The 56,798-nt window shown below is 70.8% G+C and carries 53 protein-coding genes and 4 pseudogenes (2 of these 57 cut by a window edge); 25 read left to right on the forward strand and 32 right to left on the reverse strand.

Features of this window, described 5'->3' with window-relative positions:
* Positions 1-817: the 3' portion of an AMP-binding protein gene (locus VXC91_RS01885; protein WP_329504577.1), read on the forward strand. It extends 794 nt beyond the left edge of the window; only the last 817 of its 1,611 coding nucleotides appear in the window; its start codon lies beyond the left edge, outside the window; it ends in the stop codon at positions 815-817.
* A gap of 9 nt (positions 818-826) precedes the next feature.
* Here VXC91_RS01885 and VXC91_RS01890 read toward each other — a convergent pair whose 3' ends face one another.
* Positions 827-1,591 (reverse strand): hypothetical protein, encoded by a 765-nt coding sequence (locus VXC91_RS01890; RefSeq protein WP_329504579.1) that lies wholly within the window; start codon positions 1,589-1,591, stop codon positions 827-829.
* A 228-nt stretch (positions 1,592-1,819) separates the two neighbouring features.
* Here VXC91_RS01890 and gcl point away from each other — a divergent pair, with 228 nt between their 5' ends.
* Positions 1,820-3,604 carry a glyoxylate carboligase gene (gcl, locus tag VXC91_RS01895; protein WP_329504580.1) on the forward strand — a complete coding sequence of 595 codons (1,785 nt, stop codon included), beginning with the start codon at positions 1,820-1,822 and terminating at the stop codon, positions 3,602-3,604.
* 57 nt (positions 3,605-3,661) lie between these two features.
* Here gcl and VXC91_RS01900 read toward each other — a convergent pair whose 3' ends face one another.
* The 4 genes from VXC91_RS01900 to VXC91_RS01915 all read right to left on the reverse strand — a co-directional run bounded on the left by VXC91_RS01900 (position 3,662) and on the right by VXC91_RS01915 (position 6,815).
* On the reverse strand, positions 3,662-4,498 hold the full coding sequence (locus VXC91_RS01900; protein ID WP_329504669.1) for a TIGR04222 domain-containing membrane protein: 837 nt from the start codon (positions 4,496-4,498) through the stop codon (positions 3,662-3,664).
* The gene (locus tag VXC91_RS01905) at positions 4,401-4,637 is read right to left on the reverse strand and encodes a hypothetical protein (RefSeq protein WP_329504581.1); all 237 of its coding nucleotides are present in this window, start codon (positions 4,635-4,637) and stop codon (positions 4,401-4,403) included. Before VXC91_RS01905 ends, VXC91_RS01900 begins: the two co-directional genes overlap by 98 nt.
* Positions 4,638-5,038: 401 nt before the next feature.
* A complete protein-coding gene (locus tag VXC91_RS01910) occupies positions 5,039-5,932 on the reverse strand; it encodes a 2-hydroxy-3-oxopropionate reductase (protein ID WP_329504582.1) in 894 nt (297 codons plus the stop codon).
* A gap of 43 nt (positions 5,933-5,975) precedes the next feature.
* Complete coding sequence (locus VXC91_RS01915) at positions 5,976-6,815, reverse strand: TIM barrel protein (protein WP_329504583.1); 840 nt, start codon at positions 6,813-6,815, stop codon at positions 5,976-5,978.
* 275 nt (positions 6,816-7,090) lie between these two features.
* Here VXC91_RS01915 and VXC91_RS01920 point away from each other — a divergent pair, with 275 nt between their 5' ends.
* From VXC91_RS01920 to VXC91_RS01945, 6 genes are all read left to right on the forward strand, one after another.
* Positions 7,091-7,339 (forward strand): hypothetical protein, encoded by a 249-nt coding sequence (locus tag VXC91_RS01920; protein WP_329504670.1) that lies wholly within the window; start codon positions 7,091-7,093, stop codon positions 7,337-7,339.
* Positions 7,336-7,704, forward strand: a complete 369-nt coding sequence (locus VXC91_RS01925; protein ID WP_329504584.1) for a helix-turn-helix domain-containing protein — start codon at positions 7,336-7,338, stop codon at positions 7,702-7,704. The genes VXC91_RS01920 and VXC91_RS01925 overlap by 4 nt, the downstream gene beginning before the upstream one ends.
* A gap of 176 nt (positions 7,705-7,880) precedes the next feature.
* Positions 7,881-8,390: a 2-oxo-4-hydroxy-4-carboxy-5-ureidoimidazoline decarboxylase gene (uraD, locus tag VXC91_RS01930; protein WP_329504585.1), complete on the forward strand. Its 510-nt coding sequence runs from the start codon at positions 7,881-7,883 to the stop codon at positions 8,388-8,390.
* Between the two features lie 12 nt (positions 8,391-8,402).
* Entirely contained in the window at positions 8,403-8,801 is a 399-nt protein-coding gene (uraH, locus tag VXC91_RS01935) for a hydroxyisourate hydrolase (RefSeq protein ID WP_329504586.1), read from the forward strand.
* An 8-nt stretch (positions 8,802-8,809) separates the two neighbouring features.
* Positions 8,810-9,730 (forward strand): factor-independent urate hydroxylase, encoded by a 921-nt coding sequence (pucL, locus tag VXC91_RS01940; RefSeq protein WP_329504587.1) that lies wholly within the window; start codon positions 8,810-8,812, stop codon positions 9,728-9,730.
* 123 nt (positions 9,731-9,853) lie between these two features.
* Positions 9,854-11,233 (forward strand): 8-oxoguanine deaminase, encoded by a 1,380-nt coding sequence (locus tag VXC91_RS01945; RefSeq protein ID WP_329504588.1) that lies wholly within the window; start codon positions 9,854-9,856, stop codon positions 11,231-11,233.
* 105 nt (positions 11,234-11,338) lie between these two features.
* Here VXC91_RS01945 and VXC91_RS01950 read toward each other — a convergent pair whose 3' ends face one another.
* The 4 genes from VXC91_RS01950 to VXC91_RS01965 form a co-directional block, all read right to left on the reverse strand.
* The gene (locus VXC91_RS01950; RefSeq protein ID WP_329504589.1) at positions 11,339-11,773 is read right to left on the reverse strand and encodes an acyl-CoA thioesterase; all 435 of its coding nucleotides are present in this window, start codon (positions 11,771-11,773) and stop codon (positions 11,339-11,341) included.
* 126 nt (positions 11,774-11,899) lie between these two features.
* Positions 11,900-12,526 (reverse strand): hypothetical protein, encoded by a 627-nt coding sequence (locus tag VXC91_RS01955; RefSeq protein WP_329504591.1) that lies wholly within the window; start codon positions 12,524-12,526, stop codon positions 11,900-11,902.
* A 62-nt stretch (positions 12,527-12,588) separates the two neighbouring features.
* Entirely contained in the window at positions 12,589-13,239 is a 651-nt protein-coding gene (locus VXC91_RS01960; protein WP_329504593.1) for a histidine phosphatase family protein, read from the reverse strand.
* An 84-nt stretch (positions 13,240-13,323) separates the two neighbouring features.
* Positions 13,324-14,532, reverse strand: a complete 1,209-nt coding sequence (locus VXC91_RS01965; RefSeq protein ID WP_329504672.1) for a pyridoxal phosphate-dependent aminotransferase — start codon at positions 14,530-14,532, stop codon at positions 13,324-13,326.
* A 69-nt stretch (positions 14,533-14,601) separates the two neighbouring features.
* Between VXC91_RS01965 and VXC91_RS01970 the strand changes: the two genes are divergently transcribed.
* Positions 14,602-15,246 carry a winged helix-turn-helix transcriptional regulator gene (locus VXC91_RS01970; RefSeq protein WP_329504594.1) on the forward strand — a complete coding sequence of 215 codons (645 nt, stop codon included), beginning with the start codon at positions 14,602-14,604 and terminating at the stop codon, positions 15,244-15,246.
* 105 nt (positions 15,247-15,351) lie between these two features.
* On the opposite strand, the gene VXC91_RS01975 is transcribed toward VXC91_RS01970, so the two are convergent.
* The 5 genes from VXC91_RS01975 to VXC91_RS01995 all read right to left on the reverse strand — a co-directional run bounded on the left by VXC91_RS01975 (position 15,352) and on the right by VXC91_RS01995 (position 21,470).
* Positions 15,352-16,158 carry a hypothetical protein gene (locus VXC91_RS01975; protein ID WP_329504595.1) on the reverse strand — a complete coding sequence of 269 codons (807 nt, stop codon included), beginning with the start codon at positions 16,156-16,158 and terminating at the stop codon, positions 15,352-15,354.
* Positions 16,158-17,423: a VWA domain-containing protein gene (locus VXC91_RS01980; RefSeq protein ID WP_329504597.1), complete on the reverse strand. Its 1,266-nt coding sequence runs from the start codon at positions 17,421-17,423 to the stop codon at positions 16,158-16,160. The genes VXC91_RS01975 and VXC91_RS01980 overlap by 1 nt, the downstream gene beginning before the upstream one ends.
* A 60-nt stretch (positions 17,424-17,483) precedes the next feature.
* Entirely contained in the window at positions 17,484-18,230 is a 747-nt protein-coding gene (locus VXC91_RS01985; protein ID WP_329504598.1) for an NUDIX hydrolase, read from the reverse strand.
* Between the two features lie 19 nt (positions 18,231-18,249).
* Positions 18,250-19,776: a hypothetical protein gene (locus VXC91_RS01990; protein WP_329504600.1), complete on the reverse strand. Its 1,527-nt coding sequence runs from the start codon at positions 19,774-19,776 to the stop codon at positions 18,250-18,252.
* Positions 19,777-19,904: 128 nt separating this feature from the next.
* Positions 19,905-21,470 (reverse strand): IucA/IucC family protein, encoded by a 1,566-nt coding sequence (locus tag VXC91_RS01995; RefSeq protein WP_329504602.1) that lies wholly within the window; start codon positions 21,468-21,470, stop codon positions 19,905-19,907.
* A 29-nt stretch (positions 21,471-21,499) separates the two neighbouring features.
* On the opposite strand from VXC91_RS01995, the gene VXC91_RS02000 reads away from it, so the two are divergent.
* From VXC91_RS02000 to VXC91_RS02010, 3 genes are all read left to right on the forward strand, one after another.
* Positions 21,500-22,999, forward strand: coding sequence for an IucA/IucC family protein (locus tag VXC91_RS02000; protein WP_329504604.1), 1,500 nt, complete (start codon positions 21,500-21,502; stop codon positions 22,997-22,999).
* 539 nt (positions 23,000-23,538) lie between these two features.
* Positions 23,539-24,453, forward strand: coding sequence for a HipA family kinase (locus VXC91_RS02005; RefSeq protein WP_329504606.1), 915 nt, complete (start codon positions 23,539-23,541; stop codon positions 24,451-24,453).
* Complete coding sequence (locus tag VXC91_RS02010) at positions 24,450-24,767, forward strand: SelT/SelW/SelH family protein (RefSeq protein ID WP_329504608.1); 318 nt, start codon at positions 24,450-24,452, stop codon at positions 24,765-24,767. Before VXC91_RS02005 ends, VXC91_RS02010 begins: the two co-directional genes overlap by 4 nt.
* 1 nt (position 24,768) lies before the next feature.
* Here the strand turns inward: VXC91_RS02010 and aceB are convergent, their stop codons facing one another.
* Positions 24,769-26,388: a malate synthase A gene (aceB, locus tag VXC91_RS02015; RefSeq protein ID WP_329504609.1), complete on the reverse strand. Its 1,620-nt coding sequence runs from the start codon at positions 26,386-26,388 to the stop codon at positions 24,769-24,771.
* A 202-nt stretch (positions 26,389-26,590) separates the two neighbouring features.
* The gene (locus tag VXC91_RS02020; protein ID WP_329504610.1) at positions 26,591-27,190 is read right to left on the reverse strand and encodes a nucleotidyltransferase family protein; all 600 of its coding nucleotides are present in this window, start codon (positions 27,188-27,190) and stop codon (positions 26,591-26,593) included.
* A gap of 181 nt (positions 27,191-27,371) precedes the next feature.
* Between VXC91_RS02020 and VXC91_RS02025 the strand changes: the two genes are divergently transcribed.
* A complete protein-coding gene (locus VXC91_RS02025; protein WP_329504611.1) occupies positions 27,372-27,686 on the forward strand; it encodes a DUF5955 family protein in 315 nt (104 codons plus the stop codon).
* 75 nt (positions 27,687-27,761) lie between these two features.
* On the opposite strand, the gene VXC91_RS02030 is transcribed toward VXC91_RS02025, so the two are convergent.
* Complete coding sequence (locus tag VXC91_RS02030) at positions 27,762-28,568, reverse strand: IclR family transcriptional regulator (RefSeq protein WP_329504612.1); 807 nt, start codon at positions 28,566-28,568, stop codon at positions 27,762-27,764.
* Between the two features lie 270 nt (positions 28,569-28,838).
* On the opposite strand from VXC91_RS02030, the gene allB reads away from it, so the two are divergent.
* The 5 genes and pseudogenes from allB (at position 28,839) to VXC91_RS02055 (ending at position 34,260) form a co-directional block, all read left to right on the forward strand.
* Positions 28,839-30,179: an allantoinase AllB gene (gene allB / locus VXC91_RS02035; RefSeq protein WP_329504613.1), complete on the forward strand. Its 1,341-nt coding sequence runs from the start codon at positions 28,839-28,841 to the stop codon at positions 30,177-30,179.
* A gap of 43 nt (positions 30,180-30,222) precedes the next feature.
* Positions 30,223-31,362: an allantoicase gene (alc, locus tag VXC91_RS02040; RefSeq protein WP_408057317.1), complete on the forward strand. Its 1,140-nt coding sequence runs from the start codon at positions 30,223-30,225 to the stop codon at positions 31,360-31,362.
* Between the two features lie 284 nt (positions 31,363-31,646).
* Positions 31,647-32,329, forward strand: a pseudogene (locus VXC91_RS02045) (AIM24 family protein).
* Positions 32,330-32,636: 307 nt separating this feature from the next.
* Positions 32,637-32,765 (forward strand): annotated as a pseudogene (locus VXC91_RS02050) (ribonuclease domain-containing protein); the annotation flags it as partial.
* 316 nt (positions 32,766-33,081) lie between these two features.
* Positions 33,082-34,260 carry a cytochrome P450 family protein gene (locus tag VXC91_RS02055; RefSeq protein WP_329504616.1) on the forward strand — a complete coding sequence of 393 codons (1,179 nt, stop codon included), beginning with the start codon at positions 33,082-33,084 and terminating at the stop codon, positions 34,258-34,260.
* Between the two features lie 87 nt (positions 34,261-34,347).
* On the opposite strand, the gene VXC91_RS02060 is transcribed toward VXC91_RS02055, so the two are convergent.
* Positions 34,348-35,358, reverse strand: coding sequence for a Gfo/Idh/MocA family protein (locus VXC91_RS02060; RefSeq protein WP_329504617.1), 1,011 nt, complete (start codon positions 35,356-35,358; stop codon positions 34,348-34,350).
* Positions 35,359-35,474: 116 nt separating this feature from the next.
* Between VXC91_RS02060 and VXC91_RS02065 the strand changes: the two genes are divergently transcribed.
* The 7 genes and pseudogenes from VXC91_RS02065 to VXC91_RS46895 form a co-directional block, all read left to right on the forward strand.
* Positions 35,475-36,224, forward strand: a complete 750-nt coding sequence (locus VXC91_RS02065) for a GntR family transcriptional regulator (RefSeq protein ID WP_329504673.1) — start codon at positions 35,475-35,477, stop codon at positions 36,222-36,224.
* Between the two features lie 25 nt (positions 36,225-36,249).
* A pseudogene (locus VXC91_RS02070) lies at positions 36,250-36,333 on the forward strand (ATP-binding cassette domain-containing protein); the annotation flags it as partial.
* Between the two features lie 231 nt (positions 36,334-36,564).
* Entirely contained in the window at positions 36,565-37,710 is a 1,146-nt protein-coding gene (locus VXC91_RS02075; protein ID WP_329504618.1) for an ROK family glucokinase, read from the forward strand.
* Positions 37,707-38,282 carry a sugar kinase gene (locus tag VXC91_RS02080; RefSeq protein WP_329504619.1) on the forward strand — a complete coding sequence of 192 codons (576 nt, stop codon included), beginning with the start codon at positions 37,707-37,709 and terminating at the stop codon, positions 38,280-38,282. The genes VXC91_RS02075 and VXC91_RS02080 overlap by 4 nt, the downstream gene beginning before the upstream one ends.
* 103 nt (positions 38,283-38,385) lie before the next feature.
* Complete coding sequence (locus VXC91_RS02085) at positions 38,386-41,190, forward strand: DEAD/DEAH box helicase (RefSeq protein WP_329504620.1); 2,805 nt, start codon at positions 38,386-38,388, stop codon at positions 41,188-41,190.
* On the forward strand, positions 41,187-43,190 hold the full coding sequence (locus tag VXC91_RS02090) for an SWIM zinc finger family protein (RefSeq protein ID WP_408057314.1): 2,004 nt from the start codon (positions 41,187-41,189) through the stop codon (positions 43,188-43,190). The genes VXC91_RS02085 and VXC91_RS02090 overlap by 4 nt, the downstream gene beginning before the upstream one ends.
* A gap of 3 nt (positions 43,191-43,193) precedes the next feature.
* Positions 43,194-43,451 (forward strand): annotated as a pseudogene (locus VXC91_RS46895) (hypothetical protein); the annotation flags it as partial.
* Between the two features lie 961 nt (positions 43,452-44,412).
* Here the strand turns inward: VXC91_RS46895 and VXC91_RS02100 are convergent.
* The 14 genes from VXC91_RS02100 to VXC91_RS02155 form a co-directional block, all read right to left on the reverse strand.
* Entirely contained in the window at positions 44,413-45,339 is a 927-nt protein-coding gene (locus VXC91_RS02100; protein ID WP_329504621.1) for an ABC transporter permease, read from the reverse strand.
* Positions 45,326-46,123, reverse strand: coding sequence for an ABC transporter ATP-binding protein (locus VXC91_RS02105; RefSeq protein WP_329504622.1), 798 nt, complete (start codon positions 46,121-46,123; stop codon positions 45,326-45,328). Before VXC91_RS02105 ends, VXC91_RS02100 begins: the two co-directional genes overlap by 14 nt.
* 48 nt (positions 46,124-46,171) lie before the next feature.
* Positions 46,172-47,278 (reverse strand): ABC transporter substrate-binding protein, encoded by a 1,107-nt coding sequence (locus tag VXC91_RS02110; RefSeq protein ID WP_329504623.1) that lies wholly within the window; start codon positions 47,276-47,278, stop codon positions 46,172-46,174.
* Between the two features lie 230 nt (positions 47,279-47,508).
* Complete coding sequence (locus VXC91_RS46900; RefSeq protein WP_372337706.1) at positions 47,509-47,583, reverse strand: putative leader peptide; 75 nt, start codon at positions 47,581-47,583, stop codon at positions 47,509-47,511.
* A gap of 162 nt (positions 47,584-47,745) precedes the next feature.
* Positions 47,746-48,204, reverse strand: coding sequence for an RrF2 family transcriptional regulator (locus VXC91_RS02115; protein ID WP_329504624.1), 459 nt, complete (start codon positions 48,202-48,204; stop codon positions 47,746-47,748).
* 91 nt (positions 48,205-48,295) lie between these two features.
* On the reverse strand, positions 48,296-49,195 hold the full coding sequence (locus VXC91_RS02120) for a TauD/TfdA dioxygenase family protein (protein ID WP_329504625.1): 900 nt from the start codon (positions 49,193-49,195) through the stop codon (positions 48,296-48,298).
* A 56-nt stretch (positions 49,196-49,251) separates the two neighbouring features.
* Positions 49,252-49,620 carry a ferredoxin family protein gene (locus VXC91_RS02125; RefSeq protein WP_329504626.1) on the reverse strand — a complete coding sequence of 123 codons (369 nt, stop codon included), beginning with the start codon at positions 49,618-49,620 and terminating at the stop codon, positions 49,252-49,254.
* Positions 49,617-51,221 carry an FAD-binding protein gene (locus VXC91_RS02130; RefSeq protein WP_329504627.1) on the reverse strand — a complete coding sequence of 535 codons (1,605 nt, stop codon included), beginning with the start codon at positions 51,219-51,221 and terminating at the stop codon, positions 49,617-49,619. Before VXC91_RS02130 ends, VXC91_RS02125 begins: the two co-directional genes overlap by 4 nt.
* Positions 51,218-52,573: an LLM class flavin-dependent oxidoreductase gene (locus tag VXC91_RS02135; protein WP_329504628.1), complete on the reverse strand. Its 1,356-nt coding sequence runs from the start codon at positions 52,571-52,573 to the stop codon at positions 51,218-51,220. The genes VXC91_RS02130 and VXC91_RS02135 overlap by 4 nt, the downstream gene beginning before the upstream one ends.
* Positions 52,574-52,655: 82 nt before the next feature.
* On the reverse strand, positions 52,656-53,603 hold the full coding sequence (locus VXC91_RS02140) for an ABC transporter permease (RefSeq protein WP_329504629.1): 948 nt from the start codon (positions 53,601-53,603) through the stop codon (positions 52,656-52,658).
* Positions 53,600-54,448, reverse strand: a complete 849-nt coding sequence (locus VXC91_RS02145; protein ID WP_329504630.1) for an ABC transporter ATP-binding protein — start codon at positions 54,446-54,448, stop codon at positions 53,600-53,602. The genes VXC91_RS02140 and VXC91_RS02145 overlap by 4 nt, the downstream gene beginning before the upstream one ends.
* A 4-nt stretch (positions 54,449-54,452) precedes the next feature.
* A complete protein-coding gene (locus VXC91_RS02150) occupies positions 54,453-55,496 on the reverse strand; it encodes an ABC transporter substrate-binding protein (protein ID WP_329504631.1) in 1,044 nt (347 codons plus the stop codon).
* A gap of 226 nt (positions 55,497-55,722) precedes the next feature.
* Positions 55,723-55,806, reverse strand: a complete 84-nt coding sequence (locus tag VXC91_RS46905; protein ID WP_408057318.1) for a putative leader peptide — start codon at positions 55,804-55,806, stop codon at positions 55,723-55,725.
* A 179-nt stretch (positions 55,807-55,985) separates the two neighbouring features.
* A protein-coding gene (locus VXC91_RS02155; protein WP_329504632.1) for an acyl-CoA dehydrogenase family protein crosses the window boundary here: on the reverse strand, positions 55,986-56,798 show its 3' portion. 417 nt of this gene lie beyond the right edge of the window; the window shows 813 of its 1,230 coding nt (coding positions 418-1,230); the start codon falls outside the window, past its right edge — the gene reads right to left on this strand; it ends in the stop codon at positions 55,986-55,988.

Here is a 56,798-nt window from a genome sequence, read left to right on the forward strand (position 1 = left end):
GCAGGCCGTCCAGCAGGAGCGCTGCACCTCGCTCTACGGCGTGCCGACCATGTTCATCGCGGAGCTGAACCTCGCCGATTTCGCGACGTACGACCTCTCCTCCCTCCGCACCGGCATCATGGCGGGCTCGCCGTGCCCGGTCGAGGTGATGAAGCGGGTGGTCGCCGAGATGCACATGGAGGAGGTCTCCATCTGCTACGGCATGACGGAGACCTCACCGGTGTCGCTGCAGACCCGGATGGACGACGACCTGGAGCACCGCACCGGGACCGTCGGCAGGGTCCTGCCGCATATCGAGGTCAAGGTCGTCGACCCGGCCGGCGTCACCCTGCCGCGTGGCTCGGCCGGCGAACTGTGCACCCGTGGCTACAGCGTGATGCTCGGCTACTGGAACGAGCCCGAGAAGACCGCGGAAGCCGTCGACCCGGGCCGCTGGATGCACACGGGGGACCTGGCGATGATGCGCGAGGACGGCTACGTCGAGATCGTCGGCCGCATCAAGGACATGATCATCCGCGGCGGCGAGAACGTCTACCCGCGCGAGATCGAGGAGTTCCTGTACACACATCCGAAGATCGCCGACGTCCAGGTGGTCGGGGTTCCCCACGAGCGGTACGGCGAAGAGGTCCTCGCCTGTGTCATCCCGCGCGATCCTGCCGATCCGTTGACGCTGGAGGAGGTGCGGGTCTTCTGTGCGGGGCGGCTCGCCCACTACAAGATCCCGAGCAGGCTGCAGCTCCTCGACTCCTTCCCCATGACGGTCTCGGGCAAGGTGCGCAAGATCGAGCTTCGGGAGACCTACGCGGAAGGGGATTAGGGGCGGCCCTCAGGCCCGGCCGGCGGCCAGTTCGTCGGCTGGGTCGTTCACCGGCTGTGGTGTGCCGGTGAGGTCGAGGACGAAGAGCGGGACGGCGAGACGGTCGGCGACGTAACGGGCGTCGTCGTCGTAGCCCGCGAGCGAGAAGTAGGCGCAACGGACGGACGCGGACATGGCGGTCAGCCACAGGCACTCCACGTCCCGCAGCGTGGCCGGGTGCACCGTCGGGTCCACCTGCGCAAGGATCCCCCGTGCCGCGAGTCCGATCCCGTTCGGCTGCCGCTGGTCGGCGCGCCGGATGCGGCGGTAGCCGAGCCAGCGCAGATACAGCGCGGCGGCGGTGACGGCGTCCCGCGCGGTGCGGATGGCGACGGGCCGGAAGGCGCCGCGGGGCGACGCGCCGCTCCCGCCACGCACCGGGGGCGCCAGGCCCTCTCCCTCTCCCCGTGTCACCTCCGTGTCCGGGTCGGCGGCGCCCGCGTCCATCGGGGCGGACGGCGCCGGCGGTCGCGGTTCGCGGTGCACCGGCATCAGGAGGATCGTTCCGCACGGGCAGCCCAGCTCCGGACGAGGCCACTGGTCCGCGCGGCCGCAGGTCCCACAGCGGACGGTGACCCAGGCGTCGTCCCAGGTGTGACGGGTGACGACGCGAGGTGCCGAGAGGCGGTCCAGCGGCGGGGTGACGGGTGCGCCGCACGGGCACGGATAGGCCGGCGCGGTGTAGAGGTGCTCGCGCCGACAGGCCGGGCAGCACACCGGCACGCTCTCGGGCATGGCCCACTCCAAGGCGTCAGGTCGGACAGCGCTCCCATGGTGCTCCCGCGGCGCCCTGCTTGTCCTTCGCTTCGTCAACCGGGAATCCGAGGACCCTCCGCCCTTGACGCCTCCGGCCCGCCCACCTACATTGCTTCCAGATAGTAGAAACAAAATTCCACATTACGAAAGTGCTCACCGCGGGGCGCGACGGGAGCGCGAGTCCGACAGCCGAAGCAGGAGTACTCAATGGCTCGTATGACCGCTGCCCGCGCGGCAGTCGAGATCCTCAAGCGCGAGGGCGTCAGCAACGCGTTCGGGGTCCCGGGTGCGGCGATCAACCCTTTCTACGCGGCCCTGAAGGCGGCCGGCGGGATCCAGCACACGCTCGCCCGCCATGTCGAGGGCGCCTCCCACATGGCGGAGGGCTACACCCGTACGCACCCCGGCAACATCGGCGTCTGCATCGGCACCTCGGGCCCGGCCGGGACCGACATGATCACCGGGCTCTACTCCGCGACCGGCGACTCGATCCCGATCCTCTGCATCACCGGCCAGGCGCCGACCGCGGTCATCCACAAGGAGGACTTCCAGGCCGTCGACATCGCGTCGATCGCGCGGCCGGTCACGAAGATGGCCGTCACCGTGCTGGAGGCGGCACAGGTCCCCGGAGTCTTCCAGCAGGCCTTCCACCTGATGCGCTCCGGTCGCCCCGGTCCGGTCCTCGTCGACCTGCCGGTCGACGTCCAGCTCACCGAGATCGAGTTCGACCCGGAGACGTACGAGCCGCTGCCGGTCTACAAGCCCGCCGCGACCCGCGCCCAGATCGACAAGGCGATGGCGCTCCTCAATGCCTCCGAGCGCCCGCTCATCGTGGCCGGGGGCGGTGTCATCAACGCCGACGCCGCCGAACTCCTCGTGGAATTCGCAGAACTGACGGGCACTCCGGTCGTCCCGACGCTGATGGGCTGGGGCGTCCTCCCCGACGACCACGAGCTGAACGCCGGAATGGTCGGCCTGCAGACCTCGCACCGCTACGGCAACGCGACGTTCCTGGAATCCGACTTCGTGCTCGGCATCGGCAACCGCTGGGCCAACCGCCACACCGGCAGGCTCGACGTCTACACGGCGGGCCGCACGTTCGTCCACGTGGACATCGAGCCCACCCAGATCGGCAAGATCTTCGCCCCGGACTACGGCATCACCTCCGACGCCAAGGCGGCCCTCGAGCTGTTCGTCGAGGCGGCACGGGAGTCGAAGGCGGCGGGCGGGCTGCCCGACCGCTCCGACTGGGCCGCCGCCGCCCAGGAGAAGAGGGGCCGCCTCCAGCGCCGCACACACTTCGACGACATCCCCATCAAGCCGCAGCGCGTCTACGAGGAGATGAACAAGGCCTTCGGTCCCGAGACCCGGTACGTCTCCACCATCGGCCTCTCGCAGATCGCCGGCGCCCAGATGCTGCACGTCTTCAAGCCGCGCCACTGGATCAACTGCGGGCAGGCCGGACCGCTCGGCTGGACCGTCCCCGCCGCGCTCGGCGTCGCCAAGGCCGACCCGGAGGCGTCCGTGGTCGCCCTGTCCGGTGACTACGACTTCCAGTTCATGATCGAGGAGCTGGCCGTCGGGGCACAGCACCGGATCCCGTACATCCACGTCCTGGTGAACAACTCCTACCTGGGCCTGATCCGCCAGGCACAGCGGGCGTTCGACATCGACTTCCAGGTCAATCTGGAGTTCGAGAACATCAACTCGCCGGAGCTCGGCGTCTACGGCGTCGACCATGTGAAGGTCGCCGAGGGCCTGGGCTGCAAGGCGATCCGGGTGACCGACCCGAACGAGCTGGGCGCCGCCTTCGAGCAGGCCAAGAAACTCGCCGCCGAGCACCGGGTGCCGGTCGTCGTCGAGGCGATCCTGGAGCGCGTCACCAACATCTCGATGTCGACCACCAACGACATCTCCCATGTGGTCGAGTTCGAGGAGATCGCCACGGAACCGCGCCACGCGCCCACGTCCATCAGGACGCTGAAGGTCTGACCGGATCGTCACAGGGGGCGGCCGGTGCATGCGACCGGCCGCCCCGCACGGCTGTCCTCATGCCGTCCCGCAGCCGCTGTCCCCGCCGCCACCGCTTGCGCCCCAGCCCGGCCGGAGCTCCAGCTCCGTGGTCCCGGCACGCCCGACGAGCCCGGCCTCACGGGCGAAGCGCGGCACGAGCGAGGTCAGCGCCCGGTCTCCGTACAGCGCGACGGCGAGCAGCAGTTCGTCGTGCAACAGGCCCTTCCTGTACGCGGGAAGCGGCTCCCGGGTACGCAGCGACCGCAGAGTGCGCCGTGCCGTCCATGTAGGGCCGCGCAGGAAGCCGCGCAGCAGGCCGGCCGCCACGAGCTCCCCGCGCAGCTCGGTCAGCGCGCTCCGCACGCCCCGCCGCTCCGACAACTGCCCCATCCCCGCGGGCCGGTAGAGCGCGGAACGCACCGCCTTCGTGAGCCTGGGCACGGACTGCCCCGCGTCGCCGAGCGCCCGCGTGGACCGCATCGTGCCCGCCCGGCCCGCCTCGACGGCGCCTCGCAGATGCAGGTCGAGCACGGCGACCGTGAGGGCGGCGCGCGGACCGCCCCGCAGAAACGCGATCTCGTGCGGTTCCAGCCGGATCGTCGCAGCCTCGCCCATGGGATCCTCCGAACGAGGCGGGGCCCGCCGCCCCCGTGCCGGCGGGCCCCGCGTGCCGGTAATCTGCCCGGACTCATGGGGAGTTGAAGCATCCCGGGTGGTGTTCAGAGGTTGATTTGAGGGTTGCGTGGACGGTGTACGCCCGCGTACCTGGACGGACTCAGTCGACGTCGTGCTCCGACAGTCCCGGCCAGTCGTCGGGCCCGCCGCCCTGCCACTCGATGAGGTCGCTCTCCTCGACCTCGATCCGGTCCAGATCGGCCAGGCGCAGGATCTCGACGACATCGTCCAGGTGGCTGGCGATCCCGAGGGTCACATCGCCCTCGGTGACCCGTCGCGAGCCGTCCAGGGCCGGCGAATGCACCACGATGTGCGGATGCTCCGTTGAGTTCTCCATGTCTTCAGGCTCCTGCCGCCGGGCCGGGTCCGCACCCGGGTGCACCGAGAGCGCCGGATACGCCGCGTTCCGTATCCGGCGCTCTCATGCGTCCATGAGTGGGGACCGCGGCGGGTGCGACGGTCCGGGCGAGCCTCCCTCAGGTCGAGAGGCAGGTCCCGGTCCTTCACCACCGCACTGGCTCGCACGCCGCCGCGGCCCTCCCCCCACCCGCCGCCGGGTCGGGCGACCACCCCTCATCCGGGTCGCTCGGTGGTGACGGGCCATGCGTCCGCTTCCCGACCTTCCGTCAGGGTCCGGACGCGGCTTCGGGTTCGTCGAAGGTGGTTCCGGGCCGTGGCGGCGCCTGGGCGCGACAGGACAGTTGTCGGCGCCGCCGCGGCCCGGAGGTCTCGCAGGTGTCAGACCTGCTCGCCGGAAAGGCGTTCCACACCGCGCAGCAGGGCCGAGTGGTCCAGCCCGCCGTCGCCCTGCGCACGCAGACTGGCGACCAGCTGGGCGACCACGGCGCCCACCGGGATGGCCGCCCCGACGGCCCGGGCCGCGTCCGTGACGATGCCCATGTCCTTGTGGTGCAGGTCGATGCGGAAGCCCGGCTTGAAGTCGCGGGCCAGGAAGTTGTCCTTCTTGCGGGCCAGCACGGTGGAGCCGGCGAGACCGCCGCCCAGGACGTCGAGCGCCGCCTTCAGGTCCACGCCCGACCTCTCCAGGAAGACCACGGCCTCGGCACACGCCTCGATGTTCACGGCGACGATCAGCTGGTTGGCGGCCTTCACCGTCTGGCCCGAGCCGTGCGGACCGCACAGCACGATGGTCCTGCCCAGCGTCTCGAAGATCGGCCGAGCCGAGTCGAAGTCGGCCTGGTCACCGCCGACCATGATCGACAGTACGGCCTCGACGGCACCGGCCTCACCACCGGAGACCGGGGCGTCGAGCACCCGGATGCCCTTCTCCCCGGCGGCCGCCGCCAGATCGATGGAGGTCTGCGGCGTGATCGAGGACATGTCGATCAGGAGTGCGCCGGGCCGGGCGTTCTCCAGGATGCCGTCCGGGCCGTGTGCGATGGCCTCGACCTGCGGGGAGGCGGGCACCATGGTGATCACGACATCGGCGCCCCGGACGGCCTCGGCGACGGAACCGGCCGCGGTGCCGCCGGCGGCGGTCAGGCGGTCCAGCTTCTCCTGCTCCAGGGTGTAGCCGGTGACGTCGTATCCCGCCTTGATCAGGTTCTCGGACATCGGGGAGCCCATGATGCCGAGGCCGATCCAGGCGATCTTGGGGAGCGTGGTGGTCATGGGGTGCCTCTCTGACTACTGCGATACGTCGGTGGGTTGCCGCTCAGCGGGCGGCGCGTGCGTGGGCCGGCAGCCAGTCGAAGGCCGCGGCGCTCGGTGTGTCCCCCGGCTTGTACTCCAGCCCGACCCAGCCCTCGTAACCCGCCTTGGCCAACTGGTCGAGGAGGTCCTCGAGGGGGAGGGAACCCGTGCCAGGGGCGCCGCGGCCGGGGTTGTCGGCGATCTGGACGTGGCCGGTCCTCGACGCGTACCGCTCGATCACCGACGGCAGGTCCTCGCCGTTCATCGACAGGTGGTAGAGGTCCATCAGGAACTTCGTGTTGCCGAGCCCGGTCGTGGCGTTGACCTTGTCCACGATCCCCACCGCGGAGGGGGCGCTGACCAACGGGTACAGCGGTGACTCGGGCCTGTTCAGGGCCTCGATCAGCAACACGGCCCCGACACGCTCCGCGGCCCGTGCCGCGAGCGCCAGGTTCTGCAGGGCGAGCGCGTCCTGCGCGGCGGGGTCCACGCCGTCGACGCGGTTGCCGTACAGCGCGTTCAGCGCCTTGCAGCCGAGGGACTGGGCGAAGTCCGCCGCGACGTCGACGTTGGCGCGGAACTTCTTTGACTCCTCGCCCGGGACCGACAGGGCGCCGCGGTCCGGGCCCGGAAGCTGCCCGGCGTAGAAGTTCAGGCCCGCCAGCAGCACCCCCGCGTCCTCGATCGCCTTTCTCAGGGCGTCGAGCCGGGACTGCTCCGGGGTCGGGGAGTCGACCCAGGGCCACCACAGCTCGACCGCGGTGAAGCCCGCCGCGGCGGCGGCCGCCGGACGTTCCAGGAGGGGGAGCTCCGTGAAGAGGATCGACAGGTTGACGTTGAAGCGCTGGTCTGCGAATCCCATCGGGGCGCCGCTCCTTTTCCGTATTCCGGAAGTATGTTTCTGCTTAATGGAAGCCTGCCGCCGGAGTGTGAAGGTGTCAAGGGCACTCACGAAAAAGTGCGCCCATGTGAGCCGCGTGCGATCCGGGCCCCTATCCCCGGCCCCCGCCGCCAGATTTCGGGAGGTGAGGCCCCCGGAGGGGTCCGTTAAGGTCTCAGCAGGCGGCCGGGGCGGTCCGACCCCGACGGTGGACCTGGCGGCACGCGCGGGTGGGAGGAGATGCCATGGGGGCACAGGTGCGATTGAGAGTGGAGTTCACGACCGAGCCCTTCGACCTTGACGAGGCGCCCGCGCATGCGCTGGTCGCACGGGAGGTCATCGGTTCGGCCGGGCTGGACGCCGTGGACGTGGGCCCGTTCGGCAACACCGCGGAGGGTGGCGCCGACGCGGTGCTCGGTGCCGTCGACGCCGTGCTGCGCAAGACCCTGGCGGCCGGAGCCACCCGGATCTCGCTGCAGGTCAATGTGATCGAGGAGGGGGAGTGACCGGCATCGGTGACGAGCCGTTCATCGCGGCCGTGAAGCCTCTGGTCGACGCCATGGGCGGCGAGATGCTGCCCCCCGGCCAGGCAGACCCGGACGATGTCGTGCTCGCCTGGGAGGGCGCGGACGTCGTCGCCGTGCGTCTGCCCCAACTCGCCGACTCGCTGGATCACATCCTGGCCGCGATGGAGCGCAAGCGCGGCACGCCGCTGGCCGAGCTGGACCGCAAGGCCAAGCAGGAGGTCGTACGGATACTGGAGGCGCGCGGTGCCTTCTCCGTGCGCCATGGGGTGGAGACCGTCGCGAGCGCCCTCGGCGTGAGCCGCTTCACCGTCTACAACTACCTCAACCGCGAGAAGGGGTCCTGACCGGGCTCCGGCGTTCCTTCCCGGGGCCTGCCGCGAGCCGCCGCCCGGGCGCCCGGGCGGCGGCTCGCGCGCTCCGCCTCTCACCGCTCCGGATTTTCAACAAAGTGTTGACGGCGCTCGCGCGTGGGCGTTAGCTGTTCGCAAGCCGTTCAGCCCCCAAGTCACGGAGGCCCCCTGTGACGTCGACTTCCACGCCGCCGGGCCTCGCCCGGTTCAACGCCCTGGAGGAGCGTGCGGCTCTGGCCGTACTCCTCGAGGTGTGCGCCTCCACGGCGTGGGCCGGGCGGCTGCTCGCCGCACGCCCCTACGCCGCCGCCGAGGACCTCCACGCCGCGAGCGACGCCGCCATGGCCGAACTGACCGCGGCGGACCTGGACGAGGCGATGGCCGGGCACCCCCCGATCGGCCGCCCCACGGCCGGGGATCCCGTCTCGGCCCGGGAACAGCGCGGCATGGCCGGCGCCTCCGGGGAACTCAGGGCGGAGATGCTCGAACTCGACCTTGCGTACCAGGAGAAGTTCGGCCATGTCTTCCTCATCTGCGCGACCGGGAAGACCGGAGAGCAGATGCGGGACGCGGTCAAGGAGCGGATCGGCAACGCGCCGGAGCAGGAGCGGGAGATCGTCCGGACCGAACTGGGCATGATCAACCGTATTCGGCTCGCCCGACTGCTGGACACCGTCTGAAGAGGACAGCGTATGAGCACCGAGACCACCGCCTCCGTGTCCACGCACATCCTGGACACCAGCGTCGGCCGCCCCGCCGAGGGCGTCGCCGTCCGTCTCTTCGCCCGCTCGGGCCGGGACGCGGACTGGCGGATGCTCGGCGCCTCCGCGACGGACGCGGACGGCCGGTGCAAGGACCTCCCGGCCTCGCCGGAGGGCACGACCCATGTACGGCTCGACTTCGCCGTCGAGGCGTACTTCGACAAGAAGCAAGCCGATGCGCAGCAGGACGCCCCCGCGAATCGGGACAGTGGTGCGCCAGGAGCGTTCTTCCCGGAAGTGGCGATCACGTTCGCGGTCGTACCGGGCGAGCACTACCACGTACCGCTGCTGCTCAACCCGTTCGGCTACTGCGTATACCGAGGGAGCTAGCGGACACCATGGCAGTTCATTCCCACCCGGCCCGCCCTGCGGTGCTGGGACAGAACCAGTACGGCAAGGCGGAGAACCGCGTCGTCAAGATCACGAGAGACGGCGCCACCCATCACGTCAAGGACCTCAATGTGTCGGTGTCGCTCTCCGGCGCCATGGAGGAGGTCCACTACTCCGGCTCGAACGCCCACGTCCTGCCGACCGACACCACCAAGAACACGGTGTACGCGTTCGCCAAGGAGTACGGCATCGAGTCCGCCGAGCAGTTCGGCATCCACCTCGCCCGGCACTTCGTGACCTCGCAGGAGCCCATCCACCGGGCGCGCATCCGTATCGAGGAGTACGCCTGGGACCGGATCGAGACCTCCCGGGAAGGCGCCCACTCCTTCGTCCGCGAGGGCCGGGAGACACGGCTGGCCCAGATCACGTACGACGGTGAGAAGTGGGAGGTCGTCTCGGGTCTGAAGGACCTCGTCGTGATGAACTCGACCGACTCCGAGTTCTGGGGCTACGTCAAGGACAAGTACACGACGCTGCCCGAGGCATACGACCGCATCCTGGCCACCGAGGTCTCCGGACGCTGGCGGTTCAACTGGACCGACGACGCACGGGAGATGCCCGACTGGGAGAAGTCCTACGAGCAGACCAGGAAGCACCTGCTCCAGGCCTTCGCCGAGACCTACTCCCTGTCGCTGCAGCAGACGCTGTACCAGATGGGGGCACGCATCATCGACCACCGCGACGAGATCGACGAGGTCCGCTTCTCGCTGCCGAACAAACACCACTTCCCGGTGGACCTCGAGCCATTCGGGCTGAAGAACGACAACGAGGTGTACGTCGCCGCCGACCGCCCGTACGGCCTGATCGAGGCCACCGTCCTGCGGGACGGGTGCGAGGCGAGGATCCCGGTGGACCTCACCGATCTCTGACGAACCGGTGCCCCCGGTCGTCCGGGGGCACCCTCCTCCTTCGGCACCCGTGGCCCCCGGGCCGCGGCACTCAAACTCCCGGGGTCCTGCCGTGCCCTCTCCACAGAGCGAAAAGGACGAACCGTGGCAGCAGCCCAGCGCATCGTCATCGAGAACGGTGCGATCGCGACCGTGGACGCCGACGACACCGAGTACACCTCGGGCCATGTCGTCATCGCCGGGAACCGTATCGAGGCGGTCGGCGCGGGCAAGGCGCCCGAGGGCCTGGAGAACGTCGTGCGGCGCGTCGACGCGTCCGGTCACCTCGTCACCCCGGGCCTGGTCAACACCCACCACCACTTCTACCAGTGGATCACCCGGGGCCTGGCCACGGACCACAACCTGTTCGACTGGCTCGTGGCGCTCTATCCGATCTGGGCGCGCATCGACGAGCCCATGGTGAACGCGGCCGCACAGGGTTCACTGGCCATGATGGTCCGCGGCGGCGTGACCACCGCCATGGACCACCACTACGTCCACCCGAAGGGTACCGGCGACCTGTCGGGCGCCATCATCCGCGCCGCCCGCGCGACGGGCATCCGGTTCACCCTGGCCCGTGGCTCCATGGACCGCAGCGAGAAGGACGGCGGTCTGCCGCCGGACTTCGCGGTGGAGACCCTGGAGGGTGCGCTGGCCGCGACCGAGGCGACCGTCGACGAGCACCACGACGCCTCTTTCGACTCCATGGTCCAGGTGGCCGTGGCGCCCTGCTCCCCGTTCTCCGTCAGCACCGAACTCCTGTGCCAAGGAGCGGAGTTGGCGCGACGCAAGGGTGTGCGGCTGCACACCCACGGGTCGGAGACGGTGGAGGAGGAGAAGTTCTGCCACGAGCTGTTCGGCATGGACCCGACGGACTACTTCGAGTCCACCGGCTGGCTCGGCGAGGACGTGTGGATGGCGCACTGCGTCCATATGAACGACTCCGACATCGCCGCCTTCGCCCGCACACGCACGGGCGTCGCGCACTGCCCCTCGTCCAACGCCCGTCTGGCGGCCGGTATCGCCCGTGTCCCCGACATGCTCGCCGCCGGCGTCCCGGTCGGCCTCGGCGTGGACGGCGCGGCGTCCAACGAGTCCGGTGAACTCCACACCGAGCTGCGCAACGCGCTGCTGATCAACCGTCTGGGCGCCCACCGGGAAGCCGCTCTGAACGCGCGTCAGACACTGCGCCTGGGCACGTACGGTGGTGCCCAGGTCCTGGGCCGCTCCGCGGAGATCGGCTCCCTGGAGCGGGGCAAGCTCGCCGACCTCGTGCTCTGGAAGCTCGACACCCTGGCCCACGCCTCGATCGCCGACCCGGTGACCGCGCTGGTCTTCGGCGCGGCGGCCCCGGTCACGCTCTCGCTGGTGAACGGCGAGCCGGTTGTCGAGAACGGCCGTCTGCTGCACATCGACGAGGACGCCGTCGCCCGCTCCACGCGGGAGGAGGCCCGTCGCCTGGCGCGGATCGCCGGACAGGCCTGAGCAGATGGGACTCCGGCCGGGAGGGACGGCGTCACATCGCAGAGGCGCGCGCCGCCCATGACGCGGAGCACCGCCCGGAGCCGCTCGGCGCGTAGGCCGCGGACCTCACAGTCCGAACACCTTCGGCTCGCCCGCCAGTGCCCGGAAGTACCCCTGCGGGTCGGCCACCAGCCTGCGCTCCTCGAGGTCCATCAGCCCGCCGACCGATGCCACCTCCGCGGAGACCGTGCCGTCCGCCTTGCGTATCGTCTGTGCGACCCGGAACGTCTTGCCCTCGCCCCACTCGAAGGCGCACGTCACCTCGACCTCGTCGCCCGCGCGCAGCTCCCGCAGATAGCGGATCGTCGTTTCCAGGACGACCGGCCCGACCCCCTTGGCGAGCAGCTCGGACGGGTTCACTCCGGCGGCCTGGAGCACGCTCCAGCGTGCGTGCTCCGCGTACTGCAGATACACACTCTGATTGAGGTGCCCCAGCGCATCGGTCTCGTACCCGCGGACGGTGACCCCGATGGTGAAGGGCTCTGCGGCGTACTCGGCCATGATGTTCCTCCAAGGTGACGGCATCGGACGTAGGGACGTACGAATCTACGTCAGGGCTTCGCGTGCCGATCATCCGGCCGAGGCCGACTCATGCACGGTGAGCGAAAAGTTCGCGCCCCATGGGGCTCATGTGCGCCGCGGCGACGCCAGTAGGTAGCGCGCCCGGGTCCTCGGCTCGGTGTGCTCGCTCACCTGCCAGCCCGCCCGCTCCAGCGTGGTGGCGCAGGCGCGCAGTGCCGTGAGGTCCTCTTCGTACACGGCGACCGCCTCCGGCTGCGGCGTCGCCCGTACCCGGTAGCCCTCGCCGTCGCCCGGCGCGGGCCGGTGTCCCGCCGCCTCCAGCGCGAGTGCGGCGGCCCGCACCAGATGCGCACGCTCCCAGTCGCAGGGGCGGTCCGTGGCGCCGCCAGGATTCGTCATCCGGCGCAGCTCCAGCAGTCCTTGCCAGGCGCCGTGCACCTCCCGCTGCCGCGCGGAGGTGGTGTGCGCGGCCTCCTCGCCGCCGACGCGCGGGGCGAACACACCGGAGTCCTCCGGGGCCGAGGCCGGAGCCGCCGGCTCCTCGGCGGGCGTCTCCCGCAGGCGATGCCCCGCGGGGGTCAGGAAGTGGTCGTGCGGTGGACGCGGATGCTTGAAGGCGAGGCCCCGCTTCACCAGTGCGGACAGCTGGGCGTCCGTGCCCCTCAGGCGCCCGGTCACGGGATCGGCGGTGTCGATGACACGCCGCTGCGCGGCGGTCGGCGGCCGGGTCACGACGGTGCTCCTTCCCCCCCCGGGGCGGACCGGACCTGGGAACCGGGGCCCGGGCCCCGAGGTCAGCGCTCTGTGGGCCCCGCCTCCCCCGCCGAGAGGGACCCATGGGAACAGTACGCGTCGGGTCTGACATTCCAGCCGGCCACGACGTGGCGGCGGTGTTCCAGGCCCAGCCGGCTCATCGTCCCCGTGGAGAGCTGGAACAGCGCGCCCGCCGACGGGGACAGTCCGAGGCGCCGCGCGGTCAGCACCCGCAGGAAATGGCCGTGCGAGACGACGACTACGCTGCCCTCCGCGTCGCCCAGCGCCGCGTCTATCTTGGCGAGCATGCGGTCCGCACGCACCCCGATCTCGTCCGGGCTCTCCCCGGGGTGCTCGGGCGGCCCGGGTGTGACGCCGTCGGTGAACAGAAACCAGTCCGGCCGCGTCCGCTGGATCTCGACGGTGGTGACCCCCTCGTACCCGCCGTAGTCCCACTCGGACAGGTCCGCGTCGACACGCGCCCCGCCGATGCCGGCCAGCCGGGCGGTCTCAAGGGCCCGCTGCATCGGGCTGACGAACGTCGCCGCGATGTGATGCCGTGCGATCAGCGGAGCCAGCCGACGCGCCTGCTCCCGGCCGTTGTCGGTCAGCGGGACGTCGGTCCATCCGGTGTGCCGCCCCGACAGCGACCACTCGGTCTCCCCGTGCCGGACGAGAATGAGGTCGCCCACGCCGTGCCCTTCCTGTTCCGCCTATCGGCACCGTGCCACACGCATGCGGCGCCGGCAGGAGGGGTTGGGCCAGACGGTCGCTCCCTACTGGCGGTATCCGCTGAGGAACCGCCCGATCCGCCCGATCGCGGCCTCCAGGTCGTCCGCATGGGGAAGCGTGAGGATGCGGAAGTGGTCGGGAGCGGGCCAATTGAAGCCGGTGCCCTGGACCACCTGGATCTTCTCGCGCAGCAGCAGGTCCAGGACGAACTGCTCGTCGTCGTGGATCCGATGAACCTTCGGATCGAGGCGCGGGAACGCGTACAGCGCGCCCTTCGGCTTCACGCAGGTCACGCCGGGGATGTCGTTGAGCTTCTCCCAGGCGCGGTCGCGCTGCTCGTGGAGGCGGCCGCCCGGCGCGGTCAGCTCATGGATGGACTGGCGGCCGCCGAGCGCGGCCTGGATCGCGTACTGGGCAGGTGCGTTGGCACACAGCCGCATGGAGGCCAGCATCGACAGGCCCTCCAGGTAGTTGCGGGCGTGCTGCTTCGGACCGGTCACCACCAGCCATCCGGAGCGGAAGCCCGCCACCCGGTAGGTCTTCGACAGCCCGCAGAAGGTGAGCACCACCAGGTCGGGGGCGAGCGCTGCGGCCGAGTGGTGCACGGCGTCGTCGTACAGGATCTGGTCGTAGATCTCGTCCGCGAAGACCATCAGGCCGTTGCGGCGTGCGAGGTCGAGGATGCCTTCGATGATCTCCTTCGGGTAGACCGCGCCCGTCGGGTTGTTGGGGTTGATGATGACGACGGCCTTGGTGCGGTCGGTGATCTTCGAGGCCATGTCGTCCAGGTCGGGATACCAGTCGGCCTGTTCGTCGCACAGGTAGTGGACCGCCTTGCCGCCCGCCAGGGTCGTCACGGCCGTCCACAGGGGGAAGTCCGGTGCGGGGATGAGGATCTCGTCGCCGTCCTCCAGCAGCGCCTGTACGGCCATCGAGACCAGTTCCGAGACGCCGTTGCCGAGGAAGACGTCGTCGACGCCGACCTCCAGGCCCCGCTCCTGGTAGCGCTGGGCCACGGCACGACGGGCGGAGAGGATGCCGCGCGAGTCCGTGTAGCCGTGCGCCTGCGGCAGCATCCGGATCATGTCCTGGAGGATCTCCTCCGGCGCCTCGAAGCCGAAGAGCGCCGGATTGCCGGTGTTGAGGCGAAGGACGCTGTGGCCCGCCTCCTCCAGCGCGTCGGCGTGCTCGATCACCGGGCCGCGGATCTCGTAACAGACCTCGCTGAGCTTGCTCGACTGCCGGAACTCCATGAGCCGCTTCCCCTCCGCCATCTGGTGATGCTTGGTTTTACCAAGTGGCAGCTTGGAAAGTCCAACAACATGTCTAGACTGCGTCGCATGTCACCTCGCCGAAGCTACGACCAGTACTGCTCCACGGCCCGGGCCCTCGACGCCGTCGGCGACCGCTGGACCCTCCTGATCGTCCGTGAGCTGCTCGCGGGACCGCGCCGCTACACCGATCTGCACGCGGATCTGCCGGGCGTGAGCACGGACGTCCTGGCGTCCCGGCTGAAGGACATGGAGCGCGACGGGCTGATCACACGGCGGCGGCTGCCGCCGCCCGGGGCCGCGTTCGTGTACGAACTCACCGCTCTCGGAAGGGACCTGCTTCCGGTGCTTCTGGCGCTCGGGACCTGGGGCGCACCCGCGCTGGCGGAGCGCAGGCCGACGGACGCGGTGCGCGCGCACTGGTTCGCGCTGCCGCTGCTGCGCTCGCTGGAGGGGGAGGGGCTGGTCGAAGTGCGGCTGGACGAGGGGAAGTTCCATCTGTGGCTGGGCGCCGAGGAAGGCCCGGTCTACGGCGACGGCGCGGCCCCCGGGGAACCCGACGCCCGGCTGACCCTCGACGGGGGCACGTGCGCGGCCCTGGGCCGGGGCACCTTGACGTTGCATCAGGCCGTACGGGCGGGGCGCGTCGAGGTGTCGGGGGAAGGGACACTCGCCAAGATGCTGCGCGGGGAGTGAATCGCGCCTCCGGCGCGTCCCGCACTCCCGCCTGCGCGGTGGATGCGGAAAGGCCCGCCGTGCCGGGGGACACGGCGGGCCTTTCCGCATGAGCACGGCGGTGTGTCAGTAGCCCGACGACACCCTCGACGGCCGTCCCGAGCCACGCGTCAGTGCATAGCCCCCGATGCCCGCGAGCGCCGCGAGGACACCGCCGATCGCGGTCCACACCCAGCGGTCGGACCACCAGCCGGAGGCCCAGCCGTCGTCGGGCTTCAGTGAGGACAGCACGGCCGCGTCCGATTCGGGCGACTGCTGCTGCGAGGTGGTCGCGATCCCCGGTACCAGCGGCTGCGCCAGCGATCCGTCCACGGCCGCCGAGCCGCCGATCTCCTTGGAGTCCACCCGGAGTTCTGCGTCCACCGGCTGCCCGAGGTCCCCGGCACCGAGGCTCACGGCAGTCAGCCGGACGTAGTACGTGCCCGGCAGCGGGTCGTCGGCCCAAGGTTCCGACCAGGCGCGGACCGTGCGCAGCGTGCAGGCCAGGTCCACGGAGGCCGCGCCCTGGGCCGCCGTGCGCGTCTGCGCGCCGTACTGGCACGCCTGTCGGCGCCGCAGCCCGTCGTACACGTCCAACTGCCAGGTCGGCGCCCCGCTCCGGGACGCCGAGGGCAGCTTCACCGTCGCCTTCACGGTGGGGCGCTGTCCGGCGTCCGCGGGGAACGACCAGTACAGGTAGTCACCCGTGGAAGCGCTCGCCGTGGCCTGCTGCCCCAGTTCGAGCTCCGTCGCCGTACGGAACGACGTGCCCGCCGACGTGGGCGCGGCGCTGTCGCCGGACGGGCTCGCGGACGGCGAGGAGTCGGCGACGGCCGGGGACACGGAGGCGCCCAGCACAAGAGCCACCGTGGTCAGAATTCTTCCGATACCCATCAGTTGGTCCTCCAGACCGCGAGCCGCCAGCGCGAAATCCAGCCCCACACCACACCCGCGAGGAAGCCGATCAGGACCAGGGCGCCGAGCAGCCACCAGCCACGGCCGAGGCCGAAGGAGGCGACGTCGCCCGCCTGGTCGGGCCCGTCGACGACGTCGACGGTCAACTCCAGGGGAAACCCGGGCGTCGTCTTCACACCGGCTGCGGGCGAGAAGGAGTTGGCGACCTGGAGACACACCGTCTCGGCGGGCGCGTCCTCCTCGTCGCTCTCCGCCTTCGGATAGCGCAGACCCGTCGACATGACGTCCGTGCGGCCTGAGCCGGTCGCCTCGCCGCGCACGATCTCACGCCCGTGCACGGTGACCGCTCGCAGCGTCACCCCGTAATCCGGGTTCACCTGCCGGTCGTCGGCGACGCTCACGGAGGCGCGCAGCTCCTGACCGGGCGCCACGTCCACGCGGTAGTAGCGGTGCTGCCCGAACTCCTCGCGGTCCGTGTAGAGGCCGGACTTCAGTGTGGGCGCCGTCGCGCACTGCCCGGTGCCGTCCACGGCGACCGGTGTGACCACCTTGTCCGCCGTGCGGTCCACCAACTGGTTGACCTTGTCGGAGAGCTGCTCCTTGTGCTGCACCGAGGTGTACGTGCCGCCGGTGGCCTCGGCGATGCAGCTGAGCTGCTTGCTGAGCTTGGCGTTGGGCACCAGCCCCAGAGTGTCGATGGTCAGCCCGATTCCCTTGGCCGCGATCTCGCGGGCCACCTCACAGGGGTCGAGCGGAGCGCAGGTGTCCTCACCGTCGCTGATGAGGACGATGCGGCGCGAGCCGTTGCCGCCGTCGAGGTCGTCCGCGGCCTTCAGCAGGGCCGGGCCGATCGGGGTCCAACCGGTCGGCTGGAGCGTGGCCACGGCCGTCTTGGCCTCGGTCCGGTCCAGCGGCCCCACCGGGTAGAGCTGTGCGGTGTCCCTGCAGCCGGTCTTCCGGTCGTTGCCCGGGTAGTTGGCGCCCAGTGTCCGGATGCCCAGCTGCACCTCCTCCGGCGTCGCGTCGAGCACCTCGTTGAAGGCCTGTTTCGCCGCGGCCATCCGCGAGCCGCCGTCGATGTCCTGCGCCCGCATGGAACCGCTGACGTCGAGGACGAGATCGACCTTGGGTGCGTCCTGGGCCGTCGTCTCGTCGGCGACGGCGCCGGCCGGGACGGCTATTCCGGCCGCCAGGGCGGCGAGCAGGGCGCAGACGCCCGTCGCCAGCCGTTGTCTTATGATCATCGGCGGATCTTATTGATGAGAAGGTGCGCGCTTCAAAACGAGCCGTGGAACCCTGGTGGTCTAATCGAACAACCCTGCTAGACGCGCCCGGTAGAGCACGGCGATGGTGAAGGCGTCGGTGATGTCCCCCGTACGCACCATCTCCTCCGCCTCGGCGCAGGAGACGACGATCGCCCGGCGGATCCCCTCGTGCCGCTCCAGCTCGCCGACGGACTCCACGCGGGCCGCGAACAGCTGGACGTGCTGGGCCAGCAGGCCCGTGTCCGGGTGGAGTTCCCCGAGCGGGAGCGTCTGCCGCGGGTGGGCGGACACCTCCTCCTCGAGTTCCCGCGCCACGTTCTCCTCCGCGCTCGCCCCCGGGTCGCCGAATCCCCGCACCACTTCCCAGTGCCAGTCCCGGGTGGCATGCCGATAGTGCTCGAGCAGCAGGATTTTTCGGTCCGGGCCCACCAGCGGCAGCACAACGACGCCGGGTGTCGCCCCCGGCGGCGGGACGATCCGGTTGTACAGGCCGAGCGCTCCGTCCGGGAAGCGCACCGGATCGCGCAGATGGAACAGAAAGCGGTCGGCCGACACCACACCGACGGGTTCGGGACGCACCGTGTGACGCAGCCGCGCCCACCAGTACCGCCCCCGGCTGCCCCGCGCCTCCCGCGCGGCGGTGTGGCACCGCATCCGCCACAGCGATGATGTGACCAGGGCCGGATCGGACAGGATCTCGATACCGCCCGACTCGTTGCGGAACCACTCCGGACGGACCCGGCGCAGGGCCTCGTAGGCGCGCCGTGCGCGCCGGTACGCACTCATGGGCTCCCGCGCACGACGGTCACCACTCCTGCAGGTCGTCGTCGTCCTGCGTGGTCGTGACTGCGGTCGCCTGCGGCGGGGGCACGGAGGCCTCCCGATAGGCACCGAGCCGGCTCACCAGGTCGTGGAACACGGCCCATTCCCGCTCGCTGTCGAGTCGGACCCGGGCGATCTCACGGGCGAATTTCTGTTCCCGCATGCCTTCCCGCCTGTTGCGCAGCACCAGTTGTACCGAGCCGCCCACCGGACCGGCTGCCAGGGGCGCGATACTTCCCAGCACTTCCCAGGTCTGGTCGCCGGTAATCGCGGTGAACACCGAACCGCCCAGGGTGACCACGACCTCGATGACGGGGGACCACCGGCTGGTTCTGATCCGCTGCCTGCGTGCCGCCGCGAGTTCCACGATGACCCTGTTGACCCGGACATAGTGGTCGAAGACCCGTCCCACCTGGTCGTGGAAGGCGAGCGGGTCGGCGGTCAGCGCGCCGAAGGCCCTGATGTAGGCGTTCCAGGCCCCGCTCTGCCGCAGTGACCACACGTCCCCGAGGGTCAGCCCGTCGACGTTGGAGGGCGTGAGGTGGTCCTGGACGATGCCGAAGGCCTGCCTTCGCAGGAACAGGGACAGCGCTTCGGGATCACGGACGATCTCGGGATCGTCCCGCATCTGCCGGACCTCCTGCAGCACGACCCGCCGCAGGCTGCCCTGCGGGGTGAGCGGGAAACGGCCCAGCGCATCGGCGAGGTTGACGTTGTAGAGCAGGTCGAGCAGCTGCTTGATCTGTGCGGCGAACGGCTTGGCGCCGTCGTACCGCCCATCCGCCACGTTGGTGCCCGGCACGGTCACGAACTTCTCGTACAGGACGTTGCGCACGACCGACTCGCCCCGGACGTTCAGATCGTTGCTGAAGGAGACGAGCTCGCCCAGGCGCTGCCGGAACGCCCCGTGCTCCGCGGGGACGACGCCGACCTGGCCGGCCAGCAGATCGAGGTCCAGCGCGGTCAGTCCCTGGACCTTCGCGGCGAACGGCCTGAACAGCCGGGCCCGGGTCCGCTCCCGGTTCTCCTGGTCGTCCCACGACATGCGCACGCACCGGACCCGGTCCGTGGCGGACATCTCCTCGAAGGTGTCCCGCCACGCCGCGTATCCGGCGTCGTTTACGTGCAGATGGCGGGCGGGCTGCTCGGCCGGGTGCCGTTCGTTGAGCAGATACGGGACCAGGGCGCCCGAGGTGAGGAGCCTGCGATGAGCCTGACGTGCTGTCCCGCCCTCGATCAGGTCCCGGCTGATCGCCGGGTTGTTGTAGAAGAACGCCCGGTTCACCACGGCCTGCGGGGAGTTGATCAGGCTGCGGAAGTACTCGGCGCGCACCTGCGTCTCCCGCCGGTCCGCCACTTGCCGCAACGATCTCCCGTCCCGGATCATCTCCTCGGTCAGCTGTGCGCTCACCCACTGGTTGTCCAGCGACTGGGCGACCACGGCTCCCGCGTCGAGCTGGTCCGGACGTAAGGGGGTCATCAACTCGTCGATGCCCCGGATGTCGGCCACTGTTCCGTCCCCTCGTTCCACCGAGCCGCTTCTGCAACACTCCATGATTCAGCGTCGGAGGAGCGAGAGGCAATCCAACTCCCTTCTTCCGTTGGGTGGTTGAAGTGAGTATCGAGGGCCCTTCGCGGTCACGGGCGCGACCCGGTCAGCGGGTTCGGCAGCAGCGTCCACAGATCCCCGGGCCGCTGCGGGGACAGCCGCATCAAGGTCAGGGCCTTGGCGGGCAGGGGCTCCACGCACAGTGCCGTCAGATCGGCGGTGCGCGGCAGGTCTCGTACGACAGGCTCCAGCGCTCTCCGCAGCGCCGGCGCCGACCCCGCGGTCGATGCCAGCGCGCCCGCCACGAGCGAGCCGAACAGCTTGCGGCGGAGCGTCGTCTCGTCGTCCGTGACCATGCGACCGGCCAGGTCCGGAGCCTTGATGCCATGCCGGGCCAGCCGGGCCGGGCTCACCCGGATGTCGGCCAGGTCGCGGTAGACCAGCCGTCGTGGGGCGCCGGTGGGCGAGAGCACGACCAGCAGGTTCTGGCCGTGCGCCTCCAGGGCCACGCCCAGGTCCAGCAGTCGCAGACCCACGGTGAGGGCGAGGCGGGTGAATGCGGCGAACCAGGCGGTGGACGAGGGCAGGCCGGTCAGCGGCAGGGCGGCCACCGGGACCACCCGCTCGCCGGTCGCCGTGTCTGCGTAGATCTCGGGCGACTCGCGCACGACCGCCCCGAGGTCGGGGGAGTGCGCGCTGACCGCTCCGAGAGTGCGTGTGACGTGCAGCAGGCCGTCGGTGCGTGCGGCTATCGACCCCACGAAGTCGGAGACGACGAGCGACGTCTCGACGGACTGGACCGAGATGTCCCTCACCGAGGACGTCAGCCGTGCGCTGAGCGCCGTCTTCACATGCGGGCCGTCGTCGGGCAGCGCCAGGGTCCGCAGGGACATCAGCGGATGCGCGGTCGGACCCTCCTCCGTAGGCATGCCGAGTACGTGTGCGGTCTGCCAGGGATGGACCGGGACCAGCGGGCGCTCGCCGTCCCACAGCCACTTCGGCCACTCGCCCCGTACGAGACCGTCGTCGTCCAGGGGGACCAGACCGAGGCGTACCAGCGGCCGGTGCTCGGGCCCGTAGGCGAGCTGCTCGGCGACCGAGAAGCCGGGCCGCGATCGGCAGTTCGGGTGGAACGGGTGTCCGTCGACCACCCGCTGCTCCCAGGCCCAGCTCGTCAGCGGTTCCGGGGTGTCCGGTGACCGGTCGGCCCGGGACAGTGCCAACGACGCCGTGCTGTGGTCGAGGTCGGCGGCGAACGGGTCACCGTGGGGGACGCCGAGCGCCGTGACCAGCGCGCCCGGACGGTCGTACGACCGTCCTTCGAGCCGCACCTCGGTCACGTACGCGGTGGTCGCGTACGGGTCGGCAGCCGGTCCGTGCAGTCGGCGTCCGTCGGCCAGATGGAGCGTGAGCCCGCCGGCCGCCGGCTCCCGGCGCGTGATCCACGGCAGCGGCTCATGGGCCAGGGCCCGCCACAGGCGCGACAGGACGGCGGAGCGGGCGCCGGGGAGCTCGGCCGCGTACGACGCCGACAGGCCGGGCCGCACGAGGCCGAGCTCGTCGGCGATCCCGGTCTCGGCGGAGGGGGAAGGGGGCACGGTCGGGCTCCTCGGGGGACGGGGTGGCCGATCCTGGTGACGGACCACCGCAGACATACTGGTCGTCAGTGCACCGTACGGAACGAATGGATCACGTGGACCCCATACACCCCAGGGACGAGGTCCCCGAGCGCGCCGACGCCCACGCGGTGGCGCCGCTGCTCAACTGCCTGATCCACGAGGCGGCGGAACCCGCCGGTGAGCAGGGCGTCCACCGTCTGCGGGCCGGCGGCCTGCTGCTTCGGGTACGCGGCGTACGCCGGCCGCGGGACCCCGAGCTGTACGCCGCCGGTTCCTGGCATCCGCTCACCCATGCGGAACTGGTCAAACTCACCGCCGACGAGTTGCGCCGCGCCACCGGCCTGGACAACCCGGAACTGCCCGGCGAGATGATCGACAGCCGGGATGCGGTGGCCGCGATCCTGACCGCCCGTGCCCGTGCGACGGCGCCGGACGACCCGTATGTGCGCTCCGAGCAGTCCCTGATCACCGGCCACCCCCACCATCCCGCCCCGAAGGCGCGCGGCGGTGGACCCGCTGCGAACTGGCTGCCGTACGCGCCCGAGGCGTACGCCCGCTTCCCGCTCACCCTTCTGGGCGTACGGGAGGACGTGGTCGTCGAGGAGGGCGACACGACGGCCCTCGACGCGCTCGGCGCGGCCCCGCGCGGCTACCGGCTGCTGCCCGCACATCCCTGGCAGCTCGGTCTGGTGGCCGCCCGCCCGGAGATCCGGGAGGCGTTCGACGACGGGCGCCTCGTCCGGCTCGGCGAGGCCCCCCGTCCCGTTGCTCCCACGGCGGCGATCCGCACCGTCTACGCCCCCGGCGACGACTTCTTCCTCAAGTTCAGCCTGGACGTGCGGATCACCAACGACATCCGCCGCCTGTGGCGCCACGACCTGCTCGAGCTGCGCCGCACCGACAAGGCCGTGGCCTCCGCGTTCGCGGCGGGGACCGGCCCGGCGGCCTGGCTGAGCGACCGCGGCTACCGCACGGCGGGCTTCGCCTTCGAGGAACTGGCCGTGCTGGTCCGCGACGGCCTGCGCCCGCACCTCCTGCCCGGCTCCACCCCGCTCCTCGCCGCGGCCCTTGTGGACGGCTTCGAGGGCAGCCCGCTCGACGGGCTCACCGACCCGGCGGCCTGGTGGCCGGCGTATTTGCGCCAGGTCGTCCCGCCGGCTCTGGAGGCGTTCGAGCGGCACGGCGTCGTCCTCGAGGCACATCTGCAGAACACGCTGGTCGCGGTGGACTCCGTGGGCCGGCCCGTCCAGGCGCTGTTCCGGGACGCGGAGGGTGTGAAACTTCTCACGGAGGTCCCCCGCGCGGCGGGCTGGGAGCGGCTCGTCTACACCCTGGTCGTCAACAACCTCACGGAAGTGGCCGCCGTGCTGGCGGAACGTCATCCCGGCTGGAACCCCTGGCCCGCCGCCCGCGCCGAACTCGCCCGCCACCCGGTCCCCGAGATCCCGGGCCTGCTGGCCTCGCCCACCCTCCCGGGCAAGACGAACCTCCTGCTGCGCTGGACGGGCGCGGACGGCGCGGACGCGCGCTATCTGCCGCTGCCCAACCCGCTGGCCTGCCGGTGAACGGCCGGCTCCGGCCTCCGCGCATCGCGACCGACAGGCGAGGTCCATCGTCAGGCGTCCAGGCCCGGGGCGGGGTGAGTGGTCGGCACGAGGTCGACGAGCGCCTTGGCCGCTGCTGAGGCACGACGGTCGGCCGCGGTGATGAGGGACGGCATGAACAGCGGTTCCGGCCGCACCCTCCGGAGGGCGACACCGCCGGCGCCCGATGCCAGTGACGCGCTCAGAACAGCGGACCCGAAGCCCGCTCCCTCTGGGCGCCGATCCCGACACCGTGTACCCGCATGACCATGGCGCGGTGACTCGGGCTCTCCTCGCCGGCTGTCACGCTCGGTTACTATGCTCACTTCATGCCGGAGGCAGGAGGCACACGAGGCAAGGGGCGCACCGTCGTCGATGGGCTGCCCGGAAGGGAGGGGATCGGCATGTCAGTCGAAACTTCCGAGGATCTCTCCAGGCCGATCGCGGACGGTTCCCTGGGGCGCACCCGAGTGGGGACTGACCGTGGAGCGTGAGGCACGAGTGCCGTGGAGCCCGAGAACATGCTGAGGGAGGTCACGGCGACCCGCTACGTCGCACCCCTGAGGTCCGGCGGTTCCGTGCCCGGCGTCCTGGAGGCCGATGACCTGGGGACGTACGTCGTGAAGTTCACCGGCTCGGCTCAGGGCGTGAAGGCGCTGGTCGCCGAGGTGATCGTCGGGGAGTTGGCGCGCCGGCTCGACCTGCGCGTGCCCGAGTTGGTCCTCGCCCACTTCGACCCGGCGATCGCCGCGCACGAGCCGCACCAGGAGGTGCGCGACCTCCTGAGCGCGAGCCCGGGCGTCAACCTCGGCATGGACTATCTGCCGGGCGCCCGTGACTTCACCCCCGAGGTCGCCCGGGCCTGCACGGTCGACCCGCTGGAGGCCGGCAGGATCATCTGGCTCGACGCGCTGACGGTGAACGTGGACCGCACGGTCCACAGCTCCAACCTCATGGTCTGGCCCACCTTCGGCGTCGCTTCCCCGAAGCTGTGGCTGATCGACCACGGCGCCGCCCTGGTCTTCCACCATCGGTGGGACGCCTCCGCACCGGAGAAGGCGTATGACTTTCGTCACCACGCCCTCGGCCACTTCACCCCGGACATGCGGGCCGCCGAGGCCGACCTCGCGCCCAAGGTGACCGAGGACCTGCTGCGTGAGGTCACGGAGGAGGTACCGGACGCGTGGCTGGCCGGTGAGCCCGGCTTCGCGACGCCCGGGGAGGTCAGGGACGCCTACGTGGACTACCTGACGGCCCGGGTCAAGGCGTCCGAGTCCTGGCTGCCCATCGACTTCCCCACCCGGGAGGAGCTGGCCGCCGAGGAGGCCCTGCGGGCGGTGCGGACACAGGAAGGCCGGCCGGACTGGCTCAAGCGGGTCCCGGACCTGCACGGCAAACCGGCGGCGGAGCGGGATTGGTCGGTGCATCTGGGATGACGGACACCCCTGGAACGACGGACGCCCCTTCGTCGGCGACGCACCGCGTCCAGATCGAGTACTGCACCCAGTGCCGCTGGCTGCCCCGCGCCGCCTGGCTGGCGCAGGAACTGCTGACGACGTTCGAGACCGAGCTGACGGAGCTCGCGCTCAAGCCGGGCACGGGCGGTGTCTTCGTCGTACGGGTGAACGACGAGGTGGTCTGGGACCGCCGTGAGCAGGGTTTCCCCGAGCCCACGGCGGTGAAGCGGCTGGTCCGCGACCGAGTGGCCCCGGGCAAACCGCTCGGCCACTCGGAGAAGCCGGCCCCCTGAGTCAGCCGGCCAGCTGCTCGTACGCCGGGAGGGTGAGGAAGTCCGCGTAGTCCTCGTCGAGGGCGACCTTCAGAAGCAGGTCGTGGGCCTGCTGCCAGTGGTCGGCCGTGAACGCGTCCTCGCCGATCTCGGCCCTGATGTTCGCGAGTTCCTCGGCGGCGACCCTGCGGGCCAGCTCTGGGGTCGCCTTCTCGCCGTTCTCGAACTCGACGCCCGCGTTGATCCACTGCCAGATCTGCGAGCGGGAGATCTCGGCGGTGGCCGCGTCCTCCATCAGGTTGAAGATGGCGACCGCGCCGAGGCCGCGCAGCCAGGCCTCGATGTAGCGGATGCCGACCTGGACCGCGTTGACCAGGCCCGCGTACGTCGGCTTCGCGTGCAGGGAGTCGACGCCGATCAGATCGGCGGCCTTGACGTCCACGTCCTCGCGGAGCCGGTCCTTCTGGTGGGGCTTCTCGCCGAGGACCCTGTCGAAGGACTCCATGGCGATCGGCACCAGGTCGGGGTGGGCGACCCAGGAGCCGTCGAAGCCGTCGTTCGCCTCGCGGTCCTTGTCGGCCTTGACCTTCTCGAAGGCGACCCGGTTGACCTCCTCGTCGCGCCGTGACGGGATGAACGCCGCCATGCCGCCGATCGCGTGCGCGCCGCGCTTGTGGCAGGTGCGGACGAGGAGTTCGGTGTACGCGCGCATGAACGGGGCCGTCATCGTGACGGCGTTGCGGTCGGGGAGGACGAACTTCGGGCCGCCGTCACGGAAGTTCTTCACGATGGAGAACAGGTAGTCCCAGCGGCCTGCGTTCAACCCCGAGGCGTGTTCGCGCAGTTCGTAGAGGATCTCCTCCATCTCGTACGCCGCGGTGATCGTCTCGATCAGGACGGTGGCCCGGATGGTGCCCTGCGGGACGCCGAGCCGGTCCTGGGCGAAGACGAAGACGTCGTTCCAGAGGCGGGCCTCCAGGTGCGACTCCGTTTTGGGCAGGTAGAAGTAAGGCCCCTTGCCGAGGTCGAGCAGGCGCTGCGCATTGTGGAAGAAGTACAGGCCGAAGTCGACCAGGGCGCCCGGCACCTGCTGTCCGCCGACGAGGAGGTGACGCTCGTTCAGGTGCCAGCCACGGGGCCGCATGACGACCGTCGCCAGCTCCTCGTTCGGGCGCAGGGCGTAGGACTTGCCGGAGCCCGGGTCGGTGAAGTCGATGTTCCGGGTGTAGGCGTCGATCAGGTTGAGCTGGCCGAGGACCACGTTCTCCCAGGTGGGAGCCGAGGCGTCCTCGAAGTCCGCGAGCCATACCCTGGCGCCCGAGTTGAGGGCGTTGATGGTCATCTTGCGGTCGGTGGGGCCGGTGATCTCGACGCGGCGGTCGTTCAGGGCCTCCGGCGCGGGGGCCACCTGCCAGGAGTCGTCCGCGCGGATCGCGGCGGTCTGGGGGAGGAAGTCGAGCGCCGAGGTACGGGCGATCTCGGCGCGGCGCTCGGCCCGGTGAGCGAGCAACTCGTCACGTCGGGGCGTGAACCGCCGGTGCAGCTCGGCCACGAAGGCGAGGGCCGCTTCCGTGAGGACCTCGTCCTGCCGGGGGAGAGGCTCGGCGTCGACGACGATCGGCGACGGCGCTGGTGCGGACATGAGCGGTCACTTCCTTCGGCGAGCTGATGTGAGGGCGCCGCGGCACCGGGTGCCAGGGAGTCTTGATGCGGCTGAAGGCGCCTGATGAGCGGTCTGGTGCTTCTGACCAGTGGATACTAGTTTCCTTATAGTGGAAGTTCAATGTTCTGTTGACGTCGAGATTCTCTGTCTCGAGGGACGGTGGCGCTGGGTGCCATCCTCCTCACTCGAGGTGGGCCAAGTCCGCTCGGGTGTCGATGTCGTGGGGCTGCGCCACGTCCCCGCACTCCACCAGGGCGATCGAGTTCTCGTGAGCCTTGAGGTAGGCGCGCGCTCCACGATCGCCCGTCGCGGCCGCCGCGACGCCCGCCCAATGGCCGGCGCCGAACAGCACCGGATGTCCGCGTACCCCGTCGTAGGCGGCGGAGACCAGCGATGCCTCGTTCTCGTAGGCCCCGAGCACCCTGGCGACCGCCTCCGGGCCGACGCCGGGCTGATCGACGAGCGAGACGAGAGCCGCCGACACGCCCGTCCCGGCGAGGGAATCGAGACCGGCCCGCAGGGAGGAGCCCATACCCCCCTCCCAGTCCGGGTTGTCCACCAGGACGCAGCCGGTCAGATCCGCCCGCTCCCGTACGGCCTCGGCGGACGCTCCCAGCACCACGTGCACGCGGCCGCACCCGGCCGTCCGCAGGGCCGCCACCGCGTGCTCCACGAGCGGTCGCCCCCGGTGTTCCAGCAGCGCCTTGGGCCGTCCGCCGAGTCGCCGCCCGCCGCCCGCCGCGAGAAGCAGTCCGGCGACGCGGTCCTCTTTTCGTGTCATACGTCCTGCATACCTGACCCGCCGCCGACCGCGCCTTTCCCATGGACTGAATTTCGGTCCGCACAGTGGCGCCCGGCGCACCGGGTGGCGTTTACTGACCCGCGTCCCCGGCGCCCGACCAACGCCACGGGACAGCGGCGACGTGTCGAAGCCGCGCGCGACGGGCACGAGGGGGAGAGCTGTGTTGCGGAGCTTGGGGCAGAGGCCAGTGACCGGCAGCGAGGAAGACCCGAGGGTGGCGGAACTGCGGACCGCCGTGTCCCGGCTGCGCCGTGAACTCGCCACGCTCCCTTCCGAGTTCCCTGACCGCGCCATCGCCGAGGACGAACTCGCCGTGCTGGCCGCGATGGCCGCGAGCGGTATCCCCGAGATCCCGCGCCTGCACCGCTCCCTGCTGCTGATCGCCGGCGCGATCGGCTCGGTCAGCGCGCTGGCCCGGGGTTTGTCGGATGTCCGCAACGCGGTGGAACTGTTCGGGGAGCCACGGCGCGACTGACATGCGCCGCGTGGGGACAGGGCACCACGACCGCGGTTTCGGGCCGTGCGGCCCGAGGCCGTGTGCGCTGGGGGCTCAGGCCGCGGGGCTGCCCGAACGCGCCAGTGCCTGCGACAGCTCGGCGGCCACCTGCTGGAGCACCGGCACGATCGTCTCGGTCGCCGCGTCGGTGACGCGTCCCGCCGGGCCGGAGATCGAGATCGCCGCTGCCGTCGGCGAATCGGGCACGGACACGGCGAGGCAGCGGACCCCTATCTCCTGCTCGTTGTCGTCGACGGCATACCCGCGCGTGCGCACCTCCTCCAGTGCGGCCAGGAACGCCTCCGGGGAGGTGATCGTCTTCTCGGTCGCGGCGGGCATGCCGGTGCGGGAGAGCAGGGCGCGCACCTCGTTGTCCGGCGTGGTCGCGAGCAGCGCCTTGCCCACGCCCGTGGAGTGCGGCAGCACCCTCCGTCCCACCTCGGTGAACATGCGCATCGAGTGCTTCGACGGGACCTGGGCCACGTACACGATCTCGTCGCCGTCGAGCAGTGCCATGTTCGCGGTCTCGCCGGTCTCCTCGACCAGGCGCGCGAGATAGGGGCGGGCCCAGGTGCCGAGCAGCCGGGACGCCGATTCGCCGAGCCGGATCAGCCGAGGGCCGAGCGCATAGCGGCGGTTGGGCTGCTGGCGTACATAACCGCAGGCCACCAGCGTGCGCATCAGGCGGTGGATCGTGGGCAGCGGTAGTCCGCTGCTTGCGGACAGCTCGCTGAGGCCGACCTCGCCGCCCGTGTCGGCCATCCGCTCCAGCAGGTCGAAGGCGCGCTCGAGGGACTGGACGCCACCGCTCGCAGCGGACTTGGCGGGGGCGTCGCTGGCGCTGGGTGTCGACGTCGGCACGGCGCGTTCCTTTCGGGCTGGCAGGAAGGGGCAAAGCCTATCCGGCAGCCGGTTGGCTTCCTGGTGGTGGTACGGCCCTGTGTCTGCTGGGTGGAATTGTAATTCCGCTTTGCGGAAAAGTCCAGTGCGGGCACGTTGGAGGTGTCGAAGGAAGTGTGCCCTTGACGGCGCGGAGGCGGGAGTGAAGACTCCTTCAACAGAACGTTGAAATTCGTCAGGTGGATGTGAATCCCTTTCCCGGAGGCAGGACGGCGGCAGAGAGGGGCCGGGGTGTCCGACGCTGAACTGGTGCTGCGTTCGAGGCGCGTCATCACTCCCGAGGGGACGCGCGCCGCGGCGGTCGCGGTCGCCGGGGGAACGATCACGGCGGTCCTGCCGTACGAAGCGGAGGTTCCGGCCGGGAGCCGTCTGGAGGACTTCGGCGACGATGTCCTGCTGCCCGGCCTGGTCGACACCCACGTGCACGTCGACGACCCGGGCCGCACGGAGTGGGAGGGCTTCTGGACCGCCACCCGCGCGGCGGCGGCCGGCGGGGTCACCACCCTGATCGACATGCCGCTCAACTCGATCCCGCCGACCACCACGGTCGACCACCTCCGCACGAAGAAGGAGGCCGCGGCCGGCCAGGCGCACGTCGACGTCGGCTTCTGGGGCGGCGCCCTGCCGGACAACGTCAAGGACCTGCGGCCGCTGCACGACGCAGGGGTCTTCGGCTTCAAGGCGTTCTTGTCCCCGTCGGGAGTGGACGAGTTCCCCCACCTCGACCAGGAGCGACTCGCCCGCGCCATGGCCGAGATCGCCGGGTTCGGCGGACTGCTCGCCGTGCACGCCGAGGATCCGCATCACCTTGCCGCCGCCCCGCAGCTGGGCGGGCCGAGGTACGCCGACTTCCTCGCCTCCCGGCCGCACGACGCCGAGGACGCGGCCGTCGCGAACCTGATCGCGCAGGCGAAGCGCCTCGACGCGCGGGTGCATGTGCTCCACCTGTCCTCCGGCGACGCGCTGCCGCTGATCGCCGAGGCCCGGGCCGGGGGCGTACGGATCACCGTGGAGACCTGCCCGCACTATCTGACCCTCACGGCCGAGGAAGTCCCGGACGGGGCCAGCGAGTTCAAGTGCTGTCCCCCCATCCGCGGGGCGGCGAACCAGGACCCGCTGTGGCAGGCGCTGGCGGACGGCGCGATCGACTGCGTGGTCACCGACCACTCCCCGTCGACCACCGACCTGAAGACCGACGACTTCGCCACCGCCTGGGGCGGCATCTCCGGACTGCAACTGAGCCTGCCCGCGGTGTGGACCGAGGCGCGCCGACGGGGACACCGCCTCGAGGACGTGGTCCGCTGGACGTCCACGCACACGGCACATCTGGTGGGACTCGACGCGCGCAAGGGCGCCATCGAGGCCGGCCGGGACGCCGATCTCGTGGTGCTCGCGCCCGACGAGACCTTCACCGTGGACCCGGCGGCCCTCCAGCACCGCAATCGGGTGACGGCCTACGCGGGCAGAACCCTGCACGGCGTCGTCAGGTCCACTTGGCTGCGCGGTGAACGCATCGTGAAGGACAGCGAGTTCACCGGGCCGAGGGGCCGACTGCTCAGCAGGGACGACTGACCGGCACCCCGCACCCGCAGCGGCCGACTCCCGAAAGGAAGACCTGATCACCGTGACGGCGCAGCATCGATCCGAGACGGCCCGCTTCACCGGAGACGCGCAACCGTACGGCGGCGGAGACCCGTACGCGGACTACCGCACCGCCGACTACTCCTTCACCCGCTTCGCCGACCTCGCCGACCGCCGGCTCGGCGCCGGTGTCATCGCCGCCAACGACGAGTTCTTCGCCCAGCGCGAGAATCTGCTGGTGCCCGAGCGAGCCGAGTTCGACCCCGAGCACTTCGGGCACAAGGGCAAGGTGATGGACGGCTGGGAGACGCGGCGGCGCCGCGGCACCTCGGCCGAGCACCCGTGGCCCACGGCGGAGGACCACGACTGGGCGCTGGTACGCCTCGGCGCGCCCGGTGTCGTCCGCGGCATCGTCGTCGACACGGCCCATTTCCGGGGCAACTACCCGCAGGCGGTGTCCGTCGAGGGCACCTCCGTGCCGGGCTCCCCGTCACCGGAGGAACTGCTGGGCGACGACGTGACATGGACGACGCTTCTCCCGCGCACCCCGATCGGCGGTCACGCGGCGAACGGCTTCGAGGTCACCGTCGAGCGGCGCTTCACGCATCTGCGCGTCCACCAGCACCCCGACGGTGGCATCGCCCGCCTGCGCGTGCACGGCGATGTGGTGCCGGATCCGGCGTGGCTCGAGGTCCTCGGCACGTTCGACGTCGTCGCCCTGGAGAACGGGGGCAGCGTCGAGGACGCCTCCGACCTCTTCTACTCGCCCGCGACCAACACCATTCAGCCGGGCCGCTCCCGCACGATGGACGACGGCTGGGAGACGCGGCGCCGCCGCGACCGGGGCAACGACTGGATTCGCTACCGGCTGGCCGAGCAGTCCCGGATCCGCGCGATCGAGATCGACACGGCGTATCTGAAGGGCAACGCGGCGGGCTGGGCGGCGGTCTCGGTCAGGGACGGCCAGGACGGCGAATGGCGTGAGATCCTCCCGCGCACCCGTCTCCAGCCCGACACGAACCACCGGTTCGTCCTGCCGGAACCCGCCGTCGGTACGCACGCGCGCGTGGACATCTTCCCGGACGGCGGGATCTCCCGATTGCGCCTGCACGGCTCCCTGACCGGGGAGGGCGCGGCACGCCTGGCCGGACGGCACCAGGAGCTGGGCGGCTGAGACCACCGGGCGACGGGGCGCACACCCCCCTACGACGGTGGGCCCCCGCGCCTCTTCAGGCGGGCCGCCCGCAGCCCACGGCGAACTCGGCGCCCGTGACGTAGGCCATGTCCGCGCCCGCCCGGTGCGGGTGTGACCGGGGGGACGGTGTACGCGGTCCACCCGCGGTTCCGGCGGGCCTCCGGTGGTGAACGGACGTCGACTTCGGCGACGCTGCTCTCCGTGGCTCAGTGGAACTCGTCACTACACGGAACTCAATGGCCACCCCGGCGCGTTCTCCCCGCGTGACTCTTCAGCAAGAAATCGTCGGCAACGCCATGCAGATGGCGGTCGTCAGCCTGCGCCCGGGACAGACTGTGTACTGCGAGGCGGGCAAGTTCCTCTTCAAGACCACGAACGTCACCATGGAGACCCGACTGTCCGGCCCGTCGAACAACGGCGGACAGCCGCAGGGCGGCGGCGCCGGCGGGGGCATGGGCGGTTTCCTGCGCCAGGCCATGGGGACCGCCGCGCAGGTCGGCCAGCGGGTGCTCGCGGGCGAGTCGCTGGCGTTCCAGTACTTCACCGCATCGCCTTCCGGGGCGGCCGGACCGGCATGAGCGGCGGCGAGGGTTTCGTCCTGGAGAAGTTCACCGGGTACGGGACGGTGATCATCGCCGGCGCGGGCAACTTCATCGACCTCAATCCCGCCGACTTCGGCGGCCGGATCGAGGTCGACACCGGGTGCGTCGTCGCCTTCGAGGAGGGGATCCAGTACGGCGTCCAGCGCGTCGGCGGTCTCAACCGCCAGGGGCTCATGAACATGGTCTTCGGCGGCGAGGGCCTGTCCCTGGCCACCCTGGAGGGCAACGGCCGCGTGATCCTGCAGTCCCTCACCATCGAGAGCCTCGCCAACGCCCTCAAGAAGGCCCAGGGCGGGGACAAGCAGGGTCCGACCGGAGGACTGTTCTCGACACACGCCGGGTGAAGCGATGAGTTCCGGCCGTCCGCACTACGGCTCGTACGAGCTTCCGCAGGACGCGTAGGCCGAGATCGTCCGCACCGGTACGGTGATCGCTCCGCTGGAGGCGCCGCCACCCGCGTACACGGGCGGAGCGCGGGAGATCCGCTCCCTGCCGTCGATCGCCGTACCGGGCGTCCTTCGCTGTCACGCCACGCCCGGCGCACGCCCCGCCGACCACCGCCCTTCCCGGTACCCGGCCGAAGCCGCAGGTCAACTCCCCGAAAATTCACGGGACTTGTCGTGAAACTCTCTGGAGTTGTCATTAACATGACACACGGCCAAGACCCCCGGCTCTTCCACCCGTGGGGCCCGCCGCATCGTCACCGGCAGGCAGTACGAGGAGGACTACTACACCTCGGACCACTATGCGACGTTCGACCTGATCGACTTCGGCTGCTGACCACTGCCCCACGGTCGGCGGACCTGAGGCCCGATCCGGGTTGATGTGACTCGGCACCGGAACGATCCGTTCGCCACGAACACCTCGCCCCGCGGCTCGCGCATCGGCTGCGGAGCGAGCCGCGTCGTCCCCAACGCCCTGGCCCGCGTCGCCTGACATCGTCCGCGCCCGGCCGGACCCCACAGGTTCTCCGAGGCCATCCATCGACGTATGACGCGGGACTCCTCGACGAGCCGGGGCACTGATCGCGCACACCGTCCGTTGTCCTGGGGAACGGGCTGATGAACCGGCTGCCGACGAACGGGCGGGGGAGCGCATGGCCGTGATCGATCTGGGGGCGTACGGGCCGGGCTTCACACGGGATCCGTATCCGCTCTACGCCGAGTTGCGGGCGCGCGGCCCGGTGCACCGGGTGCGCACGCCACCGCCCGAGGTGTACGAGGGCTGGCTGATCGTGGGATACGAGGAGGCGCGGGCAGCGCTGGCCGACCCGAGGCTGTCCAAGGACAGCACCAAGAGGGGGCCGGTCAGCCGCGAGGACGGGTTGATGGGCCGGCATGTGCTGATCGTCGATCCGCCGGAGCACACCCGGCTGCGCTCTCTCGTCGCCCGGTCCTTCACCATGCGCCGCGTGGAGGCACTGCGCCCGCGCGTCCAGCAGCTCACCGACGAACTGCTGGCGGAGATGCTGCCGAAGCGCCGGGCCGATCTGGTCGAGGCCCTCGCCTATCCGCTCCCCATCACCGTCATCTGCGAACTGCTCGGTGTCCCGGACATCGACCGGGTGGCCTTCCGGGCCCTTTCGAACGAGATCGTGACCCCGACCGGTTGGGAGGCCGAACGGGCCGCGGTGCGGCGACTGACCATGTACCTGGACGAGCTGATCGAGGACAAACGGTGCACGGCCCCGGCCGACGACCTGCTCAGCGACCTCCTGCGCACCCGGGCCGAGGACGGCGACCGGCTCTCCGGCAGCGAACTGCGCGCGATGGCCTTCATCCTGCTGGTCGCGGGCCATGAGACGACGGTCAACCTGATCACGAACGGCGTGCACAGCCTGCTCACGCACCCGGAGCAACTGGCCGCCCTGCGCGCCGACATGACGCTCCTCGACGGTGCCGTCGAGGAGTTGCTGCGCTTCGAGGGACCGGTGGAGACGGCGACGTACCGCTACGCGTCGGAGCCGATGGAGATCGCGGGCACGGCCATCGCCGAGGGCGACACGGTGATCATCGGGCTTGACGCGGCCGGCCGGGACGCGGTCCGCTTCCCCGACCCCGACCGCTTCGACATCCACCGCGCCCCCCAGGGCCATCTTGCCTTCGGGCACGGCATCCACTACTGCCTGGGGGCGCCCCTGGCCCGTCTCGAGGCCCGTATCGCGCTGCGGACCCTGCTCGAGCGCTGCCCGGATCTGGCCCTGGACGGCCCGCCCGGGCCGTCGCTGCCGGGCATGCTCATGCGGGGGGTGCGGAGTCTGCCGGTGCGCTGGTAGCGGACGGCGTGCGAGGAGGTGCGGCGCTGGAGTCCGGCCGGCGCGGCGCCGTGGGAAGGCGCAGCCATCGGGGCGCCACGCCCCCGCTCACGCGAGGGCGCCCGCGATCTCGGCGAGGCCCACCGGGCGGCGCTCGTGGCGCGAGAGCTCGCAGGCTTCCGCGATGCGCAGGGCCTGGAGCGCCTCGCGGCCGTCGCACGGGTTGGCGCGCTCACCGCGCACCACCTCCACGAACGCGGCGACCTCGGCCTCGTACGCGGGTGCGAAGCGCTCCAGGAAACCGGTCCACGGCTTGACGGCGGGCGGCGGACCGGCGGACTCGGTGGACGTGATCGGTGTCCGGTCGTCCAGGCCGACCGCGATCGTGTCCAGCTCGCCGGCCAGCTCCATGCGGACGTCGTAGCCGGCGCCGTTGGTACGGGTCGCGGTCGCGGTGGCCAGGGTGCCGTCCTCCAGTGTGAGCACGGCTGCCGCCGTGTCGACGTCGTTCGCCTCGCGATACATCGGCCCCCCGGCGTCGGACCCGGTCGCGCAGACCTCGACGATCTCGCGGCCGGTCACCCAGCGCAGGATGTCGAAGTCGTGGACGAGGCAGTCCCGATAGATGCCACCGGAGATCGCGAGGTACGCGGCGGACGGCGGTGCCTGGTCGGCCGTCATCGCGCGGACCGTGTGCAGCCGTCCCAGCCTGCCGGAGCGCACCACCTCCCGCGCGTTCGTGTAGCCCACGTCGAAGCGGCGTTGGAAGCCCATCTGCAGGATCGTTCCGGCGGCGTCGACCTCTGCCAGCGCACCCAGGGTCCCCGGCAGGTCGACGGCGATGGGCTTCTCGCAGAAGACGGGGAGCCCGGACCGTGCCGCCCGACCGATCAGCTCGCCGTGCGCCGCGGTCGCCGCCGTGATCACCACGGCGTCCACGCCCCAGAGGAAGATCTCGTTCACCCCGGGTGCCGCGGTCTCCCCGAGACGGTCCGCGAGTGCATGGGCCCGGGCCCGGTCGACGTCGGTGATGATGAGCGAGCCGACATCGCGGTGGCGACTGAGCGTGGTCGCGTGGAACGTCCCGATGCGGCCCGCCCCGATGAGTCCGATGCGCATGGGAACAACGTGGAGGCCCCTCCCTCACCGTGTCAATGGTTTGTCCGGACAATCTGACTACACAACTTCCCGTCAACAGGTGCCGGAGCTACGCTCGGCCCGTGCCGAAACCAGATGTGGATCCGACCGCCTCGCTCCAGCTCAGCGTCGACCGGAACAGTCCGGTTCCGCTGTACTTCCAGCTGTCCCAGCAACTGGAGGCCGCGATCGAGCACGGGATGCTGACCCCGGGCAGTCTGCTGGGCAACGAGATCGACCTGGCCGCACGGCTCGGCCTCTCCCGGCCCACCGTCCGCCAGGCCATCCAGTCCCTCGTCGACAAGGGCCTGCTCGTGCGCCGCCGCGGCGTGGGCACACAGGTCGTGCACAGCCAGGTCAAGCGCCCGCTGGAGCTGAGCAGCCTGTACGACGACCTGGAGGCGGCCGGGCAGCGCCCCGCGACCCGGGTTCTCGTCAACACCTTCGCGCCCGCCTCCGCCGAGGTCGCCGCCGCGCTCGGGGTGCCCGAGGGCATGGAGGTGCACCGGATCGAGCGACTGCGTCTCGCGCACGGCGAGCCGATGGCCTACCTGTGCAACTTCCTGCCGAAGGACCTGCTCGACCTCAGGACCGGACAGCTGGAGTCCACCGGCCTCTACCGGCTGATGCGTGCCGCCGGCATCACGCTGCACAGCGCCCGGCAGTCCATCGGGGCCCGCGCCGCCACCGAGGCCGAAGGCGAACGGCTCGGCGAGCCGGAGGGCACCCCGCTGCTCACCATGCAGCGCATCACGTTCGACGACACCGGGCGCGCGGTCGAGTTCGGCACCCACACGTATCGGGCCTCGCGCTACTCGTTCGAGTTCCAGCTCCTCGTGCGCTCCTGACCGGGCGGGGGCGTAGATCACCGGCGACGTCGACCAGCCCATCGGCACCCTGTCGGGCGGTGAACGCCAGTGCGTGGCGATCGCACGGACGGTGTACTTCGGCTCGCGCGCCAGATGGCGGGCGGCAACGAACTGGACGATCCGCGCCACGAACTCGAACGTGCCCCGCAGGAACGCGACCCTCGGAGCGCGTGGCTGTGACGCCGTGCCGCACCCTCGCGGCGGGACGAGCCACGTCGGACGTGCCGGTTCTCCACAGGGCCGCGCCGCCGCGGTCCCGTGCCGAGCGCGGGGGCTCCGCGATGCAACCCTGTGGTGGCGTAAGGCAGAATCGGGCACGATGAGCACCTACCGCGACTTCACCCACCGCGGCTCCGCCCGGGCCACCGTCCTGCGGACCGTCGGCACGCGCGAGCGCCGCTCCCATTTGACCGCGCCCCGTGTCCCCACGGTCGGCATCGACATCGGCGGCACGAAGGTGATGGCCGGCGTCGTCGACGCGGACGGCAACATCCTGGAGAGGCTCCGTACCGAGACGCCGGACAAGTCCAAGAGCCCGAAGGTCGTCGAGGACACCATCGTGGAGCTGGTCCTCGACCTCTCCGACCGGCACGACGTGCATGCCGTCGGCATCGGCGCGGCCGGCTGGGTGGACGCGGACCGCAACCGCATCCTGTTCGCCCCGCACCTGTCCTGGCGCAACGAGCCGCTGCGCGACCGCCTCGCCGGGCGGCTCGCGGTGCCCGTCCTGGTCGACAACGACGCCAACGCCGCCGCCTGGGCCGAGTGGCGCTTCGGCGCCGGCCGGGGCGAGGACCATCTCGTCATGATCACCCTCGGCACCGGCATCGGCGGCGCCATCCTGGAGGACGGCCAGGTCAAGCGCGGCAAGTTCGGTGTGGCGGGCGAGTTCGGCCATATGCAGGTCGTGCCCGGCGGACACCGCTGCCCGTGCGGCAATCGGGGCTGCTGGGAGCAGTACAGCTCCGGCAACGCCCTGGTCCGTGAGGCCAGGGAGCTGGCCGCCGCGGACTCCCCGGTCGCATACGGGATCATCGAGCACGTCAAGGGCAACATCTCCGACATCAGCGGCCCGATGATCACCGAGCTGGCCCGCGAGGGCGACGCGATGTGCATCGAGCTGCTCCAGGACATCGGCCAGTGGCTCGGCGTCGGCATCGCCAACCTCGCGGCGGCCCTGGACCCCTCCTGCTTCGTGATCGGCGGCGGTGTCAGTGCGGCCGACGACCTGCTGATCGCCCCCGCCCGGGATGCCTTCAGACGTCACCTGACGGGCCGTGGCTACCGCCCCGAGGCCCGCATCACGCGCGCCCAGCTCGGTCCCGAGGCCGGCATGGTCGGGGCCGCGGACCTGGCACGGCTCGTCGCCCGCCGGTTCCGGCGCGCCAACCGTCGCCGGGTGGAGCGGTACGAGCGCTACGAGCGGTACGCGGAAGCCCGCCGCGGCGCCAAGGGCACGCTGTGACGGTACCGCGCCAGTCCTCGCCGCCGGACGAGCCCTCGCAGCCTCCGGAGGGCGGGTGGCACAAGTTCCGCCGCCGCGCGCTGACGCTGCTGATCATCGTGCTGCTCATCGGCGTGCCCGCCGGTTACCTGGTGATCTCCGCGAACCAGAGCCGCAAGAGCGGCAAGGACAAGGAGGCGAAGTACTCGGCGACCGGGCTCACCGCGGGCTGGCCCTCGCGCGTGCAGCGCCGCCTGTACCAGGTGACGATCCCGAAGGGGGCCACCAACGTTGCGTACTACGAGACGAACAATTGGAAGACCAGTCGGCTCTACGTGCAGTTCGACACCGACGACGCCGGTCTGACCCGATTCCTCGGCCACCTCAAGACCTCGCAGACCGCCCTGAAGAAGGACGACATCGTCATCAGCGAGCGCGACCAGAACATCGTCGGCTGGGCCTTCGCGGCACCGGGCTCCTGGTACGGCCTCGTCCACAAGCAGAAGAACCCGGCGCCCACCCTGGACATCGTGGTGAACAAGGCCCACCCGCTGCAGCCCACGGTGTACGTGGTGTCGCGCACGATCCCCTGACGGTCCCGCCCACGGCGGCCCCGCGGCCGCCGGAACCGATTGTCGGACCCCGCCCGTAGAGTCGAAGACGGCTCGACTTCAGCGGTGGGAGGTGACCGGACGCATGGCGGTACAGGTGGCGGAGGGCAGCGTGCCCGTGCGGCTGGCCGCCGTCTTCGTGCCCGCGCCGGTGCCCCGCCAGGGCCGGGTCGCCTTCTGGGACCCGGAGGGCGGTTCCCTGCCGTCGGACACCACGGAGGAACTGACGGTCGTCCGCCGGCATGGGCCCGGAGTGCGCCGGGGCACCGTTCCGGCCGTGTCGCTGACGGTCGCCGAGGCCCTGCCGCTGCTCGCCCGGGCCCGGCGCGATCCCGCCGCCCACCCGGCCACCGCGTGCTGGGGCGCGGCCGCGCTGCACGCCCTGCGGCTCGTCGCGCGGGGCCGGCTGCTGCCGGGCCTGTCCCCGGAGGGATACGACGCCTGGCGGGCGGGGCCACTGGAACCGGACGACATCACCCACCTCAGGGCGGTCGCCGCCGCCCTGCCGTACGAGGGCCATGCGGTGCCGCTCCCTGGCAAGGGCCCGCTCCTGCTGCCCGAGCCCGAGGCCCTTGTGAGGTCCTTTCTGGACGCGGTCGCGGACACCTTGCCGCGCACCCCGGCCGCTGCCCACACCGCGGGCAGGCCGTTCGCGGCGCATGAACCGCAGCGTCTGCCGCTGGCACACGACTGGGCCGCCGAGGTCGCGGCCGGGATGGACGCGGGCGTGCGCATCTCGCTGCGCCTGGACCTGTCCGCGTACGACCTCTTCGACGAGGGGGAGGGAGCCCGTCGCGCCGGGGCGGCGGTCGTGCAGGTGCACAGCCTCGCGGACCCGACCCTCGTCGTCGACGCGGCGGAGCTGTGGGCCGGTGAGGCCGACGCGGCCTTCGGCCCCCGCGCGCGGGTGGACGCCGCCCTCGCCGTCCGCCGAGCGGCCCGGGTCTGGCCTCCGCTGGACCGGCTGTCCGAGCAGGAGGCGCCCGACGTGCTGGCCCTGTCCGAGGACGAGCTGACCGATCTTCTGGGTGTCGCGGCCACCCGGCTGAGTGCGGCCGGCGTCGCCGTGCACTGGCCCCGTGACCTGGCGCAGGACCTGACCGCGGCGGCGGTCGTACGACCCGCGCCGGGCTCGGCGACCGACGGCACGGGTTTCTTCGAGGGCCAGGACCTCCTTCAGTTCCGCTGGCAGCTGGCTCTCGGCGGCGATCCGCTCACCGAGGCCGAGATGGACGCCCTGGCGGAGGCCCACCGCCCGGTCGTCCGGCTGCGTGATCGATGGGTGCTGGTCGATCCCGCGCTCGTCCGCAAGGCCCGCAAGCGGGAGCTCGGCCTGCTCGACCCGGTCGACGCGCTGTCCGTGGCGCTCACCGGCAGCGCGGAGGTCGACGGCGAGACGGTGGAAGCGGTGCCGGTCGGGGCCCTCGCCGCACTGCGGGACCGGCTGACCGCGGGCATCGTCCCCGTGGAACCGCCCCCGGGCCTCGCCGCCCGCCTGCGGGACTACCAACTGCGGGGACTGGCCTGGCTGGACCTGATGACCTCGCTCGGCCTCGGCGGCTGCCTCGCCGACGACATGGGGCTCGGCAAGACCGTCACCGTCATCGCGCTCCATCTGCGCCGGTCGCGCCGCGAGCCCACCCTGGTGGTCTGCCCGGCCTCGCTACTCGGCAACTGGCAGCGGGAGATCACCCGGTTCGCCCCCGGCGTACCGGTCCGCCGCTTCCACGGCCCCGAGCGAACCCTGGACGGCCTGGACGGCGGCTTCGTGCTCACCACGTACGGGACGATGCGGACGGCTGCGCCACGGCTGGCCGGACAGACCTGGGGCCTGGTCGTCGCCGACGAAGCACAGCACGTCAAGAACCCGTACTCGGCGACGGCCAAGGCGCTGCGCACCATCCCGTCCCCCGCCCGCGTCGCCCTCACCGGCACCCCCGTGGAGAACAACCTCTCCGAACTGTGGGCCCTCCTGGACTGGACGACCCCGGGACTGCTCGGCCCGCTCAAGTCCTTCCGGGCCCGGCATGCACGCGCGGTGGAGAACGGCGAGGACACGCAGGCGGTGGAGCGGCTGGCCCGTCTGGTCCGTCCGTTCCTGCTGCGCCGCAAGAAGTCCGATCCGGGCATCGTCCCCGAACTGCCGCCGAAGACGGAGACGGACCACCCGGTGCCCCTCACCCGCGAACAGGCCGCGCTGTACGAGGCCGTCGTGCGGGAGTCGATGCTCGCGATCGAGACGGCGGAGGGCATCGCCCGCCGCGGCATGGTCCTCAAACTTCTCGGCTCGCTCAAGCAGATCTGCGACCACCCCGTGCTGTATCTGAAGGAGGACACGCGGACGGCCGCGGGCCTCGCCGTGCGGTCCGGCAAACTCGCGCTGCTGGACGAGCTGCTGGACACAGTGCTGGCGGAGGACGGCTCGGCGCTGGTCTTCACGCAGTACGTCGGCATGGCCCGCCTGATCACCGCGCATCTGGCCTCCCGCGCGGTGCCCGTCGACCTGCTGCACGGGGGCACGCCGGTACCCGAACGGGAACGGATGGTGGACCGGTTCCAGAGCGGCGCTACGCCGGTCCTGGTCCTGTCCCTCAAGGCGGCCGGCACGGGCCTCAACCTCACCCGCGCAGGCCATGTCATCCACGTGGACCGCTGGTGGAACCCGGCGGTGGAGGAACAGGCCACGGACCGGGCGTACCGCATCGGCCAGACCCAGCCGGTCCAGGTCCACCGCCTGATCACCGAGGGCACGGTCGAGGACCGCATCGCCGAGATGCTGGAGGCCAAGCGGGCGCTGGCCGACGCGATCCTGGGCTCCGGCGAGTCGGCCCTGACCGAACTGACCGACCGGGAGCTGTCCGACCTGGTGTCGCTGAGGGGCACGGCGTGAGCGGGGCGGGCGAGGAACGGCGCGCGGCGGGCGACGAGCCGCGGGAGGCCACCGCGGCGGCCCCGGGCGACCAGGCGCGTCCCGCCGACGGGGTGCGCCGTGCGCTGCGGGCAGCGCGGGAGCGGCCTGGGGGCGAGGGGCCCTCGGCCACGCACGCGGAGCCTTCGGCGCCGCCGGAAGCCGTGCAACCGGAGGCCCGGCCGGGCGATGCGGCACGCGCCGCCCTGCGCCGGGCGAACGCGGAACGCCACAGCGTCGGGGGAACAGCAGAGGACCCCGCGTCACCGCCGGCGTCGGGCGACCGGTACCCGGCCGTGGTGGGCGACACCGCTGCGCCCCGGGAATCCGCACCGGCCGCGCGCCCCGGCGACGCCGCGCGGGAGGCGTTGCGCGCCGCGCGGACGGAGGCGGATCGGCAGCCGTCCGCGCCGCGCACCCGGGACGTCCAGACCCTGGACGGGTCCACCACGGCCGGCACCCGGGGGCGGACCCGCACCCGCACCCGTGCCGGGGACGCCCGGGTCCAGGACGTCCGGGAACTCCTCGCGGGTGCCTTCGTGTTGCCGGCGTCGCAGAGCGGGGCCTCGTCCGCGGCAGCTGACGCCGGCGGTGAGCGGGGGGACGCCCCCTCGCCCCCAGGGCAGGAGGCAGCGGAGGCGTCCCTGCGGCGCCGGCGGGGAACACCGGATCCACCCCGGGAACCGGGCGGTCCACCTCCCGCGGCGGCCCGCTACCCGCGTTCCATGGCGGCCCCCGGTCGCGACGGCGAGTTGCGGCGCACCTTCGCCGCGCTCCCCGCGCGAGCGGCGCAGGCATCCGAGCGGCTCGCCGAGACCTGGTGGGGCAACGCCTGGGTCACCGCGCTGGAGGAGGGGGCCCTGGACTCGGCGCGGCTGGCGCGGGGGAGGACGTACGCGGGCCGGGGGAACGTGGACGCCATCACCGTCACCCCCGGTCTTGTGCTGGCGTACGTACAGGGCAGCCGTCCGCGCCCCTATCGCGTACAGGTCCGGCTGCGCACGTTCTCCGACGACGAGTGGGACCGCTTCCTGGACGCGGCCGCCGAGCGGCCCGGGCACATCGCCGCACTGCTGGACAAGCAGGTGCCGCAGTCCCTCGCGGACTGCGGGGTCCGGCTGCTGCCCGGGCCGGGCGACCTCGAACCGCGCTGCAGCTGCCCCGACTTCGGCCACCCCTGCAAGCACGCGGCCGCCGTCTGCTACCAGACCGCGCGCCTGCTCGACCGGGACCCCTTCGTACTGCTTCTCCTTCGCGGCCGGGGTGAACGGCAGTTGCTCGACGCGCTGTCCCGGCGCAACGCGGCGCGCGCGGCCCGGGCCGCGCAGGAACGGGAACCCGCACCGGTCGCCGGCGTACGAGCGCGGGACGCCGTGGCGCGGAACGCACGGCCGCCGCTTCCGCTTCCGCTGTCGCCGCCCGCCCACCCCGAGCAGCCGCCGGTCTATCCCGGGGTGCCGGGCGGCCCGGACCCGTTCGCGCTGGACCAGCTGGCCACGGACGCGGCCGCCCGCGCGCACGCCCTGTTGACCATGGGAGAGGACCCGGTCGCGGAGCTGACACTGTGGCAGGACGCGGTACGGCTCGCCTCCGCCCGGCCGGGTTCGGGACTCACCGCGGGGACCCGGGCGCTGTACGCCTCCCTGGCCGCCGCCACCGGGCGCACTCCGGCCGATCTGGCGCGCGCGGTCGCCGCATGGCGGCAGGGCGGACAAGCGGCACTCGCCGTACTGGAGGAGCCCTGGGACCCGCCGGCGGGCCGTTTCGACCGCGCCCGCCCCCTGCTGCTGGCCGCGGACCTTCCCGCGTTCCGCCCGTGGCGCAACCGCCTCACGCACCCCGACGCCCATGTTCAACTCCGCCTCGGCCAGGACGGTCTCTGGTACGCGTACGAGTCGGAGGCGGGCCGCGAGGACTGGTGGCCTCGCGGCACCCCGGATCTGGACCCGGTCGGCGCCCTGACCGGCCTGGGAGCGGGGTGAGCCGTGGAGGGCGAAGCCCGTCGGCGCAATGACCGTCGCACGGATGTCGGCTCCACGCCGGTCACCGAGGCAGGCAACCTGTACTCGGGCGTGTGTATCGACACCGGGTCGGGCACCGGCTTCTGCGCGGAGCACGCAGCCGTCGCCGCCATGGTCACCGCGCGGGAGTACCGGATCGCCAAGGTGGTCGCCGTATGGCGCAACGACGAGGGCGTCCTGCACGTCCTGCCGCCGTGCGGCCGGTGCCGGGAGTTCATGCGCCAGATCGACCCCGCGAACCTCGACACCGAAGTGCTCCTGGGCCGCGGCAGAACGGCAAGGCTCCGCGACCTCCTGCCCGCGCACGAATGGCCCGCCCCGCTGGACCGGCCTCCGGCCCGAAGAAGCGGCGGCCAACCCCCCGCCACGGGTGGGCAAAGCCGTGAAGTGAGATGTGAAGCCGGATGTCGAGGATCTTCGCGAAGCCGTCACAACGTGGGAGGGCCTGCACAGCGCTCCCACCCAGGCGCGTGGGAAATGGTGAGATATGAGAGCGTGAGTCGAGTGAGTGACACGACTGCCGCACCCCTGCAATACCGCTTCGACGGGCCGGAAGACGCCCCTGTGTTGATCTTGGGCCCCTCGCTGGGGACCACATGGCACATGTCGTAGAAGCCGTCCACGGGCGTCCAGTTGGTCCAGGGTGAACGACTAAGTCCAGGTCAGAGCCTTGTGGCGTGAGTGCGTTCGTGGGGTTGGTGACTCGATTGTGATCGCACGTGACACGTGAGGACCCCTGTCGGCATGCTCTGGCGGGTGTCCTGCCGAGCACCTGATCAGCGACGCCCATCACGCCTACGAACGACTCACGGGATGCCTCGAATGAGGAGCGACTCAGATTCACTCGCCCATGTCGGCCGGCAACTTTCACAGTGGTATCAGAGGCAACGAGGCAGTGGGCGACCGTCGGCCGAGGCTTGGGAAGACAGTCACTGCATGATCCGCTGGGGAATCCGAACGGCCGTCGGACTCCTAGGCACGGCCCTGCTGTCCCTGGCGACTCGATACGAGCAGCCACTTCCTTTCTTCGATCGACGCACGGCCCTGCCAGCGCCACGAACACGTACGGCGAGACCGGCTCCGCTGTGGGGTGATGCCTCTGCAGAGCCAGTGCCGTGCGCCGGGGGTGTGCTGGTGTGCGGCGGGATGCGGCGCGCATCCTGTGTCGATCGGGACCGTTCGTTCAGCGGGTGACCAGCAGGCCCCGGCTGCGCAGCACCCGCCGCTCCAGTGGGCTGAAGATCAGCAGTTCGATGGCGATACCGACGAGCAGGATCAGGAAGATGGCCAGGAACACCTGCGACATGCTGGCGTTGTTTCGTCCGTTCTCCAGCAACTGGCCAAGGCCGACGCCCAGATCGGGTGAGGAGGCAATGATTTCGGCGGCCATCAGCGAGCGCCAGGAGAATGCCCAGCCCTGCTTCAATCCGGCGAGATAGCCGGGGAGCGCGCCAGGCATCACGATGTGCCAGGCTCCGCGCAGTCCGGTCGCGCCCAGCGTCCGCCCGGCGCGCAGGAACAGGGGCGGGATCTGGTCGATGCCCGCGACGAGGCCGTTGGCGATGGACGGGACCGCGCCGAGCAGGATCACGGCGTACATCATCGAGTCGTTCAGGCCCAGCCAGATCACGGCGGGCGGCACCCAGGCCACCGACGGCAGCGACTGCAGACCGGAGAGGATAGGGCCGATGGCCGCCCGGACGAACCCGACCCGGGCGACCAGCAGGCCGAGGGGCGTACCGATGGCGAGCGCCAGCAGGAAGCCGAGCAGGCCGCGCGAGACGGATGTCCAGATGTAGTCGAGCAGCGTGCCCTGCAGCCAGGCGGCGATCACCTCGTCCCACACCGCGGACGGCGAGGGCAGCTTGTAATCGGGGGCGAACTCGGCCCACACCAGCAGCTGCCAGACCACCAGCACCAGTGCGACGGCGGTGATGGGCGGCAGCACCTTGCGTATCAGGGTCTCGCGCAGCGGCGTACGGCCGCCCTGTACCGATTCCAGCGCGTCGAGCCCGGCCTCCAGCCCCGCCAGATCTTGTGTGTCCTGGGGCTCCCCTGATGCCGACGAACCGTCCTTCGTGGCGTCGACGCCGGTGTCAGTGCTGGCCATGGCGGCGGATCTCCCTGCGCAGTTCTTCGGTGATCTCGACGGACAGCTCGGCGACCTCACTGTCCTCGATGCGGCGCGGCTGCGGAATGCCGACGGTCCACTCCCGGGCGATCCGCCCCGGCCGCGAGGACAGCAGCACCACGCGCTGCGCCAGCTTCACCGCCTCCCGCACGTTGTGCGTGACGAACAGCACCGACAGTCCCGTCTCACCCCAGATGCGGGTCAGCTCGTCGTGCAGGACGTCACGGGTGATGGCGTCCAGTGCGGCGAACGGCTCGTCCATCAGCAGCAGCCGGCTGTCCTGGGCCAGCGCACGGGCCAGTGCGACGCGCTGGCGCATACCGCCGGACAGTTCGTGCACCCGCTTGTCGTACGCGCCCTGCAGCCGTACGAGTTCCAGCAGCCGTTCCGCCTCCGGCCGGCGCTCGGGCTTGGCCACCCCGCGCAGCTTCAGTGCGAGTTCGATGTTCTTGCCCGCGGTCAGCCACGGGAACAGCGCGTGCTCCTGGAACATCAGGGCGGGCCGGCCGTCAGTGGCGATCGAGCCGGCGGAGGGCAGGTCCAGTCCCGCGACCAGGTTGAGCAGGGTGGACTTGCCGCAGCCGGAGGCTCCCAGGAGGGTGACGAACTCGCCGGGTGCGACATCGAGGGTGATGTCGTCCAGTACGAGCTGCTGTCCGCCGGGTGTGCCCGGCGCGGGGAAGGACTTCGAGACGTGCTCGATTCGGGCGGCGAGCGTCACCGTCGTGGCGTCCTCGGCAGCCTTGGCGATCGTGGTGGCCATGGTCGTCACCTCCTGGGAACTCATCGGGTCCGGTTGTCGGTTACTCGGCTACTCGGCGCCGAGACCGGCGTCGTCGACCTCGTCCTTGCCCTCGGCCTTGAGGACCTTGTTGAGCGGTGCGAGGTCGTAGATGCCCTTCAGGTCGGGCTTCTCCAGGAGGCCGGCCTTGACGGCGTGCTCCGCTTCGGTGTTGAGGGTGGAGGCCAGCGGGTCGTCGAGGAAGGTGATGGACTTCCAAGCCGGGTCGATGACCTCGGCGGGCAGCGCCTTGCCCGACAGCTCCTTCAGCGCCGCATTGGCGGAGGTCTTCGCCTTCTCCGGGTTGGCGTTGATCCATTCATTGGTCTTCACTGAGCCACGGAGCACGGCCTCGACGACGTCCGGGTGCTCCTTGAGGAACTTCTGCGACACGATGATGTTCGTGATCACGAACTTCTTGTCGGGCCACAGGTCGGCCTCGTCGAGGAGGACCTTCGCGCCCTCGGCGACCAGCTTGGACGCGGTCGGCTCCGGCACCCAGGCGCCGTCGATGGAGCCGGACTTGTAGGCGTCCGGGGTGATCTTGTTGTCGGTGCGGACCACTGAGACGTCGCCCTTGCCGCTCTCCGCGTCGACCTTCCAGCCCTTCTCCGCGATCCAGTTGAGGAAGGCGACGTCCTGGGTGTTGCCGAGCTGCGGCGTGGCGATCTTCTTGCCCTTGACGTCGTCGAGGGACTTGATCTTGTCCGGGTTGACGACGAGCTTCACGCCGCCGGAGGCCGACCCGCTGATGATGCGCAGGTTCTTGCCGCTGGACTTGGTGTAGCCGTTGATGGCGGGGGAGGGGCCGATCCAGCCGATGTCGATGGAGCCGGCGTTCAGCGCCTCGATCTCGGAGGGGCCGGCGTTGAAGGTGGACGCCTTGATCGTGGTGCCGCCGAGCTCCTTCTGGAGCAGGCCCTCCTGGACGCCCACCAGAGCGGTGGCGTGCGTGAGGTTGGGGAAGTAGCCGATCTTCACTTCGTCGGCGGAGAGCTTCTTGGCGCCCGCCGCGACCTCGGTCTGCTTGCCGTCGTCGGTGGACTCGGAACCGTAGCCGCACGCGGTGAGCAGGAGGGGAAGCGCGGCTATGACGGCGATGGTGCGAAGGGCGCTGAGCGGTCTTGCGGCAGACACGGAGGTGTCCTCTCAGGGGATGGGTGATCAGGGAGGTACGAAAATGCGAGGCGTACTGCTTCTCGGCACGCACCAACACCCCACTCCTCGGCCTTGGGCGGCAGGCTCGCTGTCGCGAGCTGAGAAGTGGAACGTGGGGGCGTAGTCAGCCGAGGGATGTCCGATCCGCCGACAGAGGCGGGGCGGCGGGGGAGGCAGCGCGGGTTCGGAGAGAGTCAGGTTCTGTGGCGTCAGAGGGGCCGACAGATGGCACTGGACGTACGGCCGAGGTCGATGTGACGGCGCGAGGTCAGAAGGGGCAGCATCCGGCCTGTGCGGTCGAGCGTTCTCACGGCCACTCCCACAGATCCCTAGTTTTCCTACCTGGTTGCTAGGGATCGTGGCAGAAGGTGGCGTCTACCCCAAGGGGTAGTTCGCATGGTGGACGCGTCTATCTCGCTTTTTGGGATCGGCGGTTGTCCAGCGTGTCAGGGGTTTACCCAGGCGCTCGGGGCGTTGGTCAACGCGGAAACGTCGGCGGGCAGTTGGGCCGATGCGACGTCGGCGAGCGACACGCCTTCGAGGATCTCGCGCACGTTGGACCGCAATGCGATCCACAGGGGGAGCAGCGACTCGGCGGGGCCGGTGTAGGACAGCTCAGGGGGGCGGACGCCGCGTACCGAGACCAGTGGTCCGTCCACGGTGCGGATGACGTCGGCGATGCTGATGGACTCGGCGGGCTTGGCCAGCCGGTAGCCGCCGTTGCCGCCGCGCTGGCTGAGTACGAGGCCGCCCCGGCGCATGTCGTTGAGGATGCTTTCGAGGAACTTGTGCGGGATGTCCTGGGCGTCGGCGATGGCCTCGGCTTTCAGTGGGGCGTCATCCCGTGACGCGGCGAGCTGCAGCGCGGCACGTACCGCGTAGTCCGCTCTGGCTGAGATCCGCATGTGTGCATTATCCCGTACGGCTTCGGTCGGTGTCCGTTGCGGGCGGTCGCCGGGCAGGGGGCGGGTGTCCCCTGCCCGGCGACCGTGGGGCTCAGGCTGCGGCGGGCGTGTAGTGGGCGGCGTCGTCACCCTCGATGACGTGGCTGAGGGTGCCGTCGATCCCGGCGGGGACGTCGCCCGCGACGGTCACCCGGTGCAGCAGGCGCGGCAGGTCGCCGTAGTCGTCGGGGGCGTAGTGCTGGGTGATGCGGTTGTCGAAGAGGACGAGGTCGCCCGGGGTCCAGGCCACGCGCACGATGTTCTCCGGGCGGGTGACGTACGACTGGAAGATGCGCAGCAGGTCCCGGGAGTCGGAGGGGCTGAGGCCGACGATGCTCTGGGCGAAGCCGCCGATGAACAGCCCACGCTGCCCGGTCTCGGGGTGGACGCGGACGACCGGGTGGGCGGTGCGGTACTTCCGGGAGACGAACCGCCTGCGGTGCTCGGCCGCCTTCTCGTTCTTCGGGGCGGCGTAGTCGTAGTCGTTGGTGTGCACCGCCCACAGCTTGTCGGCCAGCTCGCGCAGTGGCTCGGGCAGGTCACGGTAGGCGGCGGCCGCGTTGGCGATGAGGGTGTTGCCGCCGTAGGGCGGGATCACGATGCCGCGCAGCGTGGACGCCTTCGGGGGTGTACGGACGAAGGTGACGTCGGTGTGCCAGTGGTTGGCGCGGATGCCCTCGTCGCCGTCGACGGGCAGGATCTGCGGCTGGCCGTCGACGGAGGGGACGGTGGGGTGCGCGGTGGTGAGCTCGCCGAAGAGGGAGGCGAAGCGGAGCTGGCCCGCGTCGTCGAGGTGCTGGTCGCGGAAGACGAGCGCCTTGTGTTCCAGGAGCGCGGAGTTGATCTCGGTGACGACGGCGGGGTCGAGTTCCGCGGAGAGATCCACGCCGAGGATCTCGGCGCCGATCCGGCCGCCGATCCTGCGGATGTCGAAGCCGGTGCTGGTGGTCATGTGCGGGTGTTCCCTTCAGGAGATGATCAGCGGAGAGGCGATCAGTCGGGCGGTCATCAGGAGGTGATGGGCAGGGAGGCTCCCTTGGACCCCGGTGGTCCGAGGGCAGGGCCGACGGCCCGCAGAGCGCCCGGGGTGCGGCCTCGTCCCCAGCCGATGTGGCGGCGGTAGCTGCCGAGCAGGCCGGTACGGTCCAGGTGCTCCTCGTCGCGGGCGGTGGAGTCGTCGGGCAACGGGCGGGTCACGGGCGCGACGTAGAGCGCGTCGGTCGGGCAGTTCGCCTCGCACTGGAAGCAGGTCTGGCAGTCGTCGCGGCGGGCGAGCACGGGGATGCCGTCCTCGCCGCGGTCGAAGACGTTGGTCGGGCAGACCTTGATGCACTTGTCGCAGGTGATGCAGCGTTCTGCCGAGACGAGTTCGATCATGAGGCCACCTCCAGGGGTGCCGCCGGCGCTACCGGCAGGGGCTCGGTGCGGGTCCACACCCGGTCGAGGCCACCGGTGACGATGCGGTGGTGCTGCCCGGGGTCCTGTGCCGGGTGGTCGAGCCGTTTGGCCATGCCGCGGGTCTCGGTGCGCGCCAGAGCAGAGGCGTACATCCAGCGGGCGTGCGCCGCCATCGCCGCCGCCTGCCGGGCCCGTACGGTGTCCCCGCCGTCGGCGTGCAAGGAGGCGCGCGCTTCCTCCCACACGCTGTCGAGCACCTCCAGCGAGGCAGTGAGCCGGTCGCCTTGGCGCAGGTAGTTCTTCTCGTACGGCAGCACTTCGCCCTGAACCGCGGCGATGACGTCCCGGAAGCCGTCGGCGGGGCCCGGGGTGCCGGTCGGCCGGAGCCCGGCTCCTCCCGCGGCCGCGACGCGCCTCGTACCGGCGCGGAAGCCGAGGGAGAAGGCGTGGCGGGCCGCGCCCCGGCCGGCCCAGGTGCCGGAGGCGATGGCCCAGGCGGCGTTGTGGCTGCCACCGCCGGTGAAGCCGCCGCAGATCAGCTCACGGGTTGCCGCGTCCCCGGCCGCATACAGGCCCGGGACGGTGGTGGAGCAGTCGTCGCCCGTGATGCGGATGCCGCCGGTGCCGCGCACGGTGCCCTCGGCGAGGAGCGTGACGGCGAAGCGCTGGGTGAAGGGGTCGATACCGAGCCGGTCGAAGGTGAGGAAGAAATTGGGCTGAGCCAGCCGCATCGCCTCCCGGGCCGCAGCGTCCGCCCGGTCCAGACGGCAGTACACCTTCTCGCTGAGCAGCGCACGCGCGATCACGGACCGGCCGCCCTGGCTGGCCGCCCCCTCCAGGACCGTGCCGTCCTCGCGGTAGAAGGTCGCGAAGGAGTAGAACGCGGTCTTGGTGACGGAGGTGCCCTCGGGCGCGATGCCGTACGCGTTGGAGAACTCCATCCCGGACAGTTCCGCGCCCACCTCGGCGGCGAACAGCGCGCCGTCGCCGGTGTTGACGTTGCAGCCGAGCGCGCCGCTGAGGAACGCGCAGCCGCCGGTGGCCAGGACGACCGCCCCGGCGCGTACCCGGTACGGCTGCCCGGCCTGGCGCCGGTGGCCCCTGGCCCCGGCGGCCGCTCCGGAGGGGTCGGTGAGTAGTTCGGTGACCGGGCTGTGGTCGAGGATGCGTGCCCCGGCGCGCTGGACGGGGATGCGCATCCTGCGCATGTACTCCGGTCCCTGCAGGCCGTTCCTGAGCTGCTTTCCGTCCGGCCCTGTGGGGAAGGGGTAGCGTCCGGCCGCTGCCAGCTCGTTCATCCCGGAGTACGTCTGGTCCAGGACCCGGGTCATCCAGCGCCGGTCGGCCAGGAAACCACCCAGTGCCTCGCGGCTCGCCATGGCCGCCTCCCGCGCGGCGGGCTCCGGGGGGACGTACCAGACACCCGTTCCGGCGGAGGCGGTGGCGCCGCTGGTGCCGCAGTAGCCCTTGTCGGCCAGGACGACGTCAGCCCCGTCCTGGGCCGCCTTGAGCGCGGCCCAGGTGGCCGCGGGGCCGCCGCCGACCACCAGGACGTCCGTGGTGAGGTCCAGCCCGCTCATACGGGCCCTCCTGCTGCCGCGGCCGCCGCGGCAAGCCGGTTGGCGGGGCGGGCCAGGCCGTAGTGCTCGCGCAGGGTGCGGCCGGTGTACTCGTTGCGGAACAGGCCGCGCCGCTGCAGGATCGGCACGACGTGGTCGACGAAGTCCTCCAGGCCGCCCGGCAGATGGGGCGCCATGATGTTGAAGCCGTCGGCGGCACCCTGGGTGAACCACTCCTCGAGCTGGTCGGCTATCTGCTCCGGGGTGCCGGCAAACACCCGGTGGCCGCGGCCGGCGCCGAGGCGGGCGATGAGCTCGCGCAGGGTGAGGCCGTCGCGGCGGGCGAGTTCGGCGACGAGCGTGAAACGGCTCTTGTTGCCGTTGATGTCCCGCTCCTCGGGCAGCTCGGGCAGCGGACCGTCCAACGGCAGCCCGGTCAGGTCGGTGCCGAGCATCCCGGACAGCTGGGCGAGCCCGTACTCGGGCACCTGAAGGTCCGTCAACTCCTCCTCCAGCTCGCGGGCTTCCGCCTCCGTCGAGCCGATGACGGGGGCGATGCCGGGAAGCACCAGCAACTGGTCCTCGGTACGGCCGTAGCGGGCGAGCCGGGACTTGAGGTCCTTGTAGAAGGCTTGGCCGTCGGCGAGGGTCTGCTGGGCGGTGAAGACGGCCTCGGCGTACTGGGCGGCGAACTCCTTGCCGTCCTCCGACGAACCGGCCTGCACCAGCAGCGGGTATCCCTGTGGACTGCGCGGCACGTTCAACGGGCCCTGCACCCCGAAGTACTCCCCGCGGTGGTTGATCTCCCGCACCTTGTCGGTGTCGGCGTAGACGCCGCGCTCCCGGTCGAGGAGGATCGCGTCGTCCTCCCAGCTGTCCCACAGCTTGGTGGCGACCTCGACGAACTCCCGTGCCCGCTCGTAGCGCAGCCGGTGCTCCAGGTGCTCCTCCTGGCTGAAGTTGCGGGCTTCGTTCACGGTGCCGGAGGTGACGATGTTCCAGCCGGCCCGGCCGCCGCTGATGTGGTCCAGGGAGGCGAACTTGCGGGCGGTGTGGAAGGGCTCGTTGAAGGTGGTGGACACGGTGGCGATCAGGCCGACGTGCTCGGTGACCGCCGCGAGGGCGGACAGCAGGGTGAGCGGTTCGAAGCCGCCGAGTGCGTTGTGCCGGACCTTGCCCCACAGGGCGAGGCCGTCGGCGAGGAAGACGGAGTCGAGCAGGCCGCGCTCGGCGGTCCGCGCGAGCTGCTGGAAGTAGCGCAGGTCGGTGACGCGTTCGGGCTGGGTACGGGGGTGGCGCCAGGCGGCGTCGTGGTGGCCGGCGTTCATGAGGAAGGCGTTGAGGTGGAGCCGACGGGGGCTGGTCGCGGTCATGAGGTTCCTCGGATCAGGGGCAACGAGACGATCGGGAGAGGAAAGAGATCGGGGAAGACAGCGGGACGAGAGGGCGGCCGGGTCAGCCGCCGACGGGTACGCGCCAGGAGCTGAGCCGTCGCTCCACGGCCACCAGGAACTGGTTGAAGGCCACGCCGATGGCGGAGATCGTGATGATGCCCGCGTACATCTGCGGGATCGCGAAGTTGTACTGCGAGGCGTTGATCAGATAGCCGAGGCCCGCCTTGGCACCGATCATCTCGGCGGCGACCAGCACCAGAATGGACACCGCTCCGGCCAGCCGGATGCCGGTGAACATCACCGGCACCGCGGACGGCAGGATGACCTTCTGGAACAGCCGGGGCGCGGACAGATCCATCGACTTCGCCAGCTTCAGCAGGGTCGGGTCGACGTTACGGACCGCGCTGATGGTGTTGAGCAGGATCGGCCAGGTGCACGCGTACACCACGATGGAGATCTTCGAGGTCTCGCCGATGCCCAGCAGCAGCACGAACACCGGCAGCAGGGCCAGCGCCGCGGTGTTGCGGAACACCTCCAGCAGCGGTCCGAGGAGGTCGGCGACCGGCCGGTACCAGCCGATCAGCAGGCCGAGCGGTACGGCAACCGCCACGGCGAGACCGAATCCGCTGAACGAGCGCACGAGGCTGGCGCGTGCGTTGTCGGCGAGCTGACCGTCGGCGGCCAGCCCCCACCAGGCGCGGGCGACCTCGCTGAACGGCGGCAGGAAGGTCCGGTCGACCAGGCCGAGTCGCGGTGCGGTCTCCCAGAGCAGGAGCAGAGCCACGATCGCGACGGACTTGGTCGCCCCCTTGAGCAGCAGGTACGGCAGCCGGCGAACCGCCCGGCGGACCGGGACCGGTGTGGAGAGGACTTGGTGCGCCTTCGACGGCGATGCGTCGTGTGGCGCGAACGTGGCGGACGTAGCAGAGGAAGGGGCCGGGGCGGGCTCGGCGGTGCTCACAGAGTCCGGCGTCGTGGTCTTGGTGGCCGTGCCGGTTGTGGGGCTCATACGGAAGCCTCCTCCTTCTCCAACTGCTGGGCCCTGGCCACCTCGTCGTGCAGCAGCGACCAGATCTCGTGCCGGTGTCGCGCGAACTCGGGGCTGGAGCGGAGGTCGTCCGTCGCCGTACGGGAGTCGAAGGCGACCGGCACGATCTGCTTGATGCGGCCCGGCCTGGATGTCATGACGGCGACGCGCTGTCCCAGGTAGACGGCCTCGTCGATGCCGTGCGTGATGAAGACGACGGTCTTGCCGGTGCGCTGCCAGATGCGCAGCAGTTCGTCCTGCAGCGACTCCCGGGTCTGGGCGTCCAGTGCGGCGAACGGCTCGTCCATCAGGAGTACATCGGGGTCGTAGGCGAGGCTGCGGGCGATCGCCACCCGCTGCCGCATCCCGCCCGACAGCTCGTGCGGATGGCGGTCCTCGAACCCGGACAGGCCGACGAGGTCCAGGAACTCCTGGGCTCGTGCTCCACGTTGACGTCGTGGGACGCCGGTGGCTTCCAGGCCGAACTCGACATTGCCCCGCGCCGTGCGCCACGGCAGCAGCGCGTACTGCTGGAACACGATGCCGCGGTCCAGGCCCGGTCCGGTGACGGGTGCGCCGTCCAACAGGATCCGTCCGCCGGTGGGCTGGGCAAGGCCGCCGAGCAGATCCAGCAGCGTCGACTTTCCGCAGCCGCTGGGACCGACCAGGACGATGAACTCGCCGGCTGCTATCTCCAGATCGATGCCGTCGAGGGCGGTGAACCGGGGCGCCTGTCGAGCCCCTGTCCGGTCCTTGACGGTGAAGTCCTTCCGTACGTCCTCGAACATGATCTTGGGCGTGGTGGGTGCCGTGGTGGATTCCGGCATGGGATCAGCTCCCGCTCTTCGTGGCGGAGGAGGACTTCTGGTTGCCGTTGAACTCATTGGTGTAGAGGTCCGACAGCGTGACCTGGCCCTTCTTGATGTCACCGCGGTCGGCCAGCCAGTCGATCCACAGCTGGAGTTCCTTGCCGGTGATCAGGCCCGCCTTCTCGGCGACGCCGTAGGAGCGCCAGTACTTCAGGGGTGCGGTGTCCTCGTTGCGGCCGCGCTTCTTCACGATGTCCGTCATCCGGGCGATGACCTCTTCGTGCGGAGTGGAACGGGACCACTCGATGGCCCGCCCCACGGCGGTGACGAAGGTCCGGGCCGTGTCGGGGTTCTGCTTCAGGAAGCGGTCCGTCATCACGTAGGTGCCTGCGCTGAATGCGCCGAGCAGTGCATAGTCGGTGAACAGTGGGCGGATGCCCCCGGCTGCGAGGGCCTTGTCGCGCAGAATGCCGCCGAGCACGGCCACGTCGATCTGCTTCTGCCGCAGAGTCTGCTCAGTGTTGACGGGTGGAACCACGAGTGGCTCGACCTTGCCGATCTCCGCCCGGGACAGGCCGCCGCGCTGCAGATAGATGTCGAGCATGGCCTCGGAGTGGGCTCCGAGTGTGTTCATCCCGACCTTCTTGCCGAGAAGGTCCCTGGCCGAGCGGATCGGGCTGTCCTCAAGGACGTAGAAGCCGCTGTAGGCGTACTTGTCGGAGCCGTAGTAGCTGATGACGGCCTTGATGGGGGCGTTGTTCGCGGCCAGTTTGACGACCGCGCCGTTGAACGCGCCGCCGAAGTCGACCTGGCCCGTGGCCGCGGACTGGATGTCCTGCGGCCCGCTGATGGTGTTGCCGACCCACTTCAGCTTCACGTCCTCCAGATAGCCGAGATCCTCGGCCAGCTCCGGCAGGGTCACCTGACCCGCCCAGCCCTGGTACCGGAGCGTCTTGGTCTGGCCCTTGCCGGAAGCGGCTCCGGCGGTCGTGCCGCAGCCCACGGCCACCGCAGAAAGACCGAGCAGGGAGAGGAACTGGCGTCGGGTCGATGCCGTAGTGGCCATGGAAAGGTCCTGTTCACACGAATGGGGACTGAGGCGGAATCGATGGCATGGCATGAAGAAGCCATAACCGAGAGGGGTGCTCGGCAATTGGGCGCAAGCAAGGCGGACGCCGAAAAGGGAAAAAGACCCACCGGGAATGCCTGCTAGGAATCAGTCGTCTACGCCGACAACGGTCGTCGTGGCCGACTGTGAAAATGGAGCGGGAGAGCGGCGCCCGTCAGCGTGTTCAGCAGCCGATGGCACAGATGGCGCTGGCCTGACGTCGCAGATCGACGTGCAGGCGCGCGGCGAGGTTCTCGGACTTGCTCACAGCCAAGAGAGTTGCAGCGAAGTCCGGCCAAGTCAATGTCGCCTGCGCGGGCGTCTCGTATTCTCAACCGCCGGACATGTGAGTGAAGTGCAGCGTTCACAATTGCCTGGAGGTCAGGTTGCGAAGCGAATTCTGATCATGCCGATGACGCCGGGGAAATGCCCAGCGGCATCGCAAGGTCAGACAGGCAGGACGAACGGAGGGTGCGCACCGTTGAGGAAATAGTCCCCGACATCGCGGAGCCGGTGGGCGACCGGCTCGTACAAGGTGTGGGTCCGGGCATTGCGCCAGAAGCGGTCGAGGCCCAGCCGCGAGGATGCGGAGCGGGTGCCGATGATGTCGAGGGCGCGGGCGGTCGACTCCTGCACAGCCCTGGATGCGGCGGCTTCGGCCATGGCCACGAGGACGGAGACCTCCGCGTACTCGTCGTAGGTGAGGTCTTCGCCTCGCGCCAGTCCGCCGTGCACGGCTTCCTGTGCTTGATCGGTGAGCGCGGACGCGGAGCGGGTGAGGACGGTGAGTTCTCCGTAGGCGGTCAGCACCTGTGGGTCCTGGGGGGAGCCGAATGGCCAGTCCGGGTGCCAGGGTGAGTGGCCCGCCCTGCTGTAGTCACGGGCTTCGGCGAGTACTCCCTCAGCCATGCCGAGACGGAGCTGGACCGAGAGGAGACGTCCGACCGGGGATGCCAGAGCAGCCAGGGGCGACAGGACGTCCTCGTCCGCGGACAGGGAGCCGAGTACGTCGTCGGCGGCGACCGGTACACCGTCGAACTCCACGCTCCCGCCGGCCGCGAGCCGCTGGCCGAAGGTGTCGGCGTCGCCGTCGATGCCCACGCCGCGATGGGTGGGATCGACGACGACGGCGAGTGGTTCGCCGGTATCGGGCCGTACGGCCCGCACGGCGAGGCGGTCGGCGACCAGGACCCCGGTGGCGTAGCTCTGCCGACCGTCGAGCACATGGCCGGCGGCTGTCCTGGCCAGCGTCAGAGGCGG

The sequence above is a fragment of the Streptomyces chiangmaiensis genome, assembly GCF_036281785.1.
GTDB classification, from domain to species: domain Bacteria; phylum Actinomycetota; class Actinomycetes; order Streptomycetales; family Streptomycetaceae; genus Streptomyces; species Streptomyces chiangmaiensis.

Bases quoted from the DNA above. Each gene is read 5' to 3' on its own strand.
- VXC91_RS01890 (WP_329504579.1), bottom strand. From the start codon at position 1,591: ATGCCCGAGAGCGTGCCGGTGTGCTGCCCGGCCTGTCGGCGCGAGCAC.
- gcl (WP_329504580.1), top strand. From the start codon at position 1,820: ATGGCTCGTATGACCGCTGCCCGCGCGGCAGTCGAGATCCTCAAGCGC.
- VXC91_RS01905 (WP_329504581.1), bottom strand. From the start codon at position 4,637: ATGGAGAACTCAACGGAGCATCCGCACATCGTGGTGCATTCGCCGGCC.
- VXC91_RS01910 (WP_329504582.1), bottom strand. From the start codon at position 5,932: ATGACCACCACGCTCCCCAAGATCGCCTGGATCGGCCTCGGCATCATG.
- VXC91_RS01915 (WP_329504583.1), bottom strand. From the start codon at position 6,815: ATGGGATTCGCAGACCAGCGCTTCAACGTCAACCTGTCGATCCTCTTC.
- uraH (WP_329504586.1), top strand. From the start codon at position 8,403: ATGAGCACCGAGACCACCGCCTCCGTGTCCACGCACATCCTGGACACC.
- pucL (WP_329504587.1), top strand. From the start codon at position 8,810: ATGGCAGTTCATTCCCACCCGGCCCGCCCTGCGGTGCTGGGACAGAAC.
- VXC91_RS01950 (WP_329504589.1), bottom strand. From the start codon at position 11,773: ATGGCCGAGTACGCCGCAGAGCCCTTCACCATCGGGGTCACCGTCCGC.
- VXC91_RS01965 (WP_329504672.1), bottom strand. From the start codon at position 14,532: ATGGAGTTCCGGCAGTCGAGCAAGCTCAGCGAGGTCTGTTACGAGATC.
- VXC91_RS01970 (WP_329504594.1), top strand. From the start codon at position 14,602: ATGTCTAGACTGCGTCGCATGTCACCTCGCCGAAGCTACGACCAGTAC.
- VXC91_RS01975 (WP_329504595.1), bottom strand. From the start codon at position 16,158: ATGGGTATCGGAAGAATTCTGACCACGGTGGCTCTTGTGCTGGGCGCC.
- VXC91_RS01980 (WP_329504597.1), bottom strand. From the start codon at position 17,423: ATGATCATAAGACAACGGCTGGCGACGGGCGTCTGCGCCCTGCTCGCC.
- VXC91_RS01985 (WP_329504598.1), bottom strand. From the start codon at position 18,230: ATGAGTGCGTACCGGCGCGCACGGCGCGCCTACGAGGCCCTGCGCCGG.
- VXC91_RS01995 (WP_329504602.1), bottom strand. From the start codon at position 21,470: ATGTCTGCGGTGGTCCGTCACCAGGATCGGCCACCCCGTCCCCCGAGG.
- VXC91_RS02000 (WP_329504604.1), top strand. From the start codon at position 21,500: ATGGATCACGTGGACCCCATACACCCCAGGGACGAGGTCCCCGAGCGC.
- VXC91_RS02005 (WP_329504606.1), top strand. From the start codon at position 23,539: ATGCTGAGGGAGGTCACGGCGACCCGCTACGTCGCACCCCTGAGGTCC.
- VXC91_RS02010 (WP_329504608.1), top strand. From the start codon at position 24,450: ATGACGGACACCCCTGGAACGACGGACGCCCCTTCGTCGGCGACGCAC.
- aceB (WP_329504609.1), bottom strand. From the start codon at position 26,388: ATGTCCGCACCAGCGCCGTCGCCGATCGTCGTCGACGCCGAGCCTCTC.
- VXC91_RS02020 (WP_329504610.1), bottom strand. From the start codon at position 27,190: ATGACACGAAAAGAGGACCGCGTCGCCGGACTGCTTCTCGCGGCGGGC.
- VXC91_RS02055 (WP_329504616.1), top strand. From the start codon at position 33,082: ATGGCCGTGATCGATCTGGGGGCGTACGGGCCGGGCTTCACACGGGAT.
- VXC91_RS02060 (WP_329504617.1), bottom strand. From the start codon at position 35,358: ATGCGCATCGGACTCATCGGGGCGGGCCGCATCGGGACGTTCCACGCG.
- VXC91_RS02075 (WP_329504618.1), top strand. From the start codon at position 36,565: ATGAGCACCTACCGCGACTTCACCCACCGCGGCTCCGCCCGGGCCACC.
- VXC91_RS02085 (WP_329504620.1), top strand. From the start codon at position 38,386: ATGGCGGTACAGGTGGCGGAGGGCAGCGTGCCCGTGCGGCTGGCCGCC.
- VXC91_RS02100 (WP_329504621.1), bottom strand. From the start codon at position 45,339: ATGGCCAGCACTGACACCGGCGTCGACGCCACGAAGGACGGTTCGTCG.
- VXC91_RS02105 (WP_329504622.1), bottom strand. From the start codon at position 46,123: ATGGCCACCACGATCGCCAAGGCTGCCGAGGACGCCACGACGGTGACG.
- VXC91_RS02115 (WP_329504624.1), bottom strand. From the start codon at position 48,204: ATGCGGATCTCAGCCAGAGCGGACTACGCGGTACGTGCCGCGCTGCAG.
- VXC91_RS02120 (WP_329504625.1), bottom strand. From the start codon at position 49,195: ATGACCACCAGCACCGGCTTCGACATCCGCAGGATCGGCGGCCGGATC.
- VXC91_RS02125 (WP_329504626.1), bottom strand. From the start codon at position 49,620: ATGATCGAACTCGTCTCGGCAGAACGCTGCATCACCTGCGACAAGTGC.
- VXC91_RS02130 (WP_329504627.1), bottom strand. From the start codon at position 51,221: ATGAGCGGGCTGGACCTCACCACGGACGTCCTGGTGGTCGGCGGCGGC.
- VXC91_RS02135 (WP_329504628.1), bottom strand. From the start codon at position 52,573: ATGACCGCGACCAGCCCCCGTCGGCTCCACCTCAACGCCTTCCTCATG.
- VXC91_RS02140 (WP_329504629.1), bottom strand. From the start codon at position 53,603: ATGAGCCCCACAACCGGCACGGCCACCAAGACCACGACGCCGGACTCT.
- VXC91_RS02145 (WP_329504630.1), bottom strand. From the start codon at position 54,448: ATGCCGGAATCCACCACGGCACCCACCACGCCCAAGATCATGTTCGAG.
- VXC91_RS02150 (WP_329504631.1), bottom strand. From the start codon at position 55,496: ATGGCCACTACGGCATCGACCCGACGCCAGTTCCTCTCCCTGCTCGGT.